The organism is Enterobacter sp. AG326 (assembly GCF_004362415.1).
Taxonomy (GTDB): domain Bacteria; phylum Pseudomonadota; class Gammaproteobacteria; order Enterobacterales; family Enterobacteriaceae; genus Enterobacter; species Enterobacter asburiae.
In genome coordinates, this window is record NZ_SNXG01000006.1 from 1 (window position 1) to 57671 (window position 57671).

A 57671-nucleotide genomic window follows, 5' to 3' on the forward strand; every position below is an offset into this window, starting at 1 on the left:
TGATAGGTCGGGTGTGTAAGCGCAGCGATGCGTTGAGCTAACCGATACTAATGAACCGTGAGGCTTAACCTTACAACGCCGAAGCTGTTTCGGCGAAGAGACGACATATTCAGCTCAGCTTGATACAGATTAACAGAATTTGCCTGGCGGCTTTAGCGCGGTGGTCCCACCTGACCCCATGCCGAACTCAGAAGTGAAACGCCGTAGCGCCGATGGTAGTGTGGGGTCTCCCCATGTGAGAGTAGGGAACTGCCAGGCATCAAATTAAGTAGTAAGCCGGTGCATAAATCCGGTGGTTACAAGCAGTCTTCGGTGGAGCGGTAGTTCAGTCGGTTAGAATACCTGCCTGTCACGCAGGGGGTCGCGGGTTCGAGTCCCGTCCGTTCCGCCACTTATTAAAAGCCCTGAGCTCACGCTCAGGGCTTTTTTCTTATCTGACGTTTAATTATTGCGAAATTAGCAAAAATCCTCTGCGTTTTGCGATCTTTTTCTCTATAGCAACGCCAGCGATAATCTTCCTCAGTTTACGAACATAATGATTGAGGAATAGTATGACTCTCCCTGCATTTGGTCTGGGCACTTTCCGCCTGAAAGACGACGTTGTTATCGCATCGGTTAAAACCGCACTCGAACTGGGTTATCGTGCAGTTGATACGGCACAGATCTATGAAAATGAAGCAGCTGTTGGACAAGCTCTCGAAGAGAGTGGTGTTCCGCGTGACGAACTGTTTATCACCACGAAAATCTGGATTGAGAATCTCAGCAAAGATAAGCTGATCCCTAGCCTGAAAGAGAGCCTGAAAAAACTGCGTACTGACTACGTAGATCTGACGCTGATCCACTGGCCATCACCGAATGATGCCGTCTCAGTAGAAGAATTCATGCAGGCGCTGCTGGAAGCGAAAAAGCAGGGCCTAACCCGCGAAATAGGGATCTCCAACTTCACGATTCCGCTGATGGAAAAAGCCATTGCTGCTGTTGGCGCAGAAAATATTGCGACCAACCAGATTGAGCTGTCTCCATACCTGCAAAACCGCAAAGTCGTGGACTGGGCAAAACAGCACGGGATCCACATCACTTCATACATGACGCTGTCCTACGGTAAAGCGCTGAAAGATGAAGTGATTACGCGTATCGCAGAGAAACATAACGCCACTGCTGCGCAGGTCATTCTGGCATGGGCAATGGGTGAAGGTTATGCAGTGATCCCATCATCAACTAAGCGTGAAAACCTGGCCAGCAACCTGTTAGCAGCGGATCTTCATCTGGATGCTGACGATAAAAAAGCGATCGCAGCACTGGAGTGCAACGATCGCCTGGTAAGCCCGGAAGGTTTAGCTCCTGACTGGGATTAAGTTTGACCCGCCCTCTGTAACCTGAACCCTCACACAGCTCCTCCGGGAGCTGTTTTTATATGTTCACTCAGGAAGTCAATAAAGGCGCGAATGCGCGTGCTTACCGCTCTGTCACTGTAATACACTGCGCTAAAGGGCATTTCGACCGGCAGACGTTTGTCGGCCATCAGCTCCACCAGTTCACCCCGCGCTATTTCCTTATCAATCATATAGTCGGACAAGCAGGCGATCCCGTTTCCTTCGAGACAAAGCTGCTTCAGCGTTTCCCCGCTGTTTGAGGATAACCCGCAGGTAATTTCATAAAGTTGACCATCATGACAGGCGACAGGCCAGGTATTCAGCGACACCGGCTCAGTAAAGCCCAGGCACAGATGCTGCTTCAGTTCTTCAACCGTCTCCGGTTTACCATGTTCGGCAATATACTCTGGTGATGCGATAATTTTGCGGTAGCTGGCAAACAGAGGGCGGGCACGCAAACTTGAATCTGTCAGGGTTCCCGCCCGGATCGCCACATCTACTTTACGCTCGATGAGGTTGATAAACGTCTCTGAGGAGACCAGAGAAAGCGTCATCTCCGGATAGCGTTCGCGGAAAGGTTTGATCAGCGGCATCAGAAAGTGAAGCACCACCGGCGTGGCCGCATCAATACGCAGCAATCCACGCGGCGTGCTGCGGGTCTCCATAATCTCCGTCTCCGCTGCAGCCATCTCCTGCAATACCGACTGCACGCGGCGGAAGTAACGCTCTCCTTCTTCCGTCAGGCTCAGCTGCCGCGTCGTTCGGTTGAGCAGACTCACTCCAAGCTTCATCTCCAGTTTTTTTACCGAACGGCTGATGGCCGAATTAGCCTGTCCCAGCTGTTCGGCCGCGCGGCTAAAGCTGCCGCTTTCAACGACGGCGACAAAGATTGTCAGCTCTTCCGATGTTGCTTTCATTTTTGCACCACCTGCAAAATTCTATTGAGATTTTGACCATTTTTGTTATTTAAGCACTGGCGCATACTGCCTGTCATCTTAATCCTGATGATACGGAGTATTTTATGCCACTGGCGCTACTTGCCCTGACGATCAGTGCCTTCGCAATTGGCACGACCGAATTTGTTATCGTGGGTCTGGTTCCCACTATTGCTAACCAGCTAACGATCTCGTTGCCCTCTGCGGGGTTGCTGGTATCAATCTACGCCCTGGGCGTCGCCGTCGGTGCGCCAGTGCTGACGGCCCTGACCGGACGTTTTCCGCGTAAGCAGCTGTTAGTCGCGCTGATGGTGCTGTTCACCGCCGGCAACGTTCTGGCCTGGCAGGCGCCGGACTACACCACGCTGGTGATTGCCCGTCTGTTGACCGGCCTTGCACACGGCGTGTTCTTCTCGATTGGTTCCACCATAGCAACAAGCCTGGTGCCCAAAGAGAAAGCGGCTTCAGCCATTGCGATCATGTTTGGTGGACTGACCGTCGCACTCGTTACGGGCGTACCGTTGGGAACGTTTATCGGACAACACTTCGGCTGGCGTGAAACGTTCCTGGCAGTCTCCTTGCTGGGCGTCATCGCTCTGGTGACCAGCCTGCTGCTGGTACCGTCGAATATTCCAGGCCGGGCAAGCGCCAGCCTGCGCGATCAGCTGAAGGTGCTCACGCATCCGCGTTTGCTGATTATTTACGCGGTAACTGCGCTGGGCTATGGTGGCGTATTCACCGCCTTTACCTTCCTGGCGCCGATGATGCAGGACCTGGCGGGCTTCTCACCCAATGCCGTGAGCTGGATTTTGCTGGGGTACGGTATTTCCGTTGCCATTGGCAATATCTGGGGCGGCAAGCTTGCGGATAAGCATGGTGCGGTACCGGCGCTGAAATTCATCTTCGCCGCCCTGGTGGTTCTGCTGATGATTTTCCAGTTCACGGCTTCGGTACACTACGCCGCGCTGGTCACTGTGCTGGTCATGGGGATCTTTGCCTTTGGTAATGTGCCCGGGCTTCAGGTTTACGTAGTCCAGAAAGCCGAGCTCTATACGCCAAATGCGGTGGATGTGGCATCGGGTCTGAACATTGCCGCATTTAATATTGGCATTGCGCTGGGCTCCATCATTGGCGGACAAACCGTAGCGCATGTTGGGTTAACCCAGACTCCGTGGATTGGCGCGGTGATTGTCCTGGTGGCCTTCCTGCTGATTGGCCTGAGTGGACGTCTCGATAAGCCAGCCCGGGTCGCGCTGGGGTAACATCAGTAAGTGCTTGCTTACAAAACTGGAAAGCGGTTTCTCAGAAATTGCGTTGAAAGTATGACCTAAAGTCCCTATAACATTAGAACCAGTCCGTTTTCCGGGCTGGTTCATGTTACAGAGGCTGTTTCCAAAAGTGCGAAAAAATACCTATGCCATGCGTTATGTTGCCGGAATGCCCGCGGAGAGGATCTTGCCTCCGGGGTCATTTGCGAGCATAAGCCAGGCATTACCCGCCGGCACACCGTTAAGCAGCGATGAGAAAATCCGTGTACTGGTGTGGAATATCTTTAAGCAGCAGCGTGCCGAATGGTTATCGGTGCTCAAGAATTTTGGAAAAGATGCCCATCTGGTTCTGCTTCAGGAGGCGCAAACTACTCCTGAGCTGGTACGGTTTGCCACCACGAACTATCTTGCCGCCGACCAGGTGCCTGCATTTGTCCTGCCACAACACCCCTCGGGTGTGATGACACTTTCAGCAGCACATCCGGTCTATTGCTGTCCTCTGCGTGAACGTGAGCCTATCCTGCGTCTGGCGAAATCGGCGCTGGTGACGGTCTATCCGCTGCCGGATACCCGAATGCTGATGGTCGTGAACATCCATGCGGTCAATTTCAGCCTGGGCGTGGATGTCTACAGTAAACAGCTACTTCCGATTGGCGATCAGATTGCCCATCACAGCGGCCCCATCATTATGGCAGGCGATTTCAACGCCTGGAGCCGTCCGCGCATGAATGCGCTGTATCGCTTTGCGCGTGAAATGTCGCTGCGTGAAGTTCGCTTTAGCGATGACCAGCGTAAAAAAGCCTTTGGTCGTCCTCTCGATTTTGTCTTCTATCGTGGTTTGAGCGTGCATGACGCCTCTGTCCTGGTAACGCGCGCCTCCGATCACAATCCTCTACTAGTTGAATTCAGTCCCGGCAAACCTGATAAATAATGGTGTGTCAGGTCTGCCGTGGGGCAGGCCTGCGCGGGTGCTGCCCTTTTATTTTTAACCAACAAAGGACAGTACGATGACAACAACACGCTCCCATCATGACAACGTAGAAAAACAGTTTGGTTCTCAGGCAAGTGCCTATCTGAGCAGCGCCGTGCATGCTTCTGGCCGCGATCTGGTGCGTCTCGGTGAGCGTCTGGCGGCGTTCCCGCAGGCGCACGTGCTTGATTTAGGCTGCGGGGCAGGGCACGCCAGCTTTGCCGCTGCACAGCAGGTCGCGCACGTTACCGCGTATGACTTATCCAGCCAGATGCTGGACGTTGTTGCCGAGGCGGCGAGAACAAAGGGGCTGGACAACATTGATACGCGCCAGGGCTATGCCGAATCTTTACCTTTTGACGATGCGTCGTTTGAGGTGGTTATCAGCCGTTATTCTGCTCACCACTGGCACGATGTCGGCCAGGCATTGCGCGAGGTCAAACGTGTTCTGAAGCCGGGTGGCATCTTCATTATTATGGATGTGATGTCCCCTGGACATCCGGTGCGCAATATCTGGCTGCAGACGGTCGAAGCGCTGCGCGATACCTCACACGTGCAAAACTATGCCAGCGGAGAGTGGTTGTCGTTTATCACTGAAGCAGGGCTGATCACGCGCGCGTTGATTACAGACCGCTTACCGCTGGAGTTCAGCTCCTGGATCGCGCGTATGCGCACCCCGGAAGCATTAAGCCAGGCGATCAGGCTCTATCAGGAGAGTGCGTCCGCGGAGGTAAAAGCGTACTTTGAACTGCAGGACGACGGCTCGTTTACCAGCGATACCATCATGGCCGAAGCGCAAAAAGCGGGATAAACAAAAAAGGCACCGAGGGGAATCGGTGCCTTTTTATCTTTCGATCGTGCTATCAGGAGTCTGGCGTCGCGCTGTTCTTCACAAACAGCGTCAACTGGTCGCCTGGTTTCAGGTTGTCAGTATCATTGTTCCAGCGCATCACATCCTTGATGTTTACGCCGTGTCGTTTTGCGATACTGGACAGTGAATCACCCTTGCGCACGCGATAGGTAATGCTATCGCTGTTGCTGGCGAGACGCTGTGCGCTGCTACCTGCACCTACCGTCAGAGTCTGACCCACTTTCAGGCCGGAGCTGCGCAGGTTATTCCACTGCTGCAGATCTTTCGCATTCACGCCAAGACGTGACGCAATGCCCGAAAGCGTATCACCTGAACGAACCTTATAGCTGCGGCTGTTAACTGATGATGCATCCGCGATCAGCGTTGACTGAACGGCGGCGATTTCACCAGAAGCTAAAGACTCGCGTAACTGCTCGGCATGTTTCTGCGGAACCATTACATACTGCGGGCCACTTGCCCCCAGAGTTGAGCCTTTAACGCCAGCATTAAAGGTTTTCAATTTACTTACCGACATACCCGTCATATCAGCAACCTGTTGAATATCAACCGGATTGCTGAGGCGAACACGCGCCAGTGCACGACTTTCGTCTGGTGTTGGCAGTTGTACACCGTAACGCTTGCTGTTCTTGAGAATATCGCTCAATGCCAGCATTTTCGGTACGTAAATCTTTGTTTCCTGTGGCAGTGAGAGCGACCAAAAATCGGTGGATTTACCCCGTGCTTTATTCGCTTTCATTGCCTTCAGTACACGACCTTCGCCACTATTATACGCTGCGACAGTTAACAGCCAGTCGCCGTCAAACATCTTGTTCAGACGTTGCATCATGTCGAGAGCGGCTGTCGTTGAAGCGACAACATCGCGACGCGCATCATAGTTGCGGGTCTGTTTCAGACCATAGTTTCGCCCGGTGCTCGGAATGATCTGCCAAATGCCTGCGGCATTGGCGCCAGACGTCGCGTGTGGGTCAAAAGCGCTCTCCACTATGGGTAGGAGTACCAGCTCCATAGGCATGTTACGTTTCTTAACTTGCCCGGCTATCCAGTACATATACGGCTCTGCCCGTAACGTTACATCGTGGAGATAGCTCTTATTACTTAAATACTTCTGTTTCTGTTCGCGAATCCGGGGATTTTCCGGAATTCCCATCTTTAGCTCGTCGCCAATAGAGGTCCACAAGTCTTGATCCTGCGCGTAAGATGTTCCATCGTCCATCCATCGCGCCGAACTTGCAAACTTCCCTGCTTCCCCTTGACCAGCCGCAGAAAGGCTCTGTGCGTGCTGTTGTACGTTGCTGCCGTTTTGCGACTGGCAACCTACAAGCAGGACAGAGGCGAGTAATATCGCTTTTGCCTTCATGTGTGTGTCAATAGTTGCTTAAAAGACGAGCGATGATAACGGCGAAATTTTGAAAAGGCAACCCGCAATTATCTGAAGTTATCTTTCTTTGACCTTAACCATGCAAATCGTTGTTCTGGTTGTTGCAAATTTGTTTCTTGGTTAATTTTATTAATTAAATCAATATCATCTGTTCGTAAAAATAAATTAATTTGGCGCTCGTTTTTCAGAATTACGGGGAGTGTTTTTTGGTTTTTTGCACGTAACTCCTTCACTTTGTGATAATAATCCTGAATCGCTCGATCCTCGGGTAAGAGGCTCACGGCAAACTTCATATTTCCTAATGTATACTCATGGGCGCAACAAACGAGCGTCTCATCGGGTAGTGCGTTAATCTTCTGTAAAGACTGATACATTTGAGCTGGCGTGCCTTCAAACAGTCTTCCGCAGCCTCCGGAGAACAGCGTGTCGCCGCAAAAAAGATAAGGTTTACTGTAGAAACACAGATGTCCCAAAGTGTGACCTGGTGTGGCAAATACGGAAAACTCCCACTCGCGTATGAGGATATTTTCGCCTTCTTCGACTACATGCGTGATTCCCTTATCTTGTGCCTCTGCCGGTCCGTAAACCACAAGATGCGGAAAATGGGCGCGCAGTTCAGGCACGCCGCCAGTGTGATCGTTATGATGATGCGTCAACAGAATGGCTTCTGGCTGCCAGCCGTTCTCTTTTATGGCGTGCAGTACAGGGGCGGACTCTCCGGGATCGACAATGACGCATCGGCGATCGTCGTCAACCAAAACCCAGATGTAATTGTCCTGAAACGCTGGAATACTGATAAGATTCATACATTACCTCTTAGAGCGTGGCGGGTGTTTTGATGAAACCGGCAAGGATACCTCAGACTGTCGCAGCACCGGAACGTTGGGCGGAATTGCCCTGGGGTGAATACTATCGCGAAGCGTTAGAACAGCAGCTGAAGCCCTGGCTCGCGAAAATGTATGGCTTTCACCTGCTTAAGATTGGCAATCTCAGCGCGGAAATCAATACCGAAAGCTGCGCTATCTCGCATCAGGTTAACGTCTCTCTCGGCGGATCGCCGGTTCAGGTGAAGGCAGACCCGTTGCATCTGCCGTTTGCGGAAAAATCCGTCGATGCGTGTTTGCTCGCACATACGCTACCCTGGTGCAGCGATCCGCATCGTCTGCTTCGCGAAGCCGATCGCGTGCTGATTGATGACGGCTGGCTGGTACTTAGCGGATTCAATCCGCTAAGCCTGATGGGCCTGCGTAAGCTGGTACCGGTGCTACGCCGGACTCCACCTTACAACAGCCGAATGTTCACCATGATGCGTCAGCTCGACTGGCTTTCACTGCTGAACTTTGAAGTGCTTTGCTACGGTGGTTTTCAGGTGTTGCCCTGGGCGAGGCAAGGGGGCGTGGTACTGAGCACCCATCTCCCCGCATTGGGCTGTTTGCAGTTTATCGTTGCGCGTAAGCGAACCATTCCCCTTACGCTTAACCCTATGAAGCAGAGCAAGTCGAAAACGCCCATCCGCCAGACCGTCGGCGCCACGCGGCAGTACAAAAAAACCGATTAGACGTCGGGCTGATAGCCCGCATCTTCATGTGCGGGATTGGATGCCGCAGCACGCGCCAGTTCGTCGCAGCGTTCGTTTTCCGGATGGCCTGCGTGGCCTTTAACCCACTCCCACTTAATCTGGTGCTGGCCCAGCGCAGCATCAAGACGTTTCCAGAGATCGACGTTCTTGACCGGCTTCTTATCGGCGGTTTTCCAGCCGCGTTTTTTCCAGTTATGGATCCACTGGGTGATCCCCTGACGCACGTACTGACTGTCGGTGCTTAGCACCACGTCACAATGTTCTTTTAACGCCTCCAGCGCCACGATGGCCGCCATCAACTCCATCCGGTTGTTGGTGGTCAGAAAATAGCCTTCGCTAAAGGTTTTTTCGTGCTGGCGATAGCGCATAATCGCGCCGTAGCCGCCGGGTCCTGGGTTACCGAGACAAGATCCATCGGTGAAAATTTCTACCTGTTTACGCATCTCTGGTAGACTTCCTGTATTCGAAACGTTCAGTTAAACGATAAGTCTGACATAAATGACCGCTATGAGCACTGCAATTACTCGCCAGATTGTCCTCGATACCGAAACCACCGGTATGAACCAGATCGGCGCGCACTACGAAGGGCATAAGATCATCGAGATCGGCGCCGTTGAAGTGGTGAACCGTCGTCTTACGGGGAACAACTTCCACGTCTACCTCAAACCCGATCGGCTGGTGGATCCGGAAGCGTTCGGCGTTCACGGTATTGCCGATGAGTTCTTGCTGGATAAGCCGACTTTTGCGGATGTCGCTGACGAGTTCCTGGAATATATCAAGGGCGCCGAGCTTGTCATCCATAACGCATCGTTCGATATCGGCTTTATGGATTATGAATTCAGCAAGCTTAATCGTGATATTCCGAAGACGAACACCTTCTGTAAGGTAACGGACAGCCTGGCGCTGGCAAGGAAGATGTTCCCCGGCAAGCGTAACAGCCTGGATGCACTTTGCTCGCGCTACGAGATAGACAACACCAAGCGAACGCTTCACGGGGCGTTGCTCGATGCCCAGATCCTGGCCGATGTCTATCTGACGATGACCGGCGGGCAGACGTCAATGAAGTTCAGTATGGAAAATGAATCCCAGCAGACGCAAGGCGAAGCGGGCATTCAGCGTGTTGTCCGCCAGGCAAGCCGCTTGCGGGTTGTTTTAGCCAGCGATGAAGAGCTTCTTAACCACGAATCCCGGCTTGATCTGGTCCAGAAGAAGGGCGGCAGCTGCATGTGGCGCGCCTGAAAAAACGCCGGAATGCCTGTAAAATCATCGTTTGGGCGATTTTTGCAGCAAACGATTCAAAACGTGAGAAAAAGCGTTGACGAGATCGGAGGCGCACCGTAATATGCGCCTCGTTCCCCAAACGGGAACAGTGGAGCGGTAGTTCAGTCGGTTAGAATACCTGCCTGTCACGCAGGGGGTCGCGGGTTCGAGTCCCGTCCGTTCCGCCACTATTCAGAAGGCCTGAATCAGAAATGATTCAGGCCTTCGTCGTTTCAGCCTTCTGTAATCTTATCCCCTTCCTTAGCGTTAACAAAAAGTTAATAAACATGGTGCAATTAATTAACAATTGCACGCATGTAGTGCATTATTTGCACTATGGTTGTGCATTTCATCGCCGCTCCTCTCTTGATACCTCATTCAGAATGTTTCTTTCTGTAAAAATAATTCACGCAGAATCATTTGGTTATCTCCCGCTTTCCAAAAAAACACCGAACCAATTGCGTATTGGTTTGGTTATTGCTTAATCATTAGCACGATAAGCTTCATTCCATATCAATAACTTATCGTTAATAAAAATAAAGCAATGATGAAAGCGAGCGAACCAATATGGAAAAACCGTCACGGTTTCTGGCAAATTCCAGCACCGCGCTTGAGCAGCTGCGCGGGCTTATCAACCAGCATGAGTCAACACCAGGCATACCGCTGCCCACGGAACGTGAGCTGTCGGACACTCTCGGCGTAGGACGACGTGAAGTGCGTCGCGCGCTGGACGTGCTGGAAGAAGAGGGGCGCATCTGGCGTAAGCAGGGCAAAGGGACCTTTATAGGCCCGGCGGCACCTGTTGAACCGCTGGCCCTTCAGGGATTGGTTCAGCAGACCAACCTTCTGGAAGTGATGGAAGCTCGTCTACAGCTCGAACCCGGCTTAGCCCGGCTTGCGGCACTGCGTGCCACCAGGGAAAACCTCGCGCTCATGCAGCGCATGCTGGAACGCATCGACAAGGTCAGCCCGGACGACCGCGATCTCAACGAACTCTGGGACAGCGCCTTTCACCGGGCGATTGCCGAGGCGGCGGGCAACCGTCTGATGCTCGGCCTGTTTGATGCCATTGATGCCGTGCGGCGTGAACCGGGCTGGCAGCATCTGCGCGAGCTGGCACGCACTCCCGAACGTGTCGACAGCTATAACGACCACCACCATAAGATCATGTCTGCGATTATCCATCGCCAGCCTAATGAAGCCGCGGCCGCCATGCGCGAACACCTGCTCAGCCTGCAAACCGCCCTGATTCAGGCGATCCACCTTGAGGACGACTTCACGCCATGACGACAATACCCTTTAAGGACGCCACGCCCGTATTGCGGGTGCAAAACCTCAACGTTACGTTTGCTGGCTCGCCGGTTAGCGTGCTTGATGGTATCTCGCTGACCGTCAGGGCGGGCGAAACGCTGGCGCTGGTGGGAGAGTCCGGCTGCGGGAAAAGTATCACCTCACTGGCGCTGATGGGGTTACTGCCCGCCAGCGCGCAGATTGTCAGCGGTGAGATGCAGTTTCGCCGCCACGATCTGCGAAAGCTCTCGCCGCGGGAATATGCCGACCTGCGCGGCAGCGAGCTGGCGATGATTTTCCAGGAGCCGATGACCTCGCTCAATCCGGCGTTTACGCTGGGCGATCAGCTCAGCGAAGCGGTTATGCGGCACCAGAACGTCTCGCGCGCAGAGGCGATGAAGGTCGCGCTGCAGATCCTCGAGAAGGTACAGATCCCGGCGGCAGAGATGCGCCTGAAAGCATATCCCCACCAGCTTTCCGGCGGCATGCGCCAGCGCGTGATGATTGCGATGGCGCTGATTAACCATCCCAAACTGCTGATTGCTGATGAACCCACCACCGCGCTCGACGTCACCATCCAGGCGCAAATCCTCGCCTTGCTCAACGCCTTAAAAGAGGAAACCGGCACGGCGGTGCTGATGATCACCCACGATTTGGGCGTGGTGGCAGAAGTCGCCCAGCAGGTAGCGGTGATGTATGCCGGACAGGTAGTGGAGCAGGGGAGCGTGGAGGCCATCTTTGCCGATCCGCAGCACCCGTACACCATCGGCCTGATGGGCTCGATTCCTTCTCTTGGCGCACGCAAGGGCCAGCTCTCCACCATTCCCGGCGCAGTCCCGCTCCCGGAATCCATGCCGAAAGGCTGCCGTTTCGCGACGCGCTGTCCGTTTGCGCAGTCGCGCTGCCATGCTGAAAAACCGCAGCTCACCACGCTCGGCGCGGGCCATCAGGTCGCCTGCTTCCGCGTGCCGCTCGAACAGCACATTGCCCTGGGAGAAATCGCATGACCACGCCCATTCTTGAAGCCCGTGACCTCAGCAAGCTTTTCCCCGGCCCCAAAAAGCTCTTTACCCCGGCACGGTTTGTCACGGCGGTCGATCGCGTTTCGCTTGCCGTGATGCCGGGCGAAACGCTGGCGATCGTCGGCGAGTCCGGCTCCGGGAAATCTACGCTCGGTCGTCTGCTGCTGCGCCTGCTGGCCGCCAGCGAAGGGCGCGTGTTTTATCAGGGGGAGGAGATCACCGACGCCTCCGGTGTCCGCCTGAACCAGCTCCGGCGCGAGCTGCAAATCATCTTTCAGGATCCCTTCGCCTCGCTCAACCCGCGCATGACGGTGGAGCAGATCGTCGGGGAGCCGCTGTGGCTGCATCAGAACATGAAAAAAGCAGATCGCCAGTACCGCGTTGCCGAGCTGCTTAAAACCGTTGGCCTGCCTGCCGCCTGGGCCGGGCGCTATCCGCACGAGTTTTCCGGCGGGCAGCGCCAGCGTATCGGCATTGCGCGCGCGCTGGCCTCGGGACCGAAGCTGCTGCTTGGCGATGAGCCGGTGTCCGCGCTGGACGTCTCCGTTCAGGCGCAGGTGGTCAACCTGCTGGAAAGCCTGAAGCACCAGCTGGGGCTGACGATGGTGATTGTCGCCCACGGCCTGGCGGTGATCCGCCATATGAGCGACCGCGTGGCGGTCATGTATCTCGGGCAAATCGTCGAGCTTGCCACCGTCGACGAGATTTTTGACGCGCCGCTGCACCCCTACACCCAGGCGCTGATCGCCTCGGCACCTCAGATGCAGCCGGGCGTTGAACGCGACGCGCCGCTGCTGCAGGGGGATCTGCCCAACCCGGCCAGCCCGCCGTCCGGCTGCCGTTTCCACACCCGCTGCCCGTACGTTACCGATGAATGCCGCCAGGTCGAGCCGATCAATCAGGTACTCGACGGCGGGCGTCAGGTTGCCTGTCATCGCTGGCAGGAGATCAACCGCGATCGCAGCGTTATTCAGATCGCACCGCCATCCGCCGCCTTTCTGCGCCGCCGCGCGCTGTTTGAACACGCGGCCACTCACTCGTCCCTTCCTTCAAGGAACTCATGATAATGACAATGCGTAATTCTCTTTTGACCGTACTGGGAAGTTTTATGCTGCTTGGCGCGGCGCTGCCCGCCCATTCTGAAAGCGTGCTGCGAATCGGTCTGGGCGCTGACCCGGACATGCTCGACCCGCATCTGGCGCGCACATACTATGGCCGCTTCGTCTTTGCCTCCCTGTGCGACAGGCTGGTGGACGTGGATGAAAACCTGAAGGTCGTCCCCGGCCTGGCTAAAGACTGGGCGTGGAGTGAGGACGGTAAAACCCTGACGCTCAATCTGCGGGAAGGCGTTACCTTCCACGACGGTGAGAAATTCGATGCCGCCGCGGCAAAATACAACCTCGACCGCGCCCTGACCCTGAAAGGCTCCCTGCGTAAGAGCGAGATCTCCTCCGTTGAATCGGTCGAGGTCACCGGCCCGATGCAGATTGCGCTGCACCTGAAGACCCCCGATGCCGCGCTGCTGATGCAGCTCACCGACCGCGCGGGCGCGATGATGGCCCCCGAGGCGGCGAAAAAGCCTGACTTTGCCGCCCACCCGGTCTGCTCCGGCCCGTATAAATTCGACAGCCGCGTGTCCCAGGACCGCATCGTGCTGACCCGCTTCGACAACTACTGGAACAAAGGCGCTTACCACTTCGACAAAATCATCTATCTGCCGATCCCGGACGCCTCCGTGCGCCTCGCGAACCTGCGCGCGGGCGATCTCGACCTGACCGAAGGCATCGCCGCCAGCGACGTTAAAACCGTCGAAGCCGACAGCAAGCTGGCGCTGGCGAAGGTGACCGGTCTGGGCTATCAGGGCATCACCTTCAACATCAACAACGGCAAGGTGCCGGCGAACGATCCGTTCAAGGACGCTCGCGTGCGCGAGGCATTTTCTCAGGCCATCGATCGCGATGCGTTAAATCAGGTGGTCTTCGAAGGGCTTTACACCCCGGCAAACCAGGCGTTTTCCCCGGTCAGCCCGTATCACGTTAACCTGCCGGTCCCGCCGCGTGACGTCGACAAAGCCAAAGCGCTGCTGAAGGCGGCAGGCGTTACCGCGCCGCTGACCGTCAACCTGCTGGTGCCGAACAACCCAACCTCGCAGCAGGTGGGCCAGGTATTGCAGGCGATGGTCGCCGAGGCCGGATTTAACCTGAACCTGCAGATGACCGAATTCGCTACGCTGCTCGATCGCCAGCAGAGCGGTGACTATCAGCTGAGCTTCTCCGGCTGGTCGGGACGCCCGGATCCGGACGGCAGCATCTACGGCTTTATCAACAGCAAAGGCACACTTAACGACGGTCGCTACAGCAACGCGCAGGTCGATGATTGGCTTACCCAGGCGCGCCAGAGCACCGATCAGGCCGCACGCCAGCCGCTGTACGACAAGGTGGTGAAACAGCTGCAAACCGACATGCCGATTGCCTACCTCTACTTCGAGCCGCGCATTTTCGGTCTGAACAAAAGCGTGCAGGGCTTTAAGCCGTACCCGGACGGCATCGTGCGTCTGGCGGGTTTGACGCTGGCGAAATAAAGGTCCCGAGGAGAACCCATGCTGGAACTGATTTGCAAACGTCTGCTGCTGGCTATACCAACCCTACTGCTGGTGAGCATGATGGTCTTCGGGCTGCAAAAGCTGCTGCCCGGCGACCCGCTGATCGCCATGGCCGGCGAGGAGCGCGATCCGGCGGTCATCGCCCAGCTGCGCGCGGAGCTGAACCTCGATGCGCCGATCCCCATGCAGTATTTCCACTGGCTGACGCGCGCGCTGCAGGGCGATCTGGGCGTCTCCTTACGCACGCACGAACCGGTAACGCAGCTGATTGCCAGCAAGCTGCCGGTCACGCTGGAGCTGTCGCTGCTGGCGATGATTATCGCGCTGGTGTTTGGCATCAGCATGGGGATCCTCGCGGCGGTGAACAAAAACAGCTGGGTGGATCACGGGGCGAACTTCGTGGCGATCTCGGGGATCTCGATCCCGCACTTCTGGCTGGGGATCCTGCTGATTCTGGTCTTTTCGGTGAACCTGCAGTGGCTGCCCGCGTCCGGCTACGTGCCGTTCAGTGAAGATCCGCTCCAGAACCTGCGCACGCTGCTGCTGCCCGCGTCCGTGCTCGGAACCGGCCTCGCGGCGACGCTGATGCGCCATACCCGCGCCTCGATGATTGCGGTTCTGAAGGCGGATTACATCCGCACCGCACGCGCTAAGGGGCTGCTGCCGAAGGCGGTGATCCTGAAGCACGCGTTTCGCAACGCGCTGGTGCCGGTCATCACCCTCACCACGCTGCTGTTCGGCGAGCTGCTGGGCGGCGCGGTGCTGACCGAGCAGGTCTTCACCATTCCGGGGTTCGGCAAGATGATCGTCGACTCGGTATTTAACCGTGACTACGCGGTGGTGCAGGGCGTGGTGCTGATCGTGGCGATCGGCTTCCTGATGCTCAACCTGCTGGCCGACGTGCTCTACGTCCTTATCAACCCGAAAATGCGAGGTTAACCATGGCGGAACTGACGACGCAAACCGTTACGCCCGCGCTGCCGCGCGCGCAGAACCGGGTACTGAAGAAATTCCTCGCCAATAAAAGCGCGGTGATTGGCGCGGTGGTGGTGGGATTCTTTGTTCTGGTGGCGCTGCTGGCGCCGTGGATCGCCCCGTTCGACCCGGTCAAAGCCAACTTCCTGGCGGTGCGCAAAGCGCCGTCGGCGATGTACTGGTTCGGCACCGACGAGCTGGGGCGCGACATTTTATCCCGCATTATCTGGGGGGCTCGCACCTCGCTGATGGCGGGCTGTATGTCGGTCGTTATCGCGGTGGTCATCGGCGTGCCGCTGGGGCTGGTGGCGGGTTACTTCCAGAAGATGTGGGACGGGGTGATCTCGCGGTTTATCGAGGCGCTGCTGGCCTGTCCGTTCCTGATCATGGCGATCGCGCTGGGGGCATTTTTGGGCCCAAGCCTGACCAACGCGATGATCGCCATCGGTCTTTCGGCGATGCCGATCTTCGCCCGCCTGACGCGCGGCCAGGTGATCGCCATTCGCAACGAAGAGTACATCGACGGCGCGCGGGCGATTGGCCTGCCGGACCGCTGGATCATCATTAAATACGTCCTGCCGAACGTGATGTCGCCGATCCTGGTGCAGGCCACGCTGGCGATTGCCTCGGCGATTATCGCCGAAGCCAGCCTGTCGTTTTTAGGGCTGGGGCAGCAGCCGCCCAATCCGTCCTGGGGCTCCATGCTCAACACCGCGAAAGGGTTTCTGGAGCAGGCGCCGTGGATGTCCGTTTTCCCCGGCGTGGCGATTTTCCTCGCCGTGCAGGGCTTTAATTTACTCGGCGACGGGCTGCGCGACGCGCTCGATCCGCGCCACGACTAAGGAGTCATGATGACCAAAGCGCTTGATTTTACGTCCGGTTACGCTTCACGCCGTCCGCCGATGCTGGGCCATAACGCGGTTGCCACGTCGCAGCCGCTGGCGGCGCAGGCGGGAATGAAGATGCTGCAGCTGGGCGGCAACGCCGTTGATGCGGCCATTGCCACCGCGATGGCGCTGACGGTGGTTGAGCCGACCGGCAACGGGATCGGCAGCGACGCCTTTGCCATCGTCTGGGACGGTGAAAAGCTGCACGGCCTGAACGCGTCCGGCCGTTCGCCTGCCAGCTGGCATGCGGATCTGTATGCCGGTAAAACCGCGGTGCCGGAAATTGGCTGGGACGCGGTGACCGTGCCGGGCGCGGTATCCGGCTGGGTCGCGCTGGCGGAACGCTTCGGCACGCTGCCGCTGACCACGCTGGCGCAGCCTGCCATTGACTACGCGCGCAACGGTTTCCCTGTCTCCCCGCTGATTGGTCATCTCTGGCAGCGCGGCTATAGCAAGCTGAAAGATCAGCCGGGCTTTAGCGCCTGCTTCGCGCCGGAAGGCCGCGCCCCGCGCGTGGGAGAAATCTTCCGTAACCCGGCGCAGGCTAACTCGCTGGAGCTGATTGCCCGCACCAACGGTGAAGCCTTTTACCGCGGCGAGCTGGCGCAGAAAATTGCCGCTTTCGCCAAAGAACACGGCGCGCACCTGACGGCTGAAGATCTGGCAAACCATCGCGTGGACTGGGTAGAGCTGCTGTCGCGCGACTTCGCGGGTGGTTCGGTGCAGGAGCTGCCGCCAAACGGCCAGGGGATCGCCACGCTGATTGCGCTCGGCATTCTGGAGCAGTGCGGCATTGAGAAGCATCATCCGGATTCCGTGCAGTCCCTGCACCTGTCCATTGAGGCGATGAAGCTGGCGCTGGCGGATCTCGACCGCTACGTGGCGGATGAAGAACATATGGCGTTCGCGGCAAAAGAACTGCTAAGCGACCATTATCTGAAGTCGCGCGCGGCGCTTATTGACCATAATAAAGCCTCAGACTTCGTTTACGGATCGCCGACGCAGAGCGGCACGGTCTACATCAGCACCGCCGACGCCAGCGGGATGATGGTCTCGTTTATTCAGTCCAACTATATGGGCTTCGGTTCAGGCATCGTGGTGCCGGATACGGGGATTAGCCTGCAAAACCGGGGCTGCGGGTTTGTGCTGGATCCCAATCACCCGAACGCGCTGGCGGGCAGCAAGCGTCCGTTCCACACCATCATTCCGGGCTTTGCGATGGACGGCAACGGCCAGCCGCTGATGTCCTTCGGCGTGATGGGCGGCCCGATGCAGGCGCAGGGGCACATGCAGATGGCGCTGCGCATTATGCTGCACGGACAAAACCCGCAGGCGGCAATCGACGCCCCGCGCTGGCGCGTGGTGCAGGGCAGGGAGGTGATCGTTGAATCGACGTTCGATCGTAATACTATCGCCGCGCTGCGCGAGCGCGGGCATCAGATCGTGGTGGAAGATCCGCTTCAGGATTACAACTTCGGCGGTGCGCAGGTAATTTACCGCCTGCCGGAAGGCCACTACGTCGCCGCGACGGAAAGCCGCAAAGACGGGCAGGCGCTGGTGAGTTAATGTTTTATCCTCCCTCTCCCATTGGGAGAGGGGCGGGGTGAGGGGAAAATTTCACCCAATGCTAAACGGATCCGCATCCTGCCACGCCGGAAACTTCTCGCGGTACTCCTGCAGCGCCGTCAGCGACAGCTCGGCATCAATGCGCGTCGCCTGATGCGGCTCGGCGGTGGCAATGATCTCGCCCTGCGGATTCACCACCCGGCTGTCGCCGCGGTAGTGATGCCCGTTGCCGTCGGTTCCCACGCGGTTACAGCCCACCACGTACGCCTGGTTCTCAATTGCACGCGCTACCAGCAGCGACTGCCAGTGCAGGGAGCGCGGTGCAGGCCAGTTGGCAACATACAGCGCCAGGTCGTAATCGTTGCGGTTGCGCGACCACACCGGGAAGCGCAGGTCGTAGCAGACCAGCGGCAAAATACGCCAGCCGCGCCACTCGAACACCACGCGCTCGTGACCCGCTTCATAGTGATGATGCTCATCCGCCATGCGGAACAGGTGGCGTTTATCGTAAAAATGCACTTTCCCTTCCGGCTCCACCAGCAGGAAGCGGTTCACCGGCCCTCGATCCGTTTGCAGCGCAGCACTACCCGCGATCAGCGCGTTGGTCTGCTGCGCTTTGACATGCATCCAGGCGACCACCTCATCCTGTGGCATTGACTGTTGTGCCGCTTCCATGGCGAAGCCGGTCGTAAACATCTCCGGCAACACAATCACATCGCGCCCGGTAATGCCTTCCAGTTGACGATCAAAGTGGCGCAGGTTGGCGGGGCCATCCATCCACACTAAAGGTTGCTGCAAAATAGAAATCTTCAGACCAGGCACAATTCAGACTCCTCAAACGACCACTTTTTGACACTGTAGCACGACATAACGAGAAAATGTGGCAATAAAAAACCCCGCGCGAGGCGGGGTTTGTATAAGCGAAACGCGTTATGCCGCTTCAGGTTTGCGGTGCTTCTCCGGCAGCTTTACCGGCTGCGTCGCCAGCTCGTCCGGCTCGAAATCATCCACGTTAATGCTGCGCAGACGGCTCTCTTCGGCTTTCACCAGCAGAGCAGCTTCATCTTTATTGATAATGCCACCGGCCAGCGCCTGTTTTGCCAGTTCGTCCAGACGGGTAAACGGCAGGTTTTTGCCCAGCTGCTTACAGATTTTCTGGTGAATCGGATCGGCAGCCATCACGTCCAGCAGCGCCTCTTCCAGCAGGCCTACCGGGTTATGCGGCGTCGGCGTCAGATACTGACCACGACCGATGCGGGAGCGGGTTGCGCTCGGTACCTGCAGGATCTTCGCCACCTTGTGGTCCAGCTTGTCGGACGGCGCCAGATGGTGACGACCGGTCGGGAAGATCACCGCGCGCAGGGCTCCCGCCACGAAGCGGTTCGGGAAGTTCGCCAGCAGGTCGTCAATCGCCTGTTCAGCCTGATACATCGCATCCTGAACGCCCCAGTGCACCAGCGGCAGATCCGCTTCCTGACGGCCTTCATCGTCGTAGCGCTTCAGGACCGCAGAGGCCAGGAAGATCTGGCTCAGCACATCGCCCAGACGAGCGGAGATACGCTCGCGACGCTTCAGGCTGCCGCCCAGCACCGCCATGGAGACGTCAGACAGCAGAGCCAGGTTGGCGCTCAGACGGTTCAGATGCTGGTAGTAACGTTTGGTCGCATCGCCGGTCGGCGTCGCGCTGGTAAGACCGCGCGTCAGGCCCAGCCAGAAGCTGCGCACCTTGTTGCTGCCCACGTGACCGATATGTTTGAACAGCAGCTTATCGAAGGCATCCACGTCGTTGTTCTGCGCGGCGGCCATCTCTTCCAGCACGTACGGATGGCAGCGAATTGCGCCCTGACCGAAGATCATCATGCTGCGGGTCAGGATGTTTGCCCCTTCCACGGTGATGGCAATCGGTGCGCCCTGATAGCCGCGCGCCAGGAAGTTGCCTTCGCCGAGCATAATGCCTTTACCGCCCGCGATATCCATTGCGTCAATGATCGACTGCTGCGCGCGGTGGGTACAGTGGTACTTCACAATCGCGGACAGCACGGCCGGTTTTTCGCCCAGCATAATGCCGTAGGTAATCAGAGAGGCAGCGGCATCCATCACGTAGGCATTGCCCGCGATACGCGCCAGCGGCTCTTCGATACCTTCCATCTTGCCGATGGAGATTTTGAACTGACGGCGGATATGAGCGTAAGCGCCAATCCCCATCGCGACCGACTTCAGACCGCCGGTTGAGTTCGACGGCAGGGTAATGCCGCGGCCCACGGACAGACATTCCACCAGCATACGCCAGCCCTGACCGGCCATTTTCGGACCGCCGATGATGTAGTCAATCGGCACAAAGATGTCCTGACCGCGGGTCGGACCGTTCTGGAACGGCACGTTCAGCGGGAAGTGACGGCGACCAATTTCAACGCCTGGGGTAGAGGTTGGGATCAGCGCACAGGTAATGCCCAGATCTTCTTCGCCGCCCAGCAGTTTTTCCGGGTCAGAGAGCTTAAAGGCCAGACCCAGCACGGTGGCGATTGGCGCCAGGGTGATATAACGCTTGTTCCAGGTCAGGCGCATGCCCAGCACCTGCTCGCCCTGCCACTCGCCCATGCAGACTACGCCGGTATCCGGGATCGCACCCGCATCGGAGCCTGCTTCCGGGCTGGTCAGCGCGAAGCAAGGGATCTCCTGACCGCGTGCCAGACGCGGCAGGTAGTGATCTTTCTGTTCTTCGGTACCGTAATGCTGCAGCAGTTCGCCCGGGCCTAAGGAGTTAGGCACGCCAACGGTAATCGCCAGGATCCCGGAGACGCCTGCCAGCTTTTGCAGGACGCGAGCCTGAGCGTAAGCGGAGAATTCCAGTCCGCCGTACTCTTTCTTGATGATCATCGCGAAGAAGCGATGTTCTTTCAGATAAGCCCACAGCTCTGGCGGCAGGTCGGCCATTTCATGGGTGATGGCAAAGTCATTGGCCATACGGCACGCTTCTTCCACCGGGCCGTCAATAAAGGCCTGTTCTTCAGCGGTCAGGCGCGGCTGCGGATAGTTATGCAGCTTTTTCCAGTCCGGGTTGCCCTGGAACAGGTCGCCTTCCCACCAGGTGGTGCCCGCATCAATCGCTTCTTTCTCGGTACGCGACATGGGCGGCATCACTTTGCGGAAGCCTTTGAACACCGGCGCAGAGATCATTGATTTACGCATCGGGGCCAGGTTAAACGGCAGAAGAATGATGGCAAGAGGGACTAAAAGCCAGATATTCCAGAGGCCTGCGACGCCAAGCGCAGCCGTCCAGGCCAGAAGAATCAGGCTGCTCAGGAATAAACTTACGCGGTGATAGAACAACACACCGAGCAGAACAACGGTTGCGAGAATGCTCAAAATCATCATAAAGAAAAGCTCCCTTGCTTGTAGGAGGTCTGACCACTTGTGATGATATGGTTGTAGTTGATGTTATTTCCTTTAGCAATGTGTTTACAAAATAATTACAACCTGGTTCACATTGTTCGCGTTTTAGCCGGCACAAAAAATCAAAACGCCGGACGATTCGCATGGCTTTAGCTTCTCGCTTTTCCCGCTATCCGGTACACTCCACTGTGTTATTTCATCAATACTGAAGGATTATCCTCATGTACCAGGATCTTATTCGTAACGAACTGAACGAAGCGGCGGAAACGCTGGCGAACTTTCTGAAAGATGATGCCAATATTCACGCTATTCAGCGCGCAGCGGTCCTGCTGGCCGACAGCTTCAAAGCCGGTGGCAAAGTGCTCTCCTGCGGTAACGGCGGTTCCCACTGCGACGCTATGCACTTCGCAGAAGAGCTGACCGGACGCTATCGCGAAAACCGCCCGGGCTACCCGGCGATTGCGATTTCAGACGTGAGCCACATCTCCTGCGTAGGCAACGACTTCGGTTACGACCACATCTTCTCCCGCTACGTTGAAGCGGTAGGCCGTGAAGGCGACGTGCTGCTGGGGATCTCTACCTCTGGCAACTCCGGCAACGTGATCAAAGCGATCGCCGCCGCGCGTGAAAAAGGGATGAAAGTCATCACCCTGACCGGTAAAGATGGCGGTAAGATGGACGGTACGGCGGATGTCGAAATCCGCGTTCCGCACTTCGGTTATGCTGACCGTATTCAGGAAATTCACATCAAAGTGATCCACATCTTGATCCAGCTGATCGAAAAAGAGATGGTTAAGTAATACTTCGCTGGGGGGCTCCGGTGCCCCCCGCTGTTGTGGAGGTGTTGTATGTGCGAACTGCTCGGGATGAGCGCTAATGTGCCAACCGATATCTGCTTTAGTTTCACCGGGCTGGTTCAGCGCGGTGGAGGAACCGGGCCGCATAAAGACGGCTGGGGCATCACCTTCTACGAAGGCAAAGGATGTCGCACGTTCAAAGATCCACAGCCCAGCTTTAACTCACCGATTGCCAAACTGGTGCAGGACTACCCCATCAAGTCCCGCTCGGTGATCGCCCACATCCGTCAGGCTAACCGCGGCGAAGTGGCGCTGGAAAATACCCATCCGTTTACCCGTGAACTGTGGGGCCGTAACTGGACCTATGCGCACAACGGGCAGCTCACGGGCTATAAGTCGCTTGAGACGGGCAATTTCCGCCCGGTCGGCGAGACGGACAGCGAAAAAGCCTTCTGCTGGCTGCTGCACAAGCTGACGGAGCGCTATCCCCGCACGCCCGGCAACATGGCCGCCGTATTCAAATACATCGCGACGCTGGCATCTGAACTGCGTGAAAAAGGCGTGTTCAACATGCTCCTCTCTGATGGCCGCTATGTGATGGCGTTCTGCTCGACGAATCTGTTCTGGATCACCCGCCGTGCGCCGTTTGGCGTTGCGACGCTGCTCGATCAGGATGTGGAGATAGACTTTCAGAAGGAGACCACACCGAACGATGTGGTCACTGTTATCGCAACGCAGCCGCTGACGGGCAACGAAACCTGGCAAAAGATTATGCCAGGCGAGTGGGTGCTATTTTGTCTCGGGGACCGTGTAATTTGACGCCAGCTGCGGGTGGACGACTTCGTGGCTCAGCGGTTTGCTGACCACGTAACGGCCATCGACGATAGAGACCACAGGTGGCTTGTGGGTCTGCTCAAAGTAGTCGTAACCAGGCTTCAGCTGTTTCCAGAAATCCGCGTAGTATGAGTACTTGTGACGCGCCATGTTGGCGTCCGTCATGCGGAACGGATAGATGCTAACCTGTACGTTAGGCTGCCCAAAGACCAGCGCGCCCGTCACGAACTGGAAAATCTCATCAATGCCGGAGTCGGTCATCGCATAACAGCCGATAGACACGCAGGCACCGTGGATCATCAGATATTTACCTTCATAACCGTGTGCACGGTCATAGGCATTCGGGAAGCCGATGTTAATGGCTTTATAGAAGCGGCTGTCAGGCTTGAGCTGGCTGCGCTGAACGTTGTAGAACCCTTCCGGACTTTTGAAATCGCCCTGACGCTGTTTTGGCCCCAGTCCGCCGGAGTAGTTACAAATTTTGTAACTATCAAGCAGCTGATATGTCTCGCCCATTTTGACAAACAGATCGAGAGTGCGCTCTTCCTTGAAGATCTGAATATAAACCGGCGATCCCATTAACTGCTGTTTATATTCTTTGCTGATCGGCGTCGTTGAGCTATTACTGCTGAGCAGCCCGGCAAACGACATGCACGGTATCAGAAGCATCGCAATGAACAATGCGATTTTACGCATACTACTAGTTCCTTGATAAAACCATGACCAACTTGCCAGGACGGCAAAAGAGACCCGAAATCAGATTATTCTGTTAGGAGCGCTCACATTAGCACCGCTATAGATTTTCGCAAGAGCCGGGCGGTGAGTTTACAAATTAGTTTTACTTTATAAACCATCAAAATTGCGATGGCTCCAGGAACTTTGCGCATTACGTCGCAATTTGGCGCGCGCGACGGCGGATTCCCTGCCCGCGGGAAGGGGAAAATGTTACACTTTGCGCCCACTGGATTGTTGTTCATGGAAACCTGCTAACCACATGTTTAAAATTAAAAAAGGACTTGATCTGCCGATTGCAGGCGTGCCAGCGCAGCACGTTTCGACAGGCGCAAGTGTCCGTCATGTCGCCATTTTGGGCGAAGACTACCTGGGTATGCGTCCTTCAATGCTGGTACAGGAGGGCGATCGCGTTATCAAAGGACAGGCGCTCTTTGAGGACAAAAAAAATCCCGGCGTGATGTTCACGGCCCCCGCGAGCGGCACCGTTGTGGCCATCAACCGTGGCGAACGGCGCGTTCTGCAGTCGGTGGTTATCCGCATTGAGGGCGATGACAAGCGTGAATTTGCCCATTACGACACCGCAGAAATCGCGTCGCTGAACCGTGACGCCGTTCAGGATCAGCTCCTGGCGTCCGGTTTATGGACCGCGCTTCGTACGCGTCCCTTCAGCAAAACTCCTGTTCCGGGCACGGAGCCGGCCGCGATTTTCGTCACGGCCATCGACACCAACCCGCTCAGCGTGGACCCGGAACCGGTTATCCTGGCGCAGCGAAAAGCTTTTGATGCAGGACTCACTATTCTAACCCGCCTCACGCCCGGAAAAGTGCACGTTTGCCAGGCCGGCGGCGGCAAGCTTGGCGGCCATCCGCTGGGGCAGGTCACGTTTAATGAATTTTCTGGCCCGCATCCGGCGGGGCTGGCAGGAACCCATATTCACTTCCTTGAGCCAGTAAGCCTGACGAAACAGGTCTGGCACCTTAATTATCAGGACGTCATCGCCATCGGTAAGCTCTTTACTACGGGTGAACTCTGCGCTGAACGGATAATCGCCATCGGCGGACCGCAGGCTGCAAACCCGCGCCTGGTGAAAACGCTGCTGGGCGCTGACGTCAACGAACTGCTGGTGGGGGAAACGAAAGAGGGCGAAAACCGCCTGATTTCCGGATCGGTCCTCAGCGGCCGCCATGCTGCCAATGCGCACGCGTACCTGGGACGCTTCCATTTGCAGGTCAGCATTGTGCAGGAAGGGCGGGAGAAAGAGCTGTTTGGCTGGGTTCTGCCAGGCGCAGAAAAATACTCCGTCACCCGAACAACGCTGGGCCACTTCCTGCGTAAAAAGCTGTTCAGCTTCTCAACCAGCACGCACGGCGGCGAGCGCGCCATGGTCCCGATTGGCAACTACGAGCGCGTCATGCCGCTGGATATTCTGCCTACCGTGCTGTTGCGCGATCTGCTTGCCGGTGATACCGACGGCGCGCAGGCGCTGGGCTGTCTGGAGCTTGACGAAGAAGATCTGGCGCTCTGTACCTATGTCTGTCCGGGCAAATACGAATATGGACCGGTATTGCGCGAGGTGTTAACCCGCATTGAGCAGGAAGGATAACCGATGGGCTTAAAACACCTCTTTGAAAAAATTGAGCCGCACTTTACCGAAGGGAAGCTCAAAAAGTACTACCCGTTATATGAAGCAACGACGACCATTTTCTACACGCCGGGCCTGGTGACGAAAGGGGCGGCGCACGTTCGCGATGCTATCGACCTGAAACGCATGATGATCCTGGTGTGGTTTGCGGTCTTCCCGGCGATGTTCTGGGGCATGTACAACGTTGGCCTGCAGACCATTCCGGCGCTGCACCACATGTACGATGCCCAGCAGCTGGCGCAGGTGATCCAGTCTGACTGGCACTACCGTCTGGCGCAGTCGCTGGGGGTAAGCTTTGCCGCAGACGCGGGCTGGCTGAGCATGATGACGCTGGGCGCGGTTTTCTTCCTGCCGATTTACATCACGGTATTTGTCGTGGGCGGCTTCTGGGAAGTGCTGTTTGCCATTATCCGTAAACATGAGATCAACGAAGGCTTCTTCGTGACCTCTATTCTGTTTGCCCTGATTGTTCCCCCGACGCTACCGCTCTGGCAGGCGGCGCTTGGCATCAGTTTCGGCGTGGTGATTGCCAAAGAGATCTTCGGCGGCACCGGGCGGAACTTCCTCAACCCGGCGCTGGCGGGACGCGCGTTTCTGTTCTTTGCTTATCCGGCGCAAATCTCGGGCGACCTCGTGTGGACGGCGGCAGACGGTTTTTCCGGCGCGACGCCGCTTTCACAGTGGGCGGCACACGGCGGCGAAACGCTGGTTAACAACGCGACAGGTCAGCCAGTCACCTGGTTTGATGCCTTTATTGGCAACATTCCGGGCTCCATCGGAGAAGTTTCTACGCTGATGATTTTGCTTGGCGGCGCGATCATTCTTTTTGGTCGCGTGGCCTCCTGGCGGATCGTTGCGGGCGTGATGATCGGTATGGTGCTGACCGCCACCCTGTTTAACGTTATCGGTTCGACCACCAATCCGATGTTCTCCATGCCGTGGTACTGGCATCTGGTGCTGGGTGGCTTCGCGTTCGGCATGATGTTCATGGCGACGGATCCCGTCTCTGCCTCGTTTACAGACAAAGGTAAATGGAGCTATGGCGTGCTCATTGGCGCGATGTGCGTCCTGATCCGCGTGGTCAACCCGGCGTATCCGGAAGGGATGATGTTGGCCATTCTGTTTGCCAACCTGTTTGCGCCACTCTTCGATTACCTGGTGGTGCGGGCCAACATTAAGCGGAGGAAGGCGCGTGGCTGAAGTTAAAAATAACGACAGCATCAGCAAAACGCTGCTGGTGGTGCTGGTGCTCTGTCTGGTCTGTTCTATTGTCGTGGCCGGTTCTGCCGTGGGGTTAAAACCCCTGCAGCAGGAGCAACGTGCGCTGGATAAACAGCGCAACATTCTGGCCGTCGCCGGGCTGATGCAGGAAGGAATGAGCGCAGACGACGTTTCGGCCGTCTTTGCTGAACGTATTTCGGCGCGTCTGGTGGATTTAAAAACGGGTGAACTGCTGGATAAAGACCCGGCAAAATTCAACCAGGCGCTGGCGCTTAAAGATCCGCAGATGAGCCTGACGCTGGAGGCATCGCAAGATCCCGCCGGGATTAAGCGTCGCAGCAACCTGGCCGAAATCTATCTGGTTCGCGACCCCCAAAAACGTTTTCAGGAAGTGGTACTGCCTATTTACGGTAACGGTCTGTGGTCAATGATGTATGCCTTTGTGGCCCTTGATACCGATGGCCGCACGGTCAAAGGCATTACGTATTACGACCAGGGCGAAACGCCGGGGCTGGGTGGCGAAGTTGAAAACCCTAACTGGCGGGCACAGTTTGTCGGCAAGAAAGTGCTCGACGATAACGGCCTGCCTGCACTGAAGGTGATGAAAGGGGCGGCACGTCCCGGTGACGACTACGCCGTTGACGGGCTTTCCGGCGCTACGCTCACCTCAAAAGGCGTGCAGCACAGTTTTGATTTCTGGATGGGCGAGCTGGGCTTTGGTCCTTTCCTGAAAAACGTACGTGAAGGAGCGCTGAACAATGGCTGATACCGGTGAACTGAAAGAAGTTAAAAAGGTGCTCATTGGCCCGCTGCTCGCCAATAACCCGATCACGCTCCAGGTGCTGGGCGTCTGTTCGGCCCTGGCGGTGACGACGAAACTGGAAACGGCGGTTGTGATGACGCTGGCGGTAACGCTGGTCACGGCGTTCTCCAGCATGTTTATCTCGATGATCCGCCACCATATCCCCAACAGCGTGAGGATCATCGTGCAGATGGCGATCATCGCCTCGCTGGTGATCGTGGTCGATCAGCTGCTGCGCGCCTTCGCCTATGAAACCTCCAAACAGCTCTCGGTGTTTGTCGGGCTGATTATCACCAACTGTATCGTCATGGGGCGTGCGGAAGCCTACGCCATGAAAATGCCGCCGCTGGCGAGCTTTATGGACGGTATCGGCAACGGCCTGGGCTACGGCGTGATCCTGCTGACCGTGGGGTTCCTGCGTGAGCTGATTGGCAGCGGCAAGCTGTTTGGCATCACGGTGCTGGACACGGTGCAGAACGGCGGCTGGTATCTGCCAAATGGCCTGTTCCTGCTGGCCCCTAGCGCGTTTTTCATTATCGGTTTGTTGATCTGGCTGATTCGTACGCTGAAGCCAGAACAGCAGGAAAAGGAGTAACCGACGATGGCTCATTACCTGAGTTTGTTTGTGCGGGCGGTGTTTGTTGAAAACATGGCGCTCGCGTTTTTCCTCGGCATGTGTACGTTCCTTGCGGTTTCCAAAAAAGTGTCGACGGCATTTGGTCTCGGTATCGCGGTCACCGTGGTGCTCGGCTTGTCTGTACCGATCAACAATCTGGTGTACAACTTTGTGCTGCGGGACGGCGCGCTGGTGGAAGGGGTTGATCTCAGCTTCCTGAACTTCATCACCTTTATCGGGGTGATCGCGGCGCTGGTGCAAATCCTCGAGATGATCCTCGATAAGTACTTCCCGTCGCTCTACAACGCGCTGGGGATCTTTCTGCCGCTGATCGCGGTGAACTGCGCCATCTTTGGCGGCGTCTCGTTTATGGTGCAGCGTGATTACAACTTCAGCGAATCCGTAGTGTACGGTTTTGGTTCCGGCATCGGCTGGATGCTGGCGATTGTCACCATGGCGGGGATCCGAGAGAAAATGAAATATGCCAACGTGCCTGCGGGTCTGCGTGGCTTGGGGATCACCTTTATCACCACCGGGCTGATGGCGCTGGGCTTTATGTCCTTCTCCGGTGTGCAGCTATAAGGGCAAACAAATGGAAATTATCCTTGGCGTGGTGATGTTCACGCTGATTGTACTGGTGCTGTCAGGGCTTATTCTGGCGGCGCGCGCGAAGCTGGTAAATTCCGGCGACGTGGTCATTGATATTAACGACGAGCCGCAGAATCAGATCCGCACGCCGGCGGGAGACAAGCTGCTCAACACGCTCTCCGGTAACGGCATTTTTGTCTCCTCAGCTTGCGGCGGCGGCGGTTCCTGCGGGCAGTGCCGCGTGACGGTAAAAGAGGGCGGTGGCGATATTCTGCCAACCGAGCTGGCGCATATCACAAAGCGTGAGGCAAAAGAGGGCTGTCGTCTGGCCTGCCAGGTCGCGGTGCGTCAGAACATGAAGATTGAGCTGCCGGAAGAGATCTTCGGCGTCAAAAAGTGGGAGTGCGAGGTTATCTCTAATGATAACAAAGCCACCTTTATTAAAGAGCTGAAGCTGCGGGTGCCGGAAGGCGAGCATGTCCCGTTCCGCGCCGGAGGATACATTCAGATTGAATGCCCTGAGCACGCTGTGGCCTATGCGGACTTTGACGTGCCGCATGAGTACCGCGCCGACTGGGACAAATTCAATCTCTTCCGCTTTGTATCTGAGGTGAAAGAGCCGACGCTGCGCGCCTACTCAATGGCCAACTACCCGGAAGAGAAGGGCATCATCATGCTCAACGTGCGTATCGCCACGCCGCCACCGAATGTGCCGGACGCGCCGCCGGGCGTCATGTCGTCATACATCTGGTCCCTGAAGCCTGGCGATAAGGTGACGATCTCCGGCCCGTTCGGGGAGTTTTTCGCGAAAGATACCGATGCGGAAATGGTATTTATCGGCGGCGGTGCCGGTATGGCCCCGATGCGCTCGCACATCTTTGACCAGCTCAAGCGGCTGGGTAGCCAGCGTAAGATCAGCTTCTGGTACGGGGCGCGCTCGCTGCGCGAGATGTTCTATGAAGATGAGTTTGAACAGCTGGCGCGTGAAAACCCGAACTTTACCTTCCACGTGGCGCTTTCCGATCCGCAGCCGGAAGATAACTGGACGGGCTACACGGGGTTCATCCACAACGTGCTGTATGAAAACTACCTCAAACAGCACCCGGCGCCTGAGGACTGCGAGTTCTATATGTGTGGTCCGCCGATGATGAACGCCGCCGTGATTAAGATGCTGAAAGATCTCGGTGTCGAAGATGAGAACATCTTGCTCGATGACTTTGGAGGCTGATGATGCTGACGTTTCTGGCAACCTTTGTGGTTTTTGTGCTTGTCATCTTCGGCATGTCGTTAGGCTGGATCGTTAAGCGGAAAAGCATTCAGGGCAGCTGCGGCGGTATTTCCTCTATTGGGATGGAAAAGGTTTGCGACTGCCCGGAACCGTGCGATGCGCGGAAGAAAAGGATGGCCCGCGAACAGCAGCGCATTATTTAGTCTTGTCGGTCGGGTAAGGCGAAGCCGTCGCCCGACAATTCCCACCCACACTTCTCAACCCTCATTTGTTTACTGTATACTTATCCAGTGATGAGTGAGGGCTTACTATGCGCAAAATAATCCATGTCGATATGGACTGCTTTTTTGCCGCAGTGGAGATGCGTGACAACCCGGCGCTGCGGGATATTCCCATCGCCATTGGCGGCAGCCGCGTTCAGCGTGGTGTCATCAGCACCGCCAACTATCCTGCGCGCAAATTTGGCGTGCGCAGCGCGATGCCGACGGCGATGGCCTTAAAGCTTTGCCCTCATCTCACGCTTCTGCCAGGCCGTTTTGAAGCCTATAAAGAGGCTTCCCTTCATATTCGGGAAATCTTCTCCCGCTATACCTCTCTGATAGAGCCGCTGTCGCTGGACGAAGCCTATCTGGATGTGACCGACAGCGTGCACTGCCATGGCTCCGCCACGCTGATGGCGCAGGAGATCCGCCAGACGATTTTCAACGAGCTGAATCTGACGGCATCGGCGGGCGTCGCGCCCGTTAAATTCCTTGCCAAAATCGCCTCCGATTTAAATAAGCCCAACGGTCAGTACGTCATCACGCCTGACGAGGTGCCGGCATTTTTGAAAACGCTGCCGCTTGGCAAAATACCCGGCGTGGGAAAGGTCTCCGCCGCAAAGCTGGAAAGCATGGGGCTACGCACCTGCGAAGACGTGCAGCGAAGCGATCTCGCCATGCTGCTTAAGCGCTTTGGAAAGTTTGGCCGCGTGCTGTGGGAGCGCAGTCAGGGAATTGACGATCGCGATGTGAACAGCGAGCGGCTGCGGAAATCCGTCGGCGTTGAGCGCACCCTCATTGAAGATATTCATGACTGGTCCGAATGCGAAACCATTATCACGGAACAGCTTTACCCTGAGCTGGAACGACGTTTAAGCAAGGTGAAGCCGGACCTGCTCATTGCCCGTCAGGGCATCAAGCTTAAATTCAACGACTTCCAGCAGACCACGCAGGAACACGTCTGGCCGCGTCTGAATAAAGACGATCTTCTCGCGACGGCGAAAAAGGCATGGGTAGAGCGCCGGGGCGGGCGAGGGGTGAGGCTGGTGGGATTGCACGTTACGCTGCTGGATCCGCAGCTAGAGCGCCAGCTGGTTCTGGGGTTGTAAAAAAGCCCGGTGGCGCTACGCTTACCGGGCCTACGTTTTTCACCCTCTCCCTGTGGGAGAGGGCTGGGGTGAGGGTATTACTTAACGGGGATCGCTTTCAGCAGCTCAGTCAGCAGCGTCCAGTAATGACCGACGCTTTCGATATGAACCTGCTCATCCGGCGAGTGCGGGCCGGTTATGGTTGGCCCGATGGACACCATATCCATGTCCGGATACGGTTTCTTGAACAGGCCACATTCCAGACCGGCGTGGATCACCTGAATGTTCGGGGTGCTGTTGAACAGACGCTGATAGGTTTCACGCACCAGCGCCATCACCGGAGAACTTGCATCCGGCTGCCAGCCCGGGTAGCTGCCTTTTGCAGACGTTTTCGCGCCCGCCAGCGTGCCCAGAGATTCCAGCATGCTCACCACGTACTCTTTACCGCTGTCGATAAGCGAGCGGATCAGGCAGATGATTTCCGCGCTGTCGTCGCTCATGGTCACTACGCCCACGTTCAGTGAGGTTTCCACCACGCCTTTCGCCACGTCAGAGTTGCGGATCACGCCGTTTGGCGTCGCGTTCAGCAGCTGAACGAAGGTGTCACGAGACTGCGCGGTCAGCGCGGCTTTATCCGTAGATACGGATTCCAGCACTACGGTCAGGTTTTTCTCTTTCGCCGACAGTTCGTTTTTCAGGATATCCAGATATACGGTGGAGAGTTTTTTCAGCTCGTCCGCTTTTGCCGCTGGAACCGCCACGGTGGCGAAGGCTTCACGCGGGATCGCGTTACGCAGGGTACCGCCGTTGAAGTCCACCAGACGCAAATCCAGCTCGGCCGCATGGCCTGCCAGGAAGCGCGCCAGGAGCTTGTTGGCGTTACCCAGACCCAGGTGAATATCGCCGCCGGAGTGGCCGCCTTTCAGCCCTTTCAGCGTCAGCTTGAAGGTCTGGAAGCCAGCAGGAATCGCTTCGCGCGACAGCGGCAGGGTAGAGATGAAATCAATCCCGCCCGCGCAGCCCATGTAGATCTCGCCTTCTTCTTCAGAGTCGGTGTTGATCAGGATGTCCGCCTGCAGCCAGTTCGCCTGCAGACCGAACGCGCCGTCCATGCCTGCTTCTTCGGTCATGGTCAGCAGCACTTCCAGCGGACCGTGCTCAACGCTGTCGTCGGCCAGCACGGCCAGCGCAGAGGCCATACCGATGCCGTTATCCGCGCCCAGCGTGGTGCCGCGTGCTTTCACCCAGTCGCCGTCGATGTACGGTTGAATCGGGTCTTTGGTGAAGTCGTGAACGGTGTCGTTATTCTTCTGTGGCACCATGTCCAGGTGCGCCTGCAGCACAACCGGTTTGCGGTTTTCCATGCCTGCGGTAGCCGGTTTGCGGATCAGAATGTTGCCAACCTGGTCACGTTCAGCATGCAGACCTTTTTCCTTCGCCCAGCCCATAATATGTTCGGCAAGCTGTTCTTCATGGTAGGAAGGGTGTGGAATGGAGCAGATTTTCGCAAAAATATCCCACAGCGGCTGCGGAGATAATTGAGACAGTTCAGACACGATAAGTCTCCTTGTCGAGGCGCTGCAAACAGGGTTGCAGGTCACAGGGTTAGCAGGTTAATAGTTACCACAAGTCAGGCTTGCGAGATGAAACTGAGAATACCACTTTCTCTGCTGGCTGGTAGCATAAAGCATGTAAAAACTCAGGCAGAGGGCGCTAAACACTGGTTTTTAGTGCGTCAGATCTCTATAATCTCGCGCAACCTATTTCCCCCTCGAACACTTTTTAAGCCGTATAAAAACAGGCTGGGACACTTCACATGAGCGAAAAATACGTCGTCACCTGGGACATGTTGCAGATTCACGCACGCAAACTGGCTGCGCGTCTGATGCCTTCCGAACAGTGGAAAGGCATTATTGCCGTCAGCCGTGGCGGTCTGGTACCGGGGGCGCTGCTGGCACGTGAGCTGGGTATTCGTCATGTCGATACCGTTTGCATCTCCAGCTATGACCATGACAACCAGCGCGAGCTGACCGTGCTGAAACGTGCGGAAGGCGACGGCGAAGGTTTCATCGTTATTGATGACCTGGTGGATACCGGCGGTACTGCGGTTGCTATCCGCGAAATGTATCCGAAAGCACATTTCGTCACTATCTTCGCGAAGCCTGCTGGCCGCCCGCTGGTAGACGATTACGTGATTGATATCCCGCAGGACACCTGGATTGAACAGCCATGGGATATGGGCGTGGTCTTCGTACCGCCAATCTCTGGTCGTTAATCACGTTCCGCAATTATTTTAACGCCCGGTGATGCCGGGCGTTGTTTTTTTTAGTCTGACGCGCGTTACAATAGTCTCTATACGACGTATTCATGGAGGCAACGCAATGACGCAGGCGAATCTCACCGAGACTCTCTTCAAACCCCGTTTCAAACACCCTGAAACGTCGACGCTGGTGCGTCGCTTTAATCCGGGTACCCAGCCTGCCGTCCAGTCCGCGTTAGACGGTAAAAACGTGCCTCACTGGTATCGCATGATTAACCGCCTGATGTGGATCTGGCGCGGTATTGACCCTCGTGAAATCCTTGATGTGCAGGCACGTATCGTGATGAGTGAAGCCGAACGTACCGACAGCGAACTCTACGACACGGTGGTGGGCTACCGTGGCGGAAACTGGATCTACGAGTGGTCTAAACAGGCGATGCTCTGGCAGCAAAAAGCCAGCCAGGAAGAGGATGCCACGCGCAGCGGCAAGCAATGGCTGCACGCCGCTAACCTTTACGGCATTGCCGCATACCCTCATTTAAAAGGGGATGAACTGGCAGAGCAGGCTCAGGCGCTGGCGAATCGCGCCTATCAGGAGGCGGCTCAACGTCTGCCGGGCCGGATGCGTGAACTTGAGTTCACCATTTCAGGGGGCGCGTCCGTTACCGGGTTCCTGCATATGCCTGAAGGTGAAGGTCCGTTCCCGACCGTCCTCATGTGCGGCGGGCTGGATTCGCTGCAAATTGATTATTACAGCCTGTATGAGCGTTACTTCGCACCAAAAGGGATCGCGATGCTGACGCTTGATATGCCTTCAATTGGTTTCTCATCCAAATGGAAACTGACTCAGGATTCCAGCCTGCTGCACCAGCATGCGCTCAAAGCGCTGGAAAACATACCGTGGGTTGACCACACCCGCGTGGCGGCATTCGGCTTCCGTTTCGGCGCGAACGTCGCGGTGCGTCTGGCTTATCTTGAATCTTCTCGTCTGAAAGCCGTCGCCTGCCTCGGCCCGGTCGTTCACGCCCTGCTCAGCGATCCTGCACGCCAGGGAAGCGTACCTGAAATGTACCTTGATGTGCTGGCCAGCCGCCTTGGCATGCATGATGCATCAGACGAAGCGCTGCGCGTTGAGCTCAATCGCTACTCGTTAAAAACGCAAGGATTGCTGGGACGTCGCTGCCCAACGCCGATGCTCTCTGGGTTCTGGAAAAACGACCCGTTCAGCCCGGAAGAAGAGTCGCGATTAATCACTTCGTCATCTGCGGATGGCAAATTGCTTGAGGTGCCGTTCAGCCCGGTCTATCAGAATTTCGACAAATCACTGAAAGAGATTACGCGCTGGATCGCTCAGAGATTGTGTTAATAGATTGCTAAATTTCGCTGGTTTGGTAAAACAGTGGCTTCACAAAAGGAGATCGCAATGACGTTACCGAGTGGACACCCGAAAAGTAGACTGATTAAGAAGTTTATGGCTCTCGGCCCGTATATTCGAGAAGAGCAGTGTGAAGAGAATCGCTTTTTTTTCGACTGCCTGGCTGTATGCGTCAACGTGAAGCCTGCACCCGAAAAACGTGAATTCTGGGGCTGGTGGATGGAAATGGAAGCAGAGGAAAAACGCTTTACGTATAGCTACCAGTTTGGCCTGTTTAATAAAGACGGCAACTGGCAGGCGACCACCATTAAAGATCAGGAAGTGATTGACCGCCTGGAATATACGCTAAAAGAGTTCCACGATAAGGCACGCGCGCTGCTGGCTACCCTAGATCTCAAGTTCGAACCCGCGGATGACTTTTCCAGCGAAGCGGTGAAGCTGACTGCCTGATAGTCTTCTCCTCCCTCTCCCTGTGGGAGAGGGCCGGGGTGAGGGCACCAGACCGCATTAATCCCCGACAAAAAAACCGGCCTCAAGCCGGTTTTTTTATTCCGCATCATCAGAACTGGTAGGTCATACCCAGTGCAACGATGTCATCGCTGCTCACGCCCAGTTTATTTTTGTCGTCAATCTGGTTGATTTTATAATCAACAAAGGTGGACATATTTTTGTTGAAGTAATAGGTCGCGCCAACGTCAATATATTTCACCAGATCTTCGTCACCAATACCTTCGATATCTTTGCCTTTAGACTGGACATAGCCCAGGGAAGGGCGCAGACCAAAGTCGAACTGATATTGCGCAACAACTTCAAAGTTCTGCGCTTTATTTGCAAAACCGCCGGAAATTGGCGTCATATTGCGGGTTTCAGAATACATTGCAGCCAGATAAATATCGTTCGCATCATATTTCAGACCGGTTGCCCAGGCTTCTGCTTTCTGGCCCTGGCCACGCGCCAGCAGGTTCTGAGCGTTGGTGCGGTCAGAGTTGGTGTAGGCACCGCTGACGGCGAAATCGCTGCCGCCGAAGTCATAGGTCAGAGAGGTACCAAAACCGTCGCCGTTCTGTTTTTTGGCGTCACGGTTTTCGTTTTTGCCCTGGTACTGCAGCGTCATGTCCAGACCGTCAACCGCGCCGAAGAAGTCGGTGTTGCGGTAGGTCGCCAGGCCGGTAGCACGCTTGGTCATGAAGTTATCGGTCTGTGCGGAAGAATCGCCGCCGAATTCAGGGAACATATCGGTCCATGCTTCGACGTCATACAGGGCACCCAGGTTACGGCCGTAATCCAGCGAACCAAAGTTTTTCAGCTTCAGGCCAGCGAACGCCAGACGCGTCTTCTGAGAGGAGTCGCTCTCAGCTTTGTTACCTGCAAATTCAGATTCCCAACGGCCATAGCCCGTCAGCTGATCGTTAATCTGAGTTTCGCCTTTAAAACCGAAACGAACGTAAGTCTGATCGCCATCTTTGGTGGCATCATCACTGATGTAGTGCATGGCTTTCACTTTGCCGTACACGTCCAGTTTATTACCATCTTTATTATAAACTTCAGCTGCGTGAACGGATGCAGAAGCCACTACGCCCATAACCATTAATGCCAGAGTGCTCTTTTTCATTTTCGATCCTGTCTTATAAACGCGCTAAAAAATTCGCTGGACGATAAGCTCATGCTTAAGTCCCGTGAAAAAACAGAAAGGGTTTTATCGTTCTGGAATGAAACTTTTATGACAAACTAAGAATAATTTTAAAAAACTGTGATTTATTATTTCGGTAATAAAAGTGTCAAACTTTCCCGCTAGGCTTCCTGATCCCGCGCAACAAAGTGTTTCGCGATGTGCTAAGGCAGTTGGCAACGGGGCTGACTCCTGTTAAAACGTTCGTTCGACATTACTTTCCCTTATCGTTGAACGGCAGAGAATCATGAGTGACAGCCAGACGCTGGTGGTAAAACTCGGTACCAGTGTTTTAACAGGCGGATCGCGCCGCCTAAATCGCGCCCACATTGTTGAGCTTGTACGTCAGTGCGCTCAGCTGCATGCCGCAGGGCATCGTATTGTGATTGTGACCTCCGGGGCGATTGCCGCCGGGCGTGAACACCTGGGTTACCCCGAACTCCCCGCGACGATCGCTTCCAAACAGCTGCTGGCCGCCGTGGGCCAAAGCCGACTCATTCAACTCTGGGAACAGTTGTTCTCCATCTATGGCATTCACGTCGGGCAGATGCTGCTGACGCGTGCGGATATGGAAGACAGAGAGCGCTTCCTGAACGCCCGCGATACCCTTCGCGCGCTGCTGGACAACAATATTGTTCCGGTCATTAACGAGAACGATGCCGTTGCTACCGCTGAAATCAAAGTGGGTGATAACGATAACCTCTCGGCGCTGGCCGCGATTCTGGCCGGTGCCGATAAATTACTGCTTCTGACCGATCAGCAGGGGCTGTTTACCGCCGATCCGCGTTCCAACCCGGAAGCCGAGCTCATTACCGACGTTCACGGCATCGACGATGCGCTGCGCGCCATCGCCGGTGACAGCGTTTCAGGCCTGGGAACGGGCGGTATGGGGACCAAGCTGCAGGCCGCTGACGTAGCGTGCCGCGCCGGTATCGACACCATCATTGCGGCGGGCAGCCGCCCTGGCGTGATTGGTGACGTGATGGAAGGCATCTCCGTCGGCACCCGCTTCCACGCCCAGGAATCCCCGCTGGAAAACCGCAAGCGCTGGATTTTTGGCGCGCCTCCTGCAGGCGAACTTGTCGTCGATGAAGGGGCAACCGCCGCGATTCTGGAACGAGGAAGTTCATTACTTCCTAAAGGAATTAAAAGCGTGACAGGCAACTTCTCCCGTGGTGAAGTGATCCGTATCCGTAACCTCGAAGGCCGCGACATCGCACACGGCGTAAGCCGTTACAACAGCGACGCGCTGCGCCGCATCGCGGGTCACCACTCGCAGCAGATCGACGCCATTCTGGGCTATGAATATGGTCCGGTTGCCGTGCATCGCGATGACATGATTATTCGTTAAGGAGCCAGAACATGCTGGAACAAATGGGCGCTGCCGCGAAGGCTGCCTCTTACAAACTGGCGCTCCTTTCCAGCCGCGAGAAAAACCGCGTGCTGGAAAAAATCGCTGATTATCTGGAGTCCCAGTCCCAGGAGATTTTGCTCGCCAACGAGCAGGATTTACTGGAAGCGCGTCGCAACGGCTTGAGCGAAGCGATGCTCGACCGTCTGGCGCTGACGCCAGCACGCCTGAAAGGCATCGCCGACGATGTACGTCAGGTCTGCAATCTGGCTGACCCGGTAGGGCAGGTGATTGACGGCGGGCTGCTCGACAGCGGTTTGCGCCTTGAGCGCCGCCGCGTGCCGCTCGGCGTTATCGGCGTTATTTATGAAGCCCGTCCAAACGTGACGGTGGATGTTGCGTCTCTGTGCCTGAAAACCGGTAACGCCGCTATTCTGCGCGGTGGGAAAGAGACATGGCGCACCAACGCCGCGACAGTGAAAGTCATTCAGCAGGCGCTGGAAGAGTGTGGCTTACCGGCGGGGGCCGTACAGGCGATCGAGAGCCCAGACCGCGCTCTGGTCAATGAAATGCTGCGCATGGACAAATACATCGACATGCTGATCCCACGCGGTGGCGCGGGCCTGCACAAGCTGTGCCGCGAGCAGTCGACGATTCCGGTGATCACCGGCGGTATCGGCGTGTGCCATATCGTGGTCGACGACAGCGCTGAGATTGAACCAGCGCTGAAGATTATCGTTAACGCGAAAACCCAGCGTCCAAGCACCTGTAACACCGTAGAAACGCTGCTGGTGCATCAGGATATTGCGAACATCTTCCTGCCTGCCCTGAGCAAACAGATGGCAGAGAGCGGCGTGACGCTGCATGCTGACGCCAGTGCGCTCGCACTGCTGAAGGATGGCCCGGCTAACGTTGTTCCAGTAAAAGCGGAACAGTACGACGATGAGTTCCTGTCACTGGATCTGAACGTGAAAATTGTTGCCGATCTCGACGACGCCATTGCGCACATTCGTGAACACGGCACGCAGCATTCTGACGCGATCCTGACGCGCACCTTGCGCAATGCCGATCGCTTCGTGAACGAAGTGGATTCCTCTGCGGTGTATGTGAATGCTTCCACCCGCTTCACCGACGGCGGCCAGTTCGGCCTCGGCGCTGAGGTGGCGGTCAGCACGCAGAAACTGCACGCGCGCGGTCCGATGGGGCTGGAAGCGCTGACCACGTACAAGTGGATCGGCTTCGGTGACGATACGATTCGTGCGTAAATAATCACGGGTGATGCAAAAATAGCCGTTTGATTCAAAAGGGCATTGACGCATCACCCGGATAGATCTAACCTTTTGCCCCGTGGTTACGCTCGTAACCGGCCTCTCAGGGCCGATATAGCTCAGTTGGTAGAGCAGCGCATTCGTAATGCGAAGGTCGTAGGTTCGACTCCTATTATCGGCACCATTTCAAACTTTTCCCAAATCTACCGAAATCAACTAAAAGCCCGTATACTGCGCTTTCTGGCCGCATCTTATCTCCTGATATCAACTTGCCGCCACGCGCAATCACGACATCGTGACGATCATCCTGAATGAGGACCGGGTGATTCCGGCGATATTTGAGACCATGATCGGCGAGGGAGTCTATGCCGATAGCTGGCGCAAGCGGGCACTGCCCCGCGTCAGCACACTGCAGGCATTCAATAAGCCATACCCTGGGTGATGTTCTGGCGGAGCCTGCCGCGTTGTGCTGCGGAATGGGCCAGGAAACCGGGCAACGCGCGTTGCTGATATTGCTGTCGTACACGCTTATCTTTTACAAGCAGCCAGAGAGCAGGATTCGGTGACGCTTAACCGTCTCTCAGATACTGGCGCACCGCGCTTGTCTTTCCCCATTTGCTCACTCAGCACTGGACAGCTTAAGCAAATGGGAAGCGATCCCCCAACGGAGGGTCATATCCTCCTCTCCGCCCGCCTCCAGCACGGTATAACTCGCGTTCGGTTGTGCGTAGCGGTTGAAATGATCGATGTTGCCCTCTTTAAGCAACGCAAGCATACCCTGCATGACATGTCCGTGAGTGACAACACAGAACGTCTGATGCGTTGTGGTTGCCATCTTCTCGTGCAAAAAATGGATAATACGCTGAGAAGCGTGGGCAAGCGACTCGCCGCCAGGAGGACAAAACGCGGCATTCTGTGAAAATAACGCGAGAAACTGACTCGGATATTCCTGCTCTAATTGTGCCTTCGTCATACCTTCATATTGACCAAATGACTGTTCTTTTAGGGCCTCTTCGATCACCAGCGGGCACTGAAAATGGCCCGCCAGTGCCTGACCCATTTTCCACGCGCGTCCAAGAGGTGAAGTAAAGACACATTCCACCGGATAAGCAGCATCCGTTAAAGCCGTCAGTAATGCCGATGTTTCCAGCGTGCCGCGGGCAGTCAACGGGCTATCCTTGTGTCCCTGGACAACACCGTGCTGATTCCATTCTGTTTCTGCATGCCGCACTAAAATCACTTTCATCAGAAATTACAATTGCTCCAGTAGCTGGCCTGCATCCACAAGAGGCAATGATGGCAAGGCATGCCATGCATTCCAGATTGACCCAATGATATCCTCTTCACGGTAGTCCGAAACGGTACCCTGAACGAGCTGTTCAAGCCATTCAAGCGTATTCGTATAACGAGCAAGATCTGTACAGGCGGTTTTCCAGAGAACATTCTCCAGCATTAGCATTAACAACTCTTCGTCTTTATTGATATCAAATTCAACCACTGGAAGTTGCTTAAGCGTGCACAGCGTCTTCACCAGCTTATCACTTTGTGACAGCGTGGCTCTGGGGATTGCAATCGGTAATGTGCTCATTTTCAACTGAGGAAGCATTTCACTCAGTGTTTCCAGGAAAAGCACCTTATCCACGCCGGCAAAGCTAATGCCGCCTAAGAGCCAGGGTGTAATAGCCCGGCGTATAGCATAAAATTCACGGACAGCTTTCTTGGCAATAACTAAATCATTTACGCTAAGAGCATTAATATGCGAGAAAATTTCGCGCCCTTCATTACCATGCTCACCTTCAATATTAATCTTCTCATGGACTATCTGGCTACGTATTGCTTCTGGAGCGAGACCGGAGTTCTCCAGTACGTCAATATAGGCCTGACTTTCCTCACTGGTTCCTTCCATCAGTGCCACCAGCGTGACGAAGGTCGGCAAATGAAAATGAGCCGCTTTGAGTAACATGGCCATTGTAGCCTCAGTGCAGAGATGAGGACTGGTAGATTCAATTTCCTCGTCGCTCATCCCAAAACCCAGTAACGACCGGCGCAGTAATTTTTCATGACCGACTTCATCAAAGAAGAAGTCACGGATCGCCATCGTCAGGTCGTCATTACCATAGTCGCGCAAAGATGCGGTAAGTACCCGTTCTGCAGCCCGAGTGACATGGTAATATTCAACGGACCAGCGCTTTAACGCCGCGTCGTCTATAGTTTTGGTGAATACTTTGCGGCTAAATTCATCCTGTTCAAAAGCAGGTAAAACAATATTGTAATAATAATTCTCAATCTCACAGATAAACGCCTTGCCTGAAATGACGTCATTTACAGATTGAGCGTCAGAAAGTAGATGTTGCTCATCGAGCATAGAGAGAAAATCATTAACCGTATATGGCTGCATTGCCGAACCCAGCCTTTCATTCAGCGCTGGAACATTAATATCAGCATCCGTCAAATGTTTAAGAATATCTCCGGCGGCCTGGGCCATTATTTCATTCTCAAAATCAATGGTAAAACTCTCGCTGGGAGTAATAAAAATAACTTGCTGGCGATCGAGTCGAAAGGTGATATCTTTTGCGAGGCATGGATTGTTTTGATAAATCATAAAGAAACCCTCAAAAAAGTAAAGGCACTCTATCGAAACAGAGTGCCTGGTTTGATCTATTACAGACGAGCGTTCATTACTGGAATAACACGACGAGTAACTTTCATGTTAGTCTCCTTGTTGAAGGTTAATAATCCTCGAAGAGGGCCTGTTTTCATACACCGATTTTCGGGTTAAATACCCAAAACTAATAAATAAAACGGTCACAAATTTTATAACGTTCCAGAAACGTGAAACCTGCATTCGCTGGCTCATATTTAGCAACAACAGGCATTCCTTTTTCCATCCACTGCGTCATTTCTTCGGTGGAGTATTTTCTTGTCGTCTGCCTCGGTGAATCGTAAAGCAAGCCGTGAAGCTGTACCAGTTCATCGAAATCCTGACGAGCCATCCCAGACTGTTGCTGATAAGGCCATGATTGATGTTCAATAATAGAATAATGCCCATCCCAGCGTACCGCGTGGTATTGCTCATGCAGCCATGCCAGAAGAGGAGGCATTAACTCATGGATTTCCTGTTGCCAAAAATCAGCCAGCAATAATAACGGCGCTTCAAGTTTAGCCTGTTTTAATAAGTTGCTTAAAGAATCCCATTCCTCTCTTTTTATCAGATTAAACGTCAGCTTTACATCCATCATGTCACGCAATGTGAATTTTTTAGTCACACCATCACGGAAAGTAAATTCAGCAATCAATAATACAACTAATCTCATTGCTTCTGTCAAGACGTATAATTGATTAAAATATAAATTTGAAAAATTTGACACAGGAAATGCATTAAAATGAATCTCAACATATACATCATCAAGAGCACGTTCGCCAGCATTATTCCTCAGTCGAAACTTGGCAGAACTTGCAATGCTGTTATTCGTTTTCCGCACCCAGACAAACATTTCTTTGAAGCCAAGAGACAATAGATAATCATGTGCCTCGATAAAATCTTTTTCATTTTTATATAAGATATCAACATCGCGAGATTCACGCTGAAATCCTTGAGGATAAAAATGCTTAAAGCTTTCCCCTTTAAGGGTTATCAAAGAATCAGACTTACATTTCTGTGTTAGTCTTGCAAGTAATTTCTCATGCAGCAAGCTTTTTTTACGATAAATATCCAGTCTTTTTTGTGCCCATGAAGAAAGTGTATTTTCTTTGCACCAAAATTCAAGCCAGGCATAAAGTAATTTATTTCGATACAGCTCTTCCCAGTGTTCTTCACCGATAGACGGTAATACAGCATCGCGACCAGAAATAAGATACTGACTGAAATAATCGTAGAAGCTCAATAATTCTTTATTAAATTTCATAGACAGACTCCCTGTGTGATTTCAGTGCCCATAAGGTAACGGGAACAGTTAACACTAACTCAACGACTGCTGTGAGTAGATAGACCTGCCGTACCCCCATCCGCCAGGCTATATACCCACCAATCAAGGTCGCGACAGGAATCCCACTTTTAACAAGAGCCCCTGAGATACCTAGCGTGGTCCCATAGCTGGCAGGATCAGAACAGAGCTGGCGTAATGTTCGAAATGAGACCGCTGAAATCACTATCGATAGTGATTCGATGAACATTGAAATCACCAGTACAGGGTAGCTGTTTAGTTCATAAACAAGAAAATAGAGCAGTGCGTTGATGAGCATTGACGCAACCAGAAGCCCCAGCAGCATTGAGGGCCTTTTACTGATAAAACCTAACAGCCATGCCCCGACAATGCCCCCCACCCCTGCTGCTGTAATGATACTCCCGGTATCAAGAGCACTCAGCTTCAACTCATGGGTAGCGTAAAAAACCATCAGTGTTGCTGGCACAGTTTCGACAGCATTCACGAGCAAAATAATAAATGAGAGATGCATCAAAGCACGGTTCGCTCTGAATGCCTTAATTCCTTCCTTAACACGTACGAAAAACAGCGAATACCAGGGCTGGTGCACGCTTTCCCTTTTTTCATAACGTGGGGTAATCAGCGACACCCCAAAAGAGAAACCAATTAGCAGAAACAGCGTCCACTGCAAAGACCAGGTTAGCGCCCACCCCATTGCAAGGGGAATAACGACGGTAACAATTTGTTCAAACAGTGATGTTCTCGTATTAAAATCGCCCCATTTTTCTTTTGGCAGCACATCATAAGCAGTACGGCTAGTCCCTGCAGAGACGCTGTAGGCAACAGCCGACATAATAAATAGCGCGACATAAAGCGCCTGTATAGGTAACCATTTGTTATAGACCAGGACCATCAACCCCAGCGGGAGTATATGGAGATAAAGACTCCAGCGCATAATGATCCCCGCCCCCCAGGAATCAATTGATGCCCCAACAATAATACCAACCACAATATAAGGAACGTATTCCATCGCACGGTAAGTGGCAAAGACATCAGCATCGGCAATCTGCTGAGCAAGAAAAATGGGAATCAGCACCGAGAGGCCGACAGCGATAATTTTGGAATAGGTAAATTGCAAGAGTAGCCGGGTCATGAAGATACCTCCTGCACCGGGCAAGAAGCATTCAGAACTTTGATGGCTCCCTCTACCGTCTGGTAAATAGCTTCTCTGGCCAGTGCCAGCCATTGAGGATCCGACGGGAAAAATACCTCGCGAAATTCCTCTCGAACCTTGTCGTATTGTGGTCCGGAACTGATCTGCCGTTGCCATAACCAGTTCTCACGCTGCATCGCGATCATGACTTCCAGCGCTGGACTGGTACCTAACTCCAGAACATAACCTTCTGCCCGCCCGCCAGGAAAAAGGCTATCGACATAGCCGGTCAGCGTGCCCTGGAGTAGAGAGGAAACCGCATTATGGCTGGCGTAATTAATGGCCTGAGCGAGAACAGGCTCTTTGCCGATACCCCGTCCACCTTCACGGATGATACTTAGTTGTCCCTTTTCACCCAGCCCCGTATGAATATCGAGCACCAGAAAATGACGGAACTGGCGGGATAATGTCAGGCATACTTCGCGTACAGCGATCTGGCTCGGCGTGATCTTATCCCCGCCATAAAAGAGTCCTTCAGGGTGATGATACTGCCCGCTGGTGATCACCGACTGTACACGTTGAAGCCCGTCGTGTGTAATCCATTCAAGCAACTTTGATCGAAGCTGCGACTGGTCGGGTAGCTCAGAGCCAGCAGGACAAATTATTTCACGCGCGCGATCATAATCCCTGTTGCGCTGGGGAACAGACCCACCAATAAAATTTCTGTTGAGATCGATATTTGTCTCATTCACTCGCCGAAGCTCATGCATACCCCAGGGATTGACGGCATGCACCAGGCAAATCGCAATATGTTTTGGCGTTGGGAAATCCCTGAGAAGGGTTTCCTGTATAAGTGCACCAGGTAGTCCCTCAACGCCATGCACACCAGAAAAAACAACAATGCAGGTTTTCGCCTGAAGATCACCGAGCACCGTATACGTTAAATGAAGAGCACTACCGTCTTGCCCCAGTGTCACGGGGATCTGTGTTACTTCTACTCCACGTTGCTGCGCAAGACGACTAAATTGCGCTCTGCTTTCGGTATACATGCTCATGTTACATCACTCCATCAGGCCACATTATCGATATCAGATTTATCAAAGGTCAGATGATAGAGCTCTTCGTAATACATAACGAAAAGCTTGTAGACATTATCAATATGCGAAAGGATCTTCTCTTCATCTTCAGGAAGATTCGCTGTTTTGACCAACACATCCCAGACAAAGTCGACATGATCATCATCATCGTCATGATCAACATGTGCGCGCTGACCTCTGACATACTCTTTGCCCATAACCTGCTCAATATTGTCAATAATATCGGGTTGCGTTTTTTCAGATGCTGATTCAATAAAATACGAACTGCAGAGTGATGCTAACGGGCGACCTTCATGTTCAAGACCGTAATAGAAATATCCCTGAAGCAACTTTGTGGATAAAAGTGGCTCGGTTGAATAAATCTCATCTGGTGACACACCAACTTTCTTCAAATCAGCAGCAAACATGGAGTCATGTAGCATTTCATCACCCGTATACTCGCACCAGCGTTTGGCAAGTCGCGGATCGGTTTTTGTAAAATAATGAATAGTTAAACCATCAATCGTGCGCTTCATCCGTAAACGCAGAATTATTTCAATTAAATTACGTTTGTAATATTCGAGATTAATATTTTTGGCGTCTTTCTGGTGTGATGCGCCAGGCACAGTAGTAAGAAATTTATTTACACGATCTGCAATAAATTTATCGACCCGCTGTCTGAATTCACTATGATTATTACTCATAAAACCCCTCAGTCGTGTTACGCATTGAACTGTTGAATGGAACGTGTTTACCTTTACCTGCAAGCCAGTCATCAAGTCCATCACCCCGCATTAATGCAAACTCCAGCGAGTAACTGTGATGAATCAAGTTGGTACAAATAATCATGAATGCAACATTGCTGAGGTGGATATCAAGCTTGTGAAGCTTGTTCTCCAGTTCCCTCACGGATAACGCTTTACCCGCGGGCATGCCATGCAAAAGCCACTGTTCAATGTCAGCAAGCAATAGGTTAGCCTCTTTCGGAAACGGGCAAGTGCTGACTGAAGATCGTAGTTCTTCCAGCGCAGTGGGCCAGTTGAAATCATTTTCAGAAAAGCGTGATGTTTTTCCATCCAAATAATCAGCAAGTTGTGCCGATTTATTTTCATGAAAGTTATCAACAATCTCCTGAAAAAAATTGTGGCGTTCCTCTGAACTAAACAGTATTCCAGATTCCCTGATAATATCAGCGGGCTCATCTGTGGTATGGACAAATTTAAATAAACGATTATGACTCTTCAAAATCGCTCGTAACTGCTCTGGCTTATGTAATTCTGGTAAAGAACTTCCCTTCAGGGACTGAAGGCGTACCGTGCCCGGCAACTCACGCTTCTGGCTATTATCACGAAATACAACCATAGTGCAGTCGTCACTGGTAAGCAGCTTTTCATTAAGAAAAATTCGGTCCAGTGAAAACTGATTCAGCTGATAGCGCCAATCTTCTCGCATTGTCCAGTGATTATAGCGAAACTCTCGCCATGTAATCGGCGTAAAGTTTTGGCGCTGCAAATAATCAAGCGCAGCCTGACATTTCCTTGCCATGAATGCATCGGGTTTGAATACCAGAACAGCAATATTTTGCAAAAAAGAGACGGTATTTTCACCAAAAACCTTCCGCGCGTCACTCCAGGCTTCCCTGAAGTATACATCTCGAGAATAAAATGTTTTTTTCTCGGGCATGACAGTTAAACCTTCCCAACTATCATGACCAACCTCATCAATAATATCTTCACCGGTATTATACATTAAGGACATCACTTACCTCCGACTGAACCAGGAAATAAGAATCTCAGATGCTGAGGTTATCGTCGCTAAATCTGCAGCAAAGGAAAAACGAATGAATTTGTGTCCATTATAAGGGTCGAAATCAACACCCGGAGTGATGGCAACTCCCGTTTCCTCAAGTAACTGTTTACAGAAAGCCACACTGTCATGGGTTAAATGTGATACATCAGCGTAGATATAAAAAGCCCCCTGAGGGTAGGTAATGTTTTGTAATCCACACTCTTTCAATGCTGCATACAGAATATCTCTTCTTTGTTGATATCCGGATACATATTCGTCCATAAGCTGATACGCTTTAAAAGCGTGAATGGCGCCCACTTGGCTCAGCGTTGAGGTAGCGATAAACAGATTCTGGATCAGTCGTTCAACGGTTCGCAGCCAGTTATCCGGTACAATCATCCAGCCAATGCGCCAGCCTGTCATCGAGAAGTATTTTGAAAAACTATTGACCACAATCGCTTTCTCGGAATATTGACGTGCGCTGGTTGCTTTAGTACCGAAAGTAATACCATGATAAATTTCGTCTGAAATCAGAGTAATAGCGTTACTATCACAATACACCGCCAGTTCATCCAGCACAGCAGCGTCATACATGGTACCGGTAGGATTATTCGGTGATGAAACAATGATTCCGTCAACCGGCTCCGTCAGGTCCCTGAGATGACGCGCAGTAATCAAATAATCAGTCTCCGCGGTGACGTGAATATCAACCGGGATTAAATCTAGTGCTAATAAAATGTTGCGATAACAGGGGTAGCCCGGAACCGGTACAGCAACCCGATCCCCTTTGTCAAAGCCTGACAAAAATGCCAGGATAAACGCAGCCGATGAGCCCGGGGTGACAATAATGTTTTCAGCTGGGACTGAGATCCCGTAAAAATCAGCATAATGCTGAGAAATATTTTCACGCAGTGCACTCAGCCCTGCAGCGACCGTATAACCCAGCGTCTGTTGCGGTAATGCGGTTTTTAATGCCTCAATGACGGGGGCCGGGGCGGAGGTACCAGGCTGCCCCACCTCGAGGTGCCATACGATCTTGCCGTGGGCCTCACGTTCGGCAGCTGCCTGCATAACGTCCATAACAACAAAAGGTGAGATATCTGAACGTTGGGATAAAGATTTCACGCCTGGTTCTCCTGTAATACGTCTTCAGCACTATTGCACGACTCCTCATTGATATAACGCGCAAGGATCGCGGCCCGATCGGCGATGACCTTTCTGGTCCAGGCCGAAATATGTGGAGTCATGTCGACATTATCGAGTTGTCTAAAATCTGCCGCTGATGGTCTTAATGCCTGGTCTCCTTTTTGAGGATAAAACTGCCATACATCGATGACAGCTCGGCCGATTTTTCTGTCGTGGCAGGCAGCGGCCAGGGCCTCATAATTTACACATTCAGCCCGGGCGATATTAATGAGTAATGTATCCGGCTCCATCATAGTGATGGCGTGCTGGTCAATAATATTTTGGGTATCTTTATTAACACCACAAGCGACAATTACGACATCACATCCCCGGATAAAGTCATCCCGTTCAGTTCGTGGGAAAAATAAAACTGAACCTGAGGTTTCGTATGGATAACGAGTCAGGCAGCGACAGGATGAGCCAAAGAACGAAAAAACCTCAATCACCTTGCGACCAATTCTCCCACCACCGATAACACCAACAGTGAGTTCATTGAGTTGTTTTCGCGCAATGCCTCCCAGCCGTGAACAATCCCGCCAGTCATAGCTGGATTTAAACCTTTCCCCAATACTATCCAGTTCTCGGAAATATGAGATGACGTAACTGAGAATATATTCCGATACGGCCATCTCGTGTGCTGCACAAGTTAAAACCTCAACATTCTCAGGTAATTGTGAAAAATTAATTTTATCAACGCCAATTCCAGGAACAAGAACCTTTTTAAGACTACTGGTTACAAAACGCTGATCAAATACCATGGATACTAAAATATCTGTATTCTGGCAATGAGAGGCAATCTCCGCGTCTGTCGCAGACTCATCCAAAAAGGTCATAACGTGCTTTTCTGCACACAAATGCATCTGGCGGCTCAAGTAGCAGGCCATATTTCCAAAGAAAAAAATTTTCACTCGCTCTCCAAAAATCATTATATGACTTTGAATCGGCTGTATAGCTGTGCTCTCGCATTAGCATCAGAAAGATGCAATATACAGATCATCCGGTCTGACAGTGTCAGGTTGGCGGAGAAAAACTCATTAACAACAGCATCACGGCATTGTGGCATTTGTTGATAGAAATCATCAGGCACTTCACCACTTGCGTTATATATCACACCATTTTTTTTATTATATCTAAATCCAGGATGCAGATAGTTAGCCAGTTGTATAGAGAAGTCAGCCAGTTCGTTATCATTGCTCAGTAGTATCTGCGGAAAGAAAGCAGAATTTTGAATGTCTGAAAAAGAAGCAAGTATTTTGAAAGAACGAGGGTTAACGGTTTTCAAAATAATATACTCATAATCCAGGCCTATTTTTTGAGACAATGTCGAAAAGAGACTTTGCAATATGGAATAAGTGACGCGAGTTCCATGTTGTTTTTCCGATATCAGCAATGTGTAAAGCATGATACATGTTTTACCGGCGATCTCAGCGACGTTGCAGCTTAAAAAACCACAACATTCATTTGTCTCTTTTGTATAGCAAAATAAGCACAGATCAGTCCTGGCAATGGTTTCAGGCTTGGCCATAAAGTAACTGTTAACCTTATGCTGTGGCATTGCCAACGCCAGCTCTCTTACCGCCTTCTCAATGTAGTCTGCTCCTGGCTTTTCAGGCCCAAATATGTCGACGTACACCGATCCTCTTTGCATCATTTCGTAGAGCCCAGCACTGCTGGAGCTCTCGCGGGCATGAGATACTTTCATTACGATGCAACCATTACATCTGCTGTGGTAAGCAAACCGTAGGATCTGCGTGATCAATCTTTTGTAGTTCAGGTGCAACCTGCTGAAGATGATCCAGTACCAGGCCCAGGCGACGCACACGTTCTTTGGCAACCGGCGCACCAACGCTGTCATAAGGATGGGATTGAGCGCTCGCGCCGACTTTCAGATACATCGGGGCAGCAATCTGAGCCAGCTCACCCACTTCATAGAAACGCAGATACCCACCTTTTGATGCATAGACATCAATCGGAATATCAATCACCAGGTCCGGGTTGAAACGTCGGATTTCGTACATCGTAGCGAGAGAAAGATCATGGGCTGTAGTAATACTGTCAGCCCCCGCATCAGCCATCAGACGAGCAATAATAGCGTTGGTTACCATGCAATGTGAGGACGTTTTAAACTTCATATTTGCAGGCAGGATCTCTTTTTTACGAAGCTCATTAAGAATAAACAGCACACCCGGATCGTAAACGATGAGGCCACGGCAGCCCAGCTCACTCAAGCGCAGCGCTTCTTCAATGGAGTGCGAAATGGCATCATTGTTATTGAGCTGGCGACCCTGTTCCATTCCGAACTCGGTACGGTAAAAAGAGGACTTAACATCATATTCCGGGCGCGGTCCCAGACCGAAGAGCATGCCATAGTTATTTTCATGACACAGTTGTAGCATTTCTTTAATTTCACGGTCGGAACGCAAAAAAGAGCCATGCGTTTCATTAAACCGGGTACAATAGATTTCGCTTTCGCGCAGTGCCGAGACTATTGTTTCCAGCATCATCAGATTATTGACTGCAGGTATTTCTACACCATATTGCCCCCCCTTCGGAAATGAACGCCCCGAAGGCTCTAAGGTCACATCATCAGAAAAAGGAAAACCATTATCACGGAGAATAGTCCGCGCTTTATCAGCACTACGTTTTAAGCTCATATTTAATCCTTCCTGTATGAAAACTAATGTGTGAATGCTACTTCGTTAAAAATGAAATCAAGAGAAAACAGATTCTTAGTTAAAAGGTTAAGGGCTTTCTTTCTAATTGTTTTTTTATGGCACTCATTCAGATAGTGCAGCGTTGACTTCCCGTCAATTCTTGCCAGCATCAGTACTGGAATGAGTGCCGCTATCCGTTTCTCAAGTCCCGTACGATCTTCCCAGTTCACTTTTTGCAGATATGACGTAGCAAGCAGTCTGGACATCAAGATAAAACGGGCATCCCCTAACCGATAAAATTTTAATATCAAATGATTAATACAAAATGCGATATCAAAAGCCGGATCAGCATAACAGGCACATTCTGCATCTAAAAAAACGGGTTTCGAATCACGATTAAGAATATTTTTTGGACTCAAATCCCCATGTATCACCGAGATACGATTCGCCAGAACCGACTCGCCAATCTCAACGAGGCGTTCACTTACGTCTGGAAATGTGTCGATCAGTGCAAAGATATATGGCTCAATGCGCGTCGCACGTAAAATGTCAGCACTATTAAACTCTCTGGCATAATTCTGGCTACCTGCCGTCATCTCGTGAAAAATGGCAATTTGCTCACCTAATTGTTGAACAAATAGCAAGTCGAACCGCCCAGAGAACAGCTGCCTTTGCCAGACTTCAGCTTCAGTAACGTCTATGTACTGCGTCACTAACAGCGGTTTTTTTTCATCAAAATAATAAACGTGAGGAACACTTTCCGCTGACACACGGCTGGCCATTTCCAGCCATAAATTCTCATAAAATGCTCGTTTTAGCGGGGCTGACCAGTTCTTCTGAACCCGTAATGTTGCTAAAGGCTGTTTAATAACATAACGCTTAAGATTATTCCCTTGCAGGCAATCCATAAGCCATACATCGGAGGAAACGCCTCCCTGAAGTCGTCTTACATTTTGGCTGGAAAACAATTCAATGCCAGTGCCATTCATTAACTCAAGCACGTAATCAACTTCATCAGAATCAATTTCTACAATTCCCCCAGCCTGGGGAAATGGCATATCGGTATCCATTAGAGCCATAACGTTGTCCGGTTGGATTTTGGCGTTTGTTATTTACAAGCTGTATCAGTGAGCGAATTTGAATCTACAAGGTGATATTTAACATGTAAAGCATTTTATTTACATTTCTTTAAAGTGCAAAAAAAACTTAAGAATTGTCTTATGCCAAAAATAGTAGGGGGCAAATGCAGCCAGCTGTTTTTTATGATTTTTTTAAAAGATATATTTTGGTCATAATTTTTAATTATGAAATTAAATGTGAACATAATCACTTTAACTCTGGTGTTAATGGGACCCTCCTAATTTTCATAGGTATTAATCTTTTGACTAATAGCCTTTTTCTTTTAGCATTCTTTTGGCAAACATTTCCCATATGAACTTACTTATCTAACCGCAAGTTACAACGAGACCAATAGCCATGGTGAAAACAGCTATCACTGCATTAATAGCACGTAAGGTCTGGAGTTCTTCAGGCTTGCCCGCGCTTGAGATTGAGGTTTTTATTGATAAACGGATCTCAGCCAGAGCTATAACGCAGTCGGGTCTGTCAGGTGGTTATGTTGACCCAATATTAAATAGCGAAAACATATGCACCAACTTACATAAAATGCTGGATTCTAAAATCCAATACATTGACAAAATACTCACCCCGCAGTTGCTGGGACAGCGTATCGACGACCAACTTATCATTGACTCTATTTTGAGCTTAAGTACACAAAATAATAAACTCTCGCATGCTGACACTGCAGCAATTTCTATTGCGGTTGCGGACCTTGCTGCCAGGTATTATGCCATTCCGTTATGGAAATACATTCAACAAGAATATATTGAACCCGTTATGCCGTTGCCAGAAATTGAAATATTCGGCGGTGGTGCTCATGCATCTTATGCTTCAACAGTACAGGATGTAATGGTGATTGCCCCCGGCGCAGAAAACTATCAGCATGCACTCTGCATCGGGGCAGAAATATTTCAGCGTATTAAAAATCAGCTGGTGAAGGCAGGAAAACCCACAGGGCTCTGTGAAAAAGGGGGGCTTTGGCCAAGCTACGACCATTTTCGCCATGCTTTAGAGATGGTAAGCGAAGCCATTGCGCATTCGGGTCTTACGGCTGGTAAAGATATTGGCATAGCAATCGATTTCGCAGCAGATGGTTTTTACGAGACAGGCCATTACTGGCTGAACGGAAATGAAGGTAGCGGTCAGACTTCAGATGACTACATTGCAACATTGACTTCGTTGATCAAAGAATTTCCGATCATGTCACTTGAAGACCCGCTGGCGGTAGAAGACAGGGCGGGATATCGTAAGTTGATGCAGCTGTCAGGCAAGCAAGTACAAATTATCAGCGACGATCTGTTGGATTCCGATCCGCGACTGGTGCAGTCCGAGGATGCAGCTTTACTGTGCAATGCCATCATGATCAAGCCGGCAAAGTCTGGCACCTTAACAAAGACGATTTCGGCGTTAAGTCATGCGCGAAGCAAAGGCTGGGGAGCCATCATGGCAGGGCGCTCTATTGACAGCGAGGATACAGCTGTAATGCACCTTGCGGTAGGCCTGGGGGTTGGTCAGTTCAAAATCGGTTCGCTGGCACGCGCTGAGCGGAGTGCAAAATTCAATGAGGGGATCCGCATCGCAGAAGCATCACGCGACCTTGTATTTGCTGGGGCAAAAGAGTTGCCATAAGGCATGTAGTGAATTGCTTGTTTGTAAATGACCTGTCGCAGCTACCCAGGCAGCATATTTACATTGTCAAACTCAGGAGAGGCGCATACTTTCCACCTATTACACTTGCGTTAAATTTTGTCTATACGCAGTTAATGGAGCTGAACGTTGGGTGCTGCAGGATCAGTTTTCCTTCAGCGCGCAGGGGATCAATACACCGCGCAGCCGGTCTGTTGTTCAGGTGGAACTCTACATTTATTACAAAAAGGATACAGGAAATCAGCCATGGCGCATGATAGCGCTCATGCTGCATTTCCCCCGTCACGCCTAAGTCGGCTATTAAAAATGCACAGTCCAGCTCGGCAATCAGTTCTTTAAAAGCATATTCCTCTGATTCGAAGCGGATAGGATGAATAAGATTTAATCTGTGCGCCGCTCCCGCCCAGTGAACCAGCTCATGTAGTGTGGTGGCGTAGAAATTATCTGCCTTTTTGAAGCGAAACCGAGCCGATAAGACGGTCTCATCCGCCGCAGGCCGGTAAAACGCCGAGCGTACTCTTTCCATCATTTCGCACCGGTACGCTTTATCAGGGCCACCACCTGCGATAGCGGGTCAAATGTGATGTGCGTCTGCGGAAGCGCATCGAGAAGCAGAACGTCCTATAATGCTTACTGATTCGCCAGACCTCTGGCAATGACTATCGAGATACCGTACAAGTGCCATATTTGACCGTTACAGATATCCTTCATGCCAGGAGAGCATTCGTATCGGGAAGTAAGTCATATTGTTCTTAGCCGATCGCGGCAGTGAGGTGGAATTTAAGAGCCGAGAAGATTTGTACGGTCTGTGAACGCATAAAAAACAAGATGGGGGCACAAAAGGGGGGGCTTATAAAGATGAAACAAGAAAAATGCATGTTTATCAATGGTTTTATGTTGTTTGTTATGTTCATGCTATCGCACTGTTTCAACCTGCTTTTAAACACTATGCCGATGCGCTGCATCCCCTCATGCGAGCGAATATCTCGCCCGGCAGCCTGATTTATTTCCCACTTTTTCACGTCGATAATTTTACGCAGCGTTTGCAGACTCCGGCCGCTACCTGCAGGTTGTTTGCGGTATGCCTGTTCGGCCTGCCCGGTCCGTGGTTCGACAACCGACAGATTTTCGCCATCCATTGCGTTCGGATGGGGCGCTAATGTGGGCTGTCTGTCATCTTCCGCAAGCAGTGTGCTTTCTTCTCAGCGTGCAGAACCCGTTGCTTACAGCCACACAGCCGGCCATGCCATTTCGGGCGTGCTGACGACATCCGGTGACCTTCGCAATGACCTGCCTCTGTCCCTTCAAATCCGACTCCGATACATTCTGTCCCGGCAGTTGAAACTCCCGCGATATCAGGTCCGCCAGGCGGCACCGGCCCAACATGCCCAGGCCGCAAAAACCATCAACAGCAAAACTGCAGGTCGACTGCTGGCCACGGGCGGGATCTATCACGGCAATATCGAGGGATTCCATCAGACCGCGCAGCAGCTCGGTGGTAATGCAGCGGCGAGTGAGCTTAGCAATCTTCATGTATAAACTCTACAAGCACCTTGACCATGCAATCGTCTTGTTAAAAGGCGGTGATTTACCATAGCGTTAGTTTCCGGTGCCGACCTGATACTTAATCATTTAAAATCAGCGCGTCGGTGTCGACACCTTTCCTGATATCATCGAAAGTGTCGGGTGCAGTAATATCTCTAACTCCGAATGTCTCGACGTCATGCAGCAATCGGCAACAGATGGCTACCAGCGTGAATAAACGGGACGTGATCACGCTCGACAACGGTCTGGTGCTGAATAAAATTGGTCCAGAGGAGACGGCCGAGTAATCAAACACCTACAAAGTATTGGATTATACCGACTTGGTTCGACCCCCGTTATTGCATCATTTTATAAAACGTTCCTCAAATTTCCTTTTCAAAGAGACATTTGGTGAGTCAACCATTAACTTCCCCAGATTGGTTTGGTAACTCATCACACAACTCCTGCAACTCATTAAACATCCTTGCCACATGGAAACCATCGCATACCGAGTGATGTACCTGCACCGCCATAGGCAACAACACTTTCCCATCCTGTTCGTAGTATTTTCCAAACGTGAACATAGGGGAAAAGAAGTTCTTCATGTGCGCAATGTTCATAGTAAAGTTCGTAAACGTTACCCAGGGAATAGACGATACGAAAAAGACATTTTCCCGGGACTCTTCCTTAGGCCAGTAAGAAAGGTTATTGCCATAGCGCGCAACGTCTTCTGCATAGGTGTTCTGGAAGTGCTGAATATTGCCGTCGAAGTGGCTCCACAATGACGAAAAGGTCTCTGTTTCAGGGTGGAAAATGGTATAGCTTGGATGAATTTCATTCCATATGACAAGCTCATTGTCCTTCATGGCCATACGGAATTCCGGATGCCGGTTCATGATTTTAGAGAGGAGGAAAATAATCGTTGGGTAAAACTTCCAGCCGACATTTTTGATATGCTTTCGCAGCGCGGTGATGTCGATCAGAACCGTTTGGTTAATTGTACACTCGGCAAATGACTGGAATACTTCAAAATGCTCCTTCCTGGCCCAACGAGATAAATCAACAGGCGTATATTCCGGGGCTGTTTTTTTCATTGTTTAACCTTTGATTATCAATCGCCTAAAGGGTTTTGGGCCAGAAAAAGCCGCGCAACCATTTCAACCGTATCTAATCTTCCTGTCAATCTCAGCCTGTGGTTTTCCGAACAGATATCCCTGCACGAGATCGCAGCCAAGCGCCTGAAGACGTTCAAGCTGCGCTTCGGTTTCAACACCTTCTGCAATTACCCTCATATTGAGGCTCTTCGCCATGCCGGTTATCAATTTAACGATATTAAGGGCATCATCCTGCGTGGATATCGGGTTCACAAAGGATTTGTCGATTTTAATTTTGTCAAAATTCAGTTCACTCAGACGTGAGAGCGACGAATAACCCGTTCCGAAATCATCGATTGAAATTCTTACACCCAGCGTTCTCAGCTTTTTGAGAATAGTGAGCGGCGTGTTGCTGTCGCTGAAGAGCGATGACTCCGTAACCTCTAATTCAAGACGGTTTGCCGGAAGTCCAGTCTCCTTCAGGATGGACTGTACCATCGCCGTAAATGATTTCGTGCCCAGCTGAACAGGTGAGACGTTCACAGAGATCCTTGCCGGAACCGCCCAGGAAACCGCTTCCCGGCAGGCAAGCTCAAGCACATTTTTGCCGATCTGGTTGATCATCCCCGTTTTTTCAGCGACAGAAATAAAGTAATCGGGTGACAGTATCCCCTTCACCGGGTGTATCCAGCGAATAAGCGCTTCATAGCCGTAAATTTCATTGCTGAATGAATCGACAATAGGCTGGTAATAAACAACGAATTCATGGTTATCGATCGCCAGTGCCATATCATGTTCAAGGGTTCGGCTTTCCTGTAACTTTTGCAGCATCCACTGACGGAAAACTTTTATCTGCTGTGAACCCTCTTTTTTGGCTTCGTAGAGCGCCAGATCGGCAAATTTATAAAGATAATCAGAGCGCCGCTCATTATCAGATAATACGATACCCACGCAGGTGGCGATTTTTATCAGCTGGTTATTAATCGTATAGGGCTGGCTGATGTGTTCGCTGATTTCTTTGGCGCGCGAAACGGCTGCTGTTTCGGTGAGCCCACTGGACAGAAGGGCAAACTCGTCTCCGCCCAAACGGTAAAATGTATCCGTGGCGCTGCTCATTGAGGTGAGGCGTCTGGATACCTGATTCAACAGCAAATCTCCGGCATCATGGCCATAGGTATCGTTGACCTCTTTGAACCGGTCTAAATCAAATAACATCACCGTGACGGGGATGTGGTTTTTATCTGCCTGAAGATTAATTTTGTTGAGATCGTCCCAGAAGAAAAGGCGGTTTTTCATGCCGGTGAGGGAGTCATGATAAACATCATACTCAAGCTTCGAGTTTTGAATTTGCAGCGTTTCTTTTGATATCTGCAGTTCGTCAGCAAGGCTTTTAACCTGCATGTGT

General features: G+C 52.8%; 54 protein-coding genes, 3 tRNA genes, 1 rRNA gene and 1 pseudogene (1 of these 59 running past the window's edge). 33 read left to right on the forward strand and 26 right to left on the reverse strand.

Annotated features, from left to right (window positions below; all coding sequences use genetic code 11):
* The first annotated feature begins 142 nt into the window (after window positions 1–142).
* The 3 genes from rrf to dkgB all read left to right on the forward strand — a co-directional run bounded on the left by rrf (window position 143) and on the right by dkgB (window position 1355).
* Window positions 143–258: ribosomal RNA gene (gene rrf / locus DFO52_RS17185) — 5S ribosomal RNA — on the forward strand.
* 56 nt (window positions 259–314) lie between these two features.
* A tRNA-Asp gene (locus DFO52_RS17190) sits at window positions 315–391 on the forward strand.
* A 160-nt stretch (window positions 392–551) separates the two neighbouring features.
* Window positions 552–1355 (forward strand): 2,5-didehydrogluconate reductase DkgB, encoded by an 804-nt coding sequence (gene dkgB / locus DFO52_RS17195; RefSeq protein WP_133550839.1) that lies wholly within the window; start codon window positions 552–554, stop codon window positions 1353–1355.
* Between the two features lie 29 nt (window positions 1356–1384).
* On the opposite strand, the gene yafC is transcribed toward dkgB, so the two are convergent.
* A complete protein-coding gene (gene yafC, locus DFO52_RS17200; protein ID WP_029739684.1) occupies window positions 1385–2290 on the reverse strand; it encodes a DNA-binding transcriptional regulator YafC in 906 nt (301 codons plus the stop codon).
* A gap of 104 nt (window positions 2291–2394) precedes the next feature.
* Between yafC and DFO52_RS17205 the strand changes: the two genes are divergently transcribed.
* The 3 genes from DFO52_RS17205 (at window position 2395) to DFO52_RS17215 (ending at window position 5357) form a co-directional block, all read left to right on the forward strand.
* Window positions 2395–3570 (forward strand): MFS transporter, encoded by a 1176-nt coding sequence (locus tag DFO52_RS17205; RefSeq protein WP_133550840.1) that lies wholly within the window; start codon window positions 2395–2397, stop codon window positions 3568–3570.
* 136 nt (window positions 3571–3706) lie between these two features.
* Complete coding sequence (locus tag DFO52_RS17210) at window positions 3707–4507, forward strand: endonuclease/exonuclease/phosphatase family protein (protein WP_024909448.1); 801 nt, start codon at window positions 3707–3709, stop codon at window positions 4505–4507.
* Window positions 4508–4583: 76 nt separating this feature from the next.
* On the forward strand, window positions 4584–5357 hold the full coding sequence (locus DFO52_RS17215; protein WP_133550841.1) for a class I SAM-dependent methyltransferase: 774 nt from the start codon (window positions 4584–4586) through the stop codon (window positions 5355–5357).
* A 52-nt stretch (window positions 5358–5409) separates the two neighbouring features.
* Here DFO52_RS17215 and mltD read toward each other — a convergent pair whose 3' ends face one another.
* Together mltD and gloB are read right to left on the reverse strand one after the other, a co-directional pair.
* Window positions 5410–6774: a murein transglycosylase D gene (mltD, locus tag DFO52_RS17220; protein ID WP_032661729.1), complete on the reverse strand. Its 1365-nt coding sequence runs from the start codon at window positions 6772–6774 to the stop codon at window positions 5410–5412.
* 68 nt (window positions 6775–6842) lie between these two features.
* A complete protein-coding gene (gloB, locus tag DFO52_RS17225; RefSeq protein ID WP_133550842.1) occupies window positions 6843–7601 on the reverse strand; it encodes a hydroxyacylglutathione hydrolase in 759 nt (252 codons plus the stop codon).
* Between the two features lie 32 nt (window positions 7602–7633).
* Between gloB and DFO52_RS17230 the strand changes: the two genes are divergently transcribed.
* On the forward strand, window positions 7634–8353 hold the full coding sequence (locus tag DFO52_RS17230) for a class I SAM-dependent methyltransferase (RefSeq protein ID WP_023310484.1): 720 nt from the start codon (window positions 7634–7636) through the stop codon (window positions 8351–8353).
* Here the strand turns inward: DFO52_RS17230 and rnhA are convergent.
* Window positions 8350–8850 carry a ribonuclease HI gene (rnhA, locus tag DFO52_RS17235; protein ID WP_223862664.1) on the reverse strand — a complete coding sequence of 167 codons (501 nt, stop codon included), beginning with the start codon at window positions 8848–8850 and terminating at the stop codon, window positions 8350–8352. The two genes, DFO52_RS17230 and rnhA, sit on opposite strands and share 4 nt — an antisense overlap.
* A gap of 31 nt (window positions 8851–8881) precedes the next feature.
* Here rnhA and dnaQ point away from each other — a divergent pair, with 31 nt between their 5' ends.
* The 9 genes from dnaQ to DFO52_RS17280 all read left to right on the forward strand — a co-directional run bounded on the left by dnaQ (window position 8882) and on the right by DFO52_RS17280 (window position 17976).
* Window positions 8882–9613, forward strand: a complete 732-nt coding sequence (gene dnaQ, locus DFO52_RS17240; RefSeq protein ID WP_029739690.1) for a DNA polymerase III subunit epsilon — start codon at window positions 8882–8884, stop codon at window positions 9611–9613.
* A 132-nt stretch (window positions 9614–9745) separates the two neighbouring features.
* Window positions 9746–9822: transfer RNA gene (locus DFO52_RS17245), tRNA-Asp, on the forward strand.
* 379 nt (window positions 9823–10201) lie between these two features.
* A complete protein-coding gene (locus tag DFO52_RS17250; protein ID WP_023334601.1) occupies window positions 10202–10921 on the forward strand; it encodes an FCD domain-containing protein in 720 nt (239 codons plus the stop codon).
* Window positions 10918–11931, forward strand: coding sequence for an ABC transporter ATP-binding protein (locus tag DFO52_RS17255; RefSeq protein ID WP_133550843.1), 1014 nt, complete (start codon window positions 10918–10920; stop codon window positions 11929–11931). The genes DFO52_RS17250 and DFO52_RS17255 overlap by 4 nt, the downstream gene beginning before the upstream one ends.
* On the forward strand, window positions 11928–13010 hold the full coding sequence (locus DFO52_RS17260; protein WP_059347781.1) for an oligopeptide/dipeptide ABC transporter ATP-binding protein: 1083 nt from the start codon (window positions 11928–11930) through the stop codon (window positions 13008–13010). The genes DFO52_RS17255 and DFO52_RS17260 overlap by 4 nt, the downstream gene beginning before the upstream one ends.
* Window positions 13011–13012: 2 nt before the next feature.
* Complete coding sequence (locus DFO52_RS17265; protein ID WP_208110475.1) at window positions 13013–14527, forward strand: ABC transporter substrate-binding protein; 1515 nt, start codon at window positions 13013–13015, stop codon at window positions 14525–14527.
* Window positions 14528–14545: 18 nt separating this feature from the next.
* Window positions 14546–15487: an ABC transporter permease gene (locus DFO52_RS17270; RefSeq protein WP_133550844.1), complete on the forward strand. Its 942-nt coding sequence runs from the start codon at window positions 14546–14548 to the stop codon at window positions 15485–15487.
* Between the two features lie 2 nt (window positions 15488–15489).
* The gene (locus tag DFO52_RS17275) at window positions 15490–16365 is read left to right on the forward strand and encodes an ABC transporter permease (protein ID WP_029739694.1); all 876 of its coding nucleotides are present in this window, start codon (window positions 15490–15492) and stop codon (window positions 16363–16365) included.
* A gap of 9 nt (window positions 16366–16374) precedes the next feature.
* Window positions 16375–17976 carry a gamma-glutamyltransferase family protein gene (locus DFO52_RS17280; protein ID WP_133550908.1) on the forward strand — a complete coding sequence of 534 codons (1602 nt, stop codon included), beginning with the start codon at window positions 16375–16377 and terminating at the stop codon, window positions 17974–17976.
* A 51-nt stretch (window positions 17977–18027) separates the two neighbouring features.
* Here the strand turns inward: DFO52_RS17280 and DFO52_RS17285 are convergent, their stop codons facing one another.
* Entirely contained in the window at window positions 18028–18798 is a 771-nt protein-coding gene (locus DFO52_RS17285) for an amidohydrolase (RefSeq protein WP_029739696.1), read from the reverse strand.
* Window positions 18799–18906: 108 nt separating this feature from the next.
* Window positions 18907–21351, reverse strand: coding sequence for an acyl-CoA dehydrogenase FadE (gene fadE / locus DFO52_RS17290; protein ID WP_029739697.1), 2445 nt, complete (start codon window positions 21349–21351; stop codon window positions 18907–18909).
* Window positions 21352–21590: 239 nt separating this feature from the next.
* Here fadE and lpcA point away from each other — a divergent pair, with 239 nt between their 5' ends.
* The gene (gene lpcA / locus DFO52_RS17295) at window positions 21591–22169 is read left to right on the forward strand and encodes a D-sedoheptulose 7-phosphate isomerase (protein ID WP_010427884.1); all 579 of its coding nucleotides are present in this window, start codon (window positions 21591–21593) and stop codon (window positions 22167–22169) included.
* A gap of 48 nt (window positions 22170–22217) precedes the next feature.
* Window positions 22218–22985 (forward strand): class II glutamine amidotransferase, encoded by a 768-nt coding sequence (locus DFO52_RS17300; RefSeq protein WP_010427885.1) that lies wholly within the window; start codon window positions 22218–22220, stop codon window positions 22983–22985.
* On the opposite strand, the gene dpaA is transcribed toward DFO52_RS17300, so the two are convergent.
* Window positions 22956–23696, reverse strand: coding sequence for a peptidoglycan meso-diaminopimelic acid protein amidase (gene dpaA, locus DFO52_RS17305; protein WP_029739699.1), 741 nt, complete (start codon window positions 23694–23696; stop codon window positions 22956–22958). The two genes, DFO52_RS17300 and dpaA, sit on opposite strands and share 30 nt — an antisense overlap.
* Before the next feature lie 298 nt (window positions 23697–23994).
* Between dpaA and DFO52_RS17310 the strand changes: the two genes are divergently transcribed.
* The 8 genes from DFO52_RS17310 (at window position 23995) to dinB (ending at window position 31201) form a co-directional block, all read left to right on the forward strand.
* Window positions 23995–25338, forward strand: coding sequence for a Na(+)-translocating NADH-quinone reductase subunit A (locus DFO52_RS17310; RefSeq protein WP_133550845.1), 1344 nt, complete (start codon window positions 23995–23997; stop codon window positions 25336–25338).
* A gap of 3 nt (window positions 25339–25341) precedes the next feature.
* Window positions 25342–26577: an NADH:ubiquinone reductase (Na(+)-transporting) subunit B gene (locus DFO52_RS17315; RefSeq protein ID WP_029739701.1), complete on the forward strand. Its 1236-nt coding sequence runs from the start codon at window positions 25342–25344 to the stop codon at window positions 26575–26577.
* A complete protein-coding gene (locus DFO52_RS17320) occupies window positions 26570–27364 on the forward strand; it encodes a Na(+)-translocating NADH-quinone reductase subunit C (protein WP_133550846.1) in 795 nt (264 codons plus the stop codon). Before DFO52_RS17315 ends, DFO52_RS17320 begins: the two co-directional genes overlap by 8 nt.
* Window positions 27357–27995: an NADH:ubiquinone reductase (Na(+)-transporting) subunit D gene (locus DFO52_RS17325; RefSeq protein WP_014882676.1), complete on the forward strand. Its 639-nt coding sequence runs from the start codon at window positions 27357–27359 to the stop codon at window positions 27993–27995. Before DFO52_RS17320 ends, DFO52_RS17325 begins: the two co-directional genes overlap by 8 nt.
* Window positions 27996–28001: 6 nt before the next feature.
* Window positions 28002–28598 (forward strand): NADH:ubiquinone reductase (Na(+)-transporting) subunit E, encoded by a 597-nt coding sequence (gene nqrE, locus DFO52_RS17330; protein WP_008500255.1) that lies wholly within the window; start codon window positions 28002–28004, stop codon window positions 28596–28598.
* 10 nt (window positions 28599–28608) lie between these two features.
* The gene (gene nqrF / locus DFO52_RS17335; RefSeq protein ID WP_023310501.1) at window positions 28609–29832 is read left to right on the forward strand and encodes an NADH:ubiquinone reductase (Na(+)-transporting) subunit F; all 1224 of its coding nucleotides are present in this window, start codon (window positions 28609–28611) and stop codon (window positions 29830–29832) included.
* On the forward strand, window positions 29832–30035 hold the full coding sequence (nqrM, locus tag DFO52_RS17340) for a (Na+)-NQR maturation NqrM (RefSeq protein WP_023615899.1): 204 nt from the start codon (window positions 29832–29834) through the stop codon (window positions 30033–30035). The genes nqrF and nqrM overlap by 1 nt, the downstream gene beginning before the upstream one ends.
* 107 nt (window positions 30036–30142) lie before the next feature.
* Window positions 30143–31201, forward strand: a complete 1059-nt coding sequence (gene dinB / locus DFO52_RS17345) for a DNA polymerase IV (protein ID WP_133550847.1) — start codon at window positions 30143–30145, stop codon at window positions 31199–31201.
* Window positions 31202–31278: 77 nt separating this feature from the next.
* On the opposite strand, the gene pepD is transcribed toward dinB, so the two are convergent.
* A complete protein-coding gene (gene pepD / locus DFO52_RS17350) occupies window positions 31279–32736 on the reverse strand; it encodes a cytosol nonspecific dipeptidase (RefSeq protein WP_029739704.1) in 1458 nt (485 codons plus the stop codon).
* Window positions 32737–32996: 260 nt separating this feature from the next.
* Here pepD and gpt point away from each other — a divergent pair, with 260 nt between their 5' ends.
* The 3 genes from gpt (at window position 32997) to crl (ending at window position 35265) form a co-directional block, all read left to right on the forward strand.
* Window positions 32997–33455 (forward strand): xanthine phosphoribosyltransferase, encoded by a 459-nt coding sequence (gene gpt / locus DFO52_RS17355; RefSeq protein WP_010427903.1) that lies wholly within the window; start codon window positions 32997–32999, stop codon window positions 33453–33455.
* A 106-nt stretch (window positions 33456–33561) separates the two neighbouring features.
* A complete protein-coding gene (frsA, locus tag DFO52_RS17360; RefSeq protein WP_054829891.1) occupies window positions 33562–34806 on the forward strand; it encodes an esterase FrsA in 1245 nt (414 codons plus the stop codon).
* Between the two features lie 57 nt (window positions 34807–34863).
* Entirely contained in the window at window positions 34864–35265 is a 402-nt protein-coding gene (gene crl, locus DFO52_RS17365) for a sigma factor-binding protein Crl (RefSeq protein WP_023310506.1), read from the forward strand.
* A 109-nt stretch (window positions 35266–35374) separates the two neighbouring features.
* Here the strand turns inward: crl and phoE are convergent, their stop codons facing one another.
* A complete protein-coding gene (phoE, locus tag DFO52_RS17370; protein ID WP_024909471.1) occupies window positions 35375–36427 on the reverse strand; it encodes a phosphoporin PhoE in 1053 nt (350 codons plus the stop codon).
* Window positions 36428–36731: 304 nt separating this feature from the next.
* Between phoE and proB the strand changes: the two genes are divergently transcribed.
* The 3 genes from proB (at window position 36732) to DFO52_RS17385 (ending at window position 39287) form a co-directional block, all read left to right on the forward strand.
* Window positions 36732–37835, forward strand: a complete 1104-nt coding sequence (gene proB / locus DFO52_RS17375; RefSeq protein ID WP_008501877.1) for a glutamate 5-kinase — start codon at window positions 36732–36734, stop codon at window positions 37833–37835.
* Between the two features lie 11 nt (window positions 37836–37846).
* The gene (gene proA, locus DFO52_RS17380) at window positions 37847–39100 is read left to right on the forward strand and encodes a glutamate-5-semialdehyde dehydrogenase (RefSeq protein ID WP_059347788.1); all 1254 of its coding nucleotides are present in this window, start codon (window positions 37847–37849) and stop codon (window positions 39098–39100) included.
* Between the two features lie 111 nt (window positions 39101–39211).
* Window positions 39212–39287, forward strand: a tRNA-Thr gene (locus DFO52_RS17385).
* A 435-nt stretch (window positions 39288–39722) separates the two neighbouring features.
* Here the strand turns inward: DFO52_RS17385 and DFO52_RS17390 are convergent.
* From DFO52_RS17390 to DFO52_RS17445, 12 genes are all read right to left on the reverse strand, one after another.
* Entirely contained in the window at window positions 39723–40349 is a 627-nt protein-coding gene (locus DFO52_RS17390) for a histidine phosphatase family protein (RefSeq protein WP_133550848.1), read from the reverse strand.
* 6 nt (window positions 40350–40355) lie between these two features.
* Window positions 40356–41705 carry an iron-containing redox enzyme family protein gene (locus DFO52_RS17395; protein WP_121930937.1) on the reverse strand — a complete coding sequence of 450 codons (1350 nt, stop codon included), beginning with the start codon at window positions 41703–41705 and terminating at the stop codon, window positions 40356–40358.
* A gap of 187 nt (window positions 41706–41892) precedes the next feature.
* Entirely contained in the window at window positions 41893–43008 is a 1116-nt protein-coding gene (locus DFO52_RS17400; protein WP_121930938.1) for a nucleotidyltransferase family protein, read from the reverse strand.
* Complete coding sequence (locus tag DFO52_RS17405) at window positions 42998–44179, reverse strand: MFS transporter (RefSeq protein WP_029739711.1); 1182 nt, start codon at window positions 44177–44179, stop codon at window positions 42998–43000. The genes DFO52_RS17400 and DFO52_RS17405 overlap by 11 nt, the downstream gene beginning before the upstream one ends.
* Entirely contained in the window at window positions 44176–45234 is a 1059-nt protein-coding gene (locus DFO52_RS17410; protein WP_133550849.1) for a M14 family metallopeptidase, read from the reverse strand. Before DFO52_RS17410 ends, DFO52_RS17405 begins: the two co-directional genes overlap by 4 nt.
* Window positions 45235–45248: 14 nt before the next feature.
* Window positions 45249–45959: an iron-containing redox enzyme family protein gene (locus DFO52_RS17415; RefSeq protein WP_029739713.1), complete on the reverse strand. Its 711-nt coding sequence runs from the start codon at window positions 45957–45959 to the stop codon at window positions 45249–45251.
* Entirely contained in the window at window positions 45952–47004 is a 1053-nt protein-coding gene (locus tag DFO52_RS17420; RefSeq protein ID WP_166642369.1) for a nucleoside-diphosphate kinase, read from the reverse strand. Before DFO52_RS17420 ends, DFO52_RS17415 begins: the two co-directional genes overlap by 8 nt.
* 12 nt (window positions 47005–47016) lie before the next feature.
* Window positions 47017–48168 (reverse strand): aminotransferase class I/II-fold pyridoxal phosphate-dependent enzyme, encoded by a 1152-nt coding sequence (locus tag DFO52_RS17425; protein WP_208110476.1) that lies wholly within the window; start codon window positions 48166–48168, stop codon window positions 47017–47019.
* Window positions 48165–49136, reverse strand: coding sequence for an NAD(P)-dependent oxidoreductase (locus DFO52_RS17430; protein ID WP_166642370.1), 972 nt, complete (start codon window positions 49134–49136; stop codon window positions 48165–48167). Before DFO52_RS17430 ends, DFO52_RS17425 begins: the two co-directional genes overlap by 4 nt.
* Window positions 49137–49153: 17 nt before the next feature.
* Entirely contained in the window at window positions 49154–49930 is a 777-nt protein-coding gene (locus DFO52_RS17435) for a hypothetical protein (RefSeq protein WP_029739717.1), read from the reverse strand.
* 13 nt (window positions 49931–49943) lie between these two features.
* Window positions 49944–50882, reverse strand: coding sequence for a U32 family peptidase (locus DFO52_RS17440; RefSeq protein ID WP_196760027.1), 939 nt, complete (start codon window positions 50880–50882; stop codon window positions 49944–49946).
* A gap of 23 nt (window positions 50883–50905) precedes the next feature.
* The gene (locus DFO52_RS17445) at window positions 50906–51961 is read right to left on the reverse strand and encodes a phosphotransferase (protein ID WP_133550851.1); all 1056 of its coding nucleotides are present in this window, start codon (window positions 51959–51961) and stop codon (window positions 50906–50908) included.
* Window positions 51962–52358: 397 nt separating this feature from the next.
* Between DFO52_RS17445 and DFO52_RS17450 the strand changes: the two genes are divergently transcribed.
* Window positions 52359–53630 carry a hypothetical protein gene (locus DFO52_RS17450; RefSeq protein ID WP_050583705.1) on the forward strand — a complete coding sequence of 424 codons (1272 nt, stop codon included), beginning with the start codon at window positions 52359–52361 and terminating at the stop codon, window positions 53628–53630.
* A 121-nt stretch (window positions 53631–53751) separates the two neighbouring features.
* On the opposite strand, the gene DFO52_RS17455 is transcribed toward DFO52_RS17450, so the two are convergent.
* The 5 genes and pseudogenes from DFO52_RS17455 to DFO52_RS17475 all read right to left on the reverse strand — a co-directional run.
* Window positions 53752–54177: a zincin-like metallopeptidase domain-containing protein gene (locus DFO52_RS17455; RefSeq protein ID WP_133550852.1), complete on the reverse strand. Its 426-nt coding sequence runs from the start codon at window positions 54175–54177 to the stop codon at window positions 53752–53754.
* Between the two features lie 400 nt (window positions 54178–54577).
* Window positions 54578–54742: pseudogene (locus DFO52_RS23325) on the reverse strand (phage polarity suppression protein); the annotation flags it as partial.
* Window positions 54743–54821: 79 nt separating this feature from the next.
* Window positions 54822–55181 carry a hypothetical protein gene (locus tag DFO52_RS23125; protein WP_166642368.1) on the reverse strand — a complete coding sequence of 120 codons (360 nt, stop codon included), beginning with the start codon at window positions 55179–55181 and terminating at the stop codon, window positions 54822–54824.
* A gap of 407 nt (window positions 55182–55588) precedes the next feature.
* Window positions 55589–56266 carry a type A chloramphenicol O-acetyltransferase gene (gene catA, locus DFO52_RS17470; protein WP_047648612.1) on the reverse strand — a complete coding sequence of 226 codons (678 nt, stop codon included), beginning with the start codon at window positions 56264–56266 and terminating at the stop codon, window positions 55589–55591.
* 63 nt (window positions 56267–56329) lie between these two features.
* A protein-coding gene (locus tag DFO52_RS17475; RefSeq protein ID WP_047648611.1) for a GGDEF domain-containing phosphodiesterase crosses the window boundary here: on the reverse strand, window positions 56330–57671 show its 3' portion. It continues 590 nt past the right edge of the window; 1342 of the gene's 1932 nt are visible here — the last part of the coding sequence; its start codon lies off the right edge, out of view; it ends in the stop codon at window positions 56330–56332.

Bases quoted from the DNA above. Each gene is read 5' to 3' on its own strand.
- dkgB (WP_133550839.1), top strand. From the start codon at position 552: ATGACTCTCCCTGCATTTGGTCTGGGCACTTTCCGCCTGAAAGACGAC.
- yafC (WP_029739684.1), bottom strand. From the start codon at position 2,290: ATGAAAGCAACATCGGAAGAGCTGACAATCTTTGTCGCCGTCGTTGAA.
- DFO52_RS17205 (WP_133550840.1), top strand. From the start codon at position 2,395: ATGCCACTGGCGCTACTTGCCCTGACGATCAGTGCCTTCGCAATTGGC.
- DFO52_RS17215 (WP_133550841.1), top strand. From the start codon at position 4,584: ATGACAACAACACGCTCCCATCATGACAACGTAGAAAAACAGTTTGGT.
- mltD (WP_032661729.1), bottom strand. From the start codon at position 6,774: ATGAAGGCAAAAGCGATATTACTCGCCTCTGTCCTGCTTGTAGGTTGC.
- gloB (WP_133550842.1), bottom strand. From the start codon at position 7,601: ATGAATCTTATCAGTATTCCAGCGTTTCAGGACAATTACATCTGGGTT.
- DFO52_RS17230 (WP_023310484.1), top strand. From the start codon at position 7,634: ATGAAACCGGCAAGGATACCTCAGACTGTCGCAGCACCGGAACGTTGG.
- dnaQ (WP_029739690.1), top strand. From the start codon at position 8,882: ATGAGCACTGCAATTACTCGCCAGATTGTCCTCGATACCGAAACCACC.
- DFO52_RS17250 (WP_023334601.1), top strand. From the start codon at position 10,202: ATGGAAAAACCGTCACGGTTTCTGGCAAATTCCAGCACCGCGCTTGAG.
- DFO52_RS17255 (WP_133550843.1), top strand. From the start codon at position 10,918: ATGACGACAATACCCTTTAAGGACGCCACGCCCGTATTGCGGGTGCAA.
- DFO52_RS17260 (WP_059347781.1), top strand. From the start codon at position 11,928: ATGACCACGCCCATTCTTGAAGCCCGTGACCTCAGCAAGCTTTTCCCC.
- DFO52_RS17265 (WP_208110475.1), top strand. From the start codon at position 13,013: ATGACAATGCGTAATTCTCTTTTGACCGTACTGGGAAGTTTTATGCTG.
- DFO52_RS17270 (WP_133550844.1), top strand. From the start codon at position 14,546: ATGCTGGAACTGATTTGCAAACGTCTGCTGCTGGCTATACCAACCCTA.
- DFO52_RS17275 (WP_029739694.1), top strand. From the start codon at position 15,490: ATGGCGGAACTGACGACGCAAACCGTTACGCCCGCGCTGCCGCGCGCG.
- DFO52_RS17280 (WP_133550908.1), top strand. From the start codon at position 16,375: ATGACCAAAGCGCTTGATTTTACGTCCGGTTACGCTTCACGCCGTCCG.
- fadE (WP_029739697.1), bottom strand. From the start codon at position 21,351: ATGATGATTTTGAGCATTCTCGCAACCGTTGTTCTGCTCGGTGTGTTG.
- lpcA (WP_010427884.1), top strand. From the start codon at position 21,591: ATGTACCAGGATCTTATTCGTAACGAACTGAACGAAGCGGCGGAAACG.
- DFO52_RS17300 (WP_010427885.1), top strand. From the start codon at position 22,218: ATGTGCGAACTGCTCGGGATGAGCGCTAATGTGCCAACCGATATCTGC.
- dpaA (WP_029739699.1), bottom strand. From the start codon at position 23,696: ATGCGTAAAATCGCATTGTTCATTGCGATGCTTCTGATACCGTGCATG.
- DFO52_RS17310 (WP_133550845.1), top strand. From the start codon at position 23,995: ATGTTTAAAATTAAAAAAGGACTTGATCTGCCGATTGCAGGCGTGCCA.
- DFO52_RS17315 (WP_029739701.1), top strand. From the start codon at position 25,342: ATGGGCTTAAAACACCTCTTTGAAAAAATTGAGCCGCACTTTACCGAA.
- DFO52_RS17325 (WP_014882676.1), top strand. From the start codon at position 27,357: ATGGCTGATACCGGTGAACTGAAAGAAGTTAAAAAGGTGCTCATTGGC.
- nqrE (WP_008500255.1), top strand. From the start codon at position 28,002: ATGGCTCATTACCTGAGTTTGTTTGTGCGGGCGGTGTTTGTTGAAAAC.
- nqrF (WP_023310501.1), top strand. From the start codon at position 28,609: ATGGAAATTATCCTTGGCGTGGTGATGTTCACGCTGATTGTACTGGTG.
- nqrM (WP_023615899.1), top strand. From the start codon at position 29,832: ATGATGCTGACGTTTCTGGCAACCTTTGTGGTTTTTGTGCTTGTCATC.
- dinB (WP_133550847.1), top strand. From the start codon at position 30,143: ATGCGCAAAATAATCCATGTCGATATGGACTGCTTTTTTGCCGCAGTG.
- gpt (WP_010427903.1), top strand. From the start codon at position 32,997: ATGAGCGAAAAATACGTCGTCACCTGGGACATGTTGCAGATTCACGCA.
- frsA (WP_054829891.1), top strand. From the start codon at position 33,562: ATGACGCAGGCGAATCTCACCGAGACTCTCTTCAAACCCCGTTTCAAA.
- crl (WP_023310506.1), top strand. From the start codon at position 34,864: ATGACGTTACCGAGTGGACACCCGAAAAGTAGACTGATTAAGAAGTTT.
- phoE (WP_024909471.1), bottom strand. From the start codon at position 36,427: ATGAAAAAGAGCACTCTGGCATTAATGGTTATGGGCGTAGTGGCTTCT.
- proB (WP_008501877.1), top strand. From the start codon at position 36,732: ATGAGTGACAGCCAGACGCTGGTGGTAAAACTCGGTACCAGTGTTTTA.
- proA (WP_059347788.1), top strand. From the start codon at position 37,847: ATGCTGGAACAAATGGGCGCTGCCGCGAAGGCTGCCTCTTACAAACTG.
- DFO52_RS17390 (WP_133550848.1), bottom strand. From the start codon at position 40,349: ATGAAAGTGATTTTAGTGCGGCATGCAGAAACAGAATGGAATCAGCAC.
- DFO52_RS17395 (WP_121930937.1), bottom strand. From the start codon at position 41,705: ATGATTTATCAAAACAATCCATGCCTCGCAAAAGATATCACCTTTCGA.
- DFO52_RS17400 (WP_121930938.1), bottom strand. From the start codon at position 43,008: ATGAAATTTAATAAAGAATTATTGAGCTTCTACGATTATTTCAGTCAG.
- DFO52_RS17405 (WP_029739711.1), bottom strand. From the start codon at position 44,179: ATGACCCGGCTACTCTTGCAATTTACCTATTCCAAAATTATCGCTGTC.
- DFO52_RS17410 (WP_133550849.1), bottom strand. From the start codon at position 45,234: ATGAGCATGTATACCGAAAGCAGAGCGCAATTTAGTCGTCTTGCGCAG.
- DFO52_RS17415 (WP_029739713.1), bottom strand. From the start codon at position 45,959: ATGAGTAATAATCATAGTGAATTCAGACAGCGGGTCGATAAATTTATT.
- DFO52_RS17420 (WP_166642369.1), bottom strand. From the start codon at position 47,004: ATGTATAATACCGGTGAAGATATTATTGATGAGGTTGGTCATGATAGT.
- DFO52_RS17435 (WP_029739717.1), bottom strand. From the start codon at position 49,930: ATGAAAGTATCTCATGCCCGCGAGAGCTCCAGCAGTGCTGGGCTCTAC.
- DFO52_RS17440 (WP_196760027.1), bottom strand. From the start codon at position 50,882: ATGAGCTTAAAACGTAGTGCTGATAAAGCGCGGACTATTCTCCGTGAT.
- DFO52_RS17445 (WP_133550851.1), bottom strand. From the start codon at position 51,961: ATGGCTCTAATGGATACCGATATGCCATTTCCCCAGGCTGGGGGAATT.
- DFO52_RS17450 (WP_050583705.1), top strand. From the start codon at position 52,359: ATGGTGAAAACAGCTATCACTGCATTAATAGCACGTAAGGTCTGGAGT.
- DFO52_RS17455 (WP_133550852.1), bottom strand. From the start codon at position 54,177: ATGATGGAAAGAGTACGCTCGGCGTTTTACCGGCCTGCGGCGGATGAG.
- DFO52_RS23125 (WP_166642368.1), bottom strand. From the start codon at position 55,181: ATGAAGATTGCTAAGCTCACTCGCCGCTGCATTACCACCGAGCTGCTG.
- catA (WP_047648612.1), bottom strand. From the start codon at position 56,266: ATGAAAAAAACAGCCCCGGAATATACGCCTGTTGATTTATCTCGTTGG.